The sequence below is a fragment of the Streptomyces sp. NPDC014861 genome (assembly GCF_043081625.1).
GTDB lineage: Bacteria > Actinomycetota > Actinomycetes > Streptomycetales > Streptomycetaceae > Streptomyces.
Genome location: NZ_JBIBWV010000003.1, coordinates 284170 through 341130 on the forward strand (window position 1 = coordinate 284170; position 56961 = coordinate 341130).

A 56961-nucleotide genomic window follows, 5' to 3' on the forward strand; every position below is an offset into this window, starting at 1 on the left:
TCACCGGAAGCGCCAACAACGCCAGTCTCATTGGTAGTTCGGCGGACTGGAGATGCCCTGACTGACCGTCACGAAAACTGAATCGTTGCTTCGGGCACGGAATCTGCCCGAAAGTGTTCCTTCGCCGACGATGCTGTGGAGGAGCCAGAACCCTACGGTGCGCCCATGAGTCTTACGGCAAGCCTCGACGCATCGTCCGTCACCGCCGTACCGGGCGAAGAGACGAGCCTCCCGCTCCAGGTGCGCAACTCCGGCTCCACCGTGGAGGAGTACCGCTTCGAGGTGGCCGGCGCGTGTGCCGCCTGGACGACGGTGGAACCGGCGACGCTGTCCCTCTACCCCGGCAGCGCGGAGACCGTCTCCGTCACCTTCCGGCCGCCCCGCGACCCCTCCGTGCGCGCCGGTGAGACGCCCTTCGGCGTCCGCGTGATCCCCACCAGCGACCACGGCGAACCCGAGGTGCCCGAGGGCCGGGTGACCGTGGCGCCCTTCACCGAGGTCACCGCAGAACTGGTGCCCCGGGGCTCGCACGGCGTCCTGCGCGGCGGACACAAGGTCGCCGTCGACAACCGGGGCAACACCCCCCTCACCGTCGGCCTCGCCGCGCGCTCCGGCACCGAGCGCGCCCGGATCTCCTTCTCCAGGCCCGAGCTCACCGTCGAACCGGGCCGCGCCGCCTTCTCCGAGCTGCGCGTCAGGCCCGCCCAACGCCTCTGGCGCGGCACCCCGGTCGTCCACACCTTCCAGGCCGTCGTCGCACCCCCCGCCCCGGAAGACGAGGAACCTCCCACGCCGCCGGTCGTCCTCGACGGCACCTACCAGCAGGAAGCCGTCCTGCCGCGCTGGCTGCCCCGCGCCCTCGTCCTCGCCTGCGTCCTCGCCCTGATCCTGGCCGGATTCTGGTACGGGCTGCTGCGGCCCGCCGTGAAGTCGGCGGCCCGCGAGGCGATCACGCCCGAGGCCATCGCCTCCGCGACCACCGGCCCCGACAGCGACGGCCAGACGGCCGGCGGCTCCGACGGCGGCCCGTCACTCACGCCCACGCCACCCCCCGCACCCACCACGCCCCCCGAGCCCACCGTCAAGCCCGCCCCGAAGCCCACCAAGCCCAAGCCGAAGCCCAAGCCCGCGCCGACGGTGAAGCCGCTCCCGCCCGCCGAGCCGACCAGCGCCCAAGTACAGGTCAGGGACGGTGTCGGCGGAGGATCGAGCACCGGTACGGCGCTGACCGTGCCCGACGGCAAAACGTTCCGGCTCACCGACATCGTCGTCCAGAACCCGCAGGGCGACGCGGGCACGGTGGTCATCAGGGTCGGCGACGGCTCGCCCTTCCTGGTCCTGGCGCTGGAGAACTTCCGCGACTCCGACTACCACTTCGTCACGCCGATCCAGGTGTCCGCCGGCGGCCGGGTCACCATGACCGTCACCTGTCGCAAGGTCGGGCGCCCCGTCGGCGCCCCGGCCCCGGGCCGCTGCGCCGAATCCCTCCTCCTCGGCGGAACCACGCAGACCACCAGGACCTGAGAACCTCTCCCGCACGGCTACGCGGGTGCCTCCTCCTCGGCCTCCTCGGCTCCCGCCTCCGCCGCCCGCTGCACGAACGAGCCCTGAACGTCGGCGGGTTGCTCCTCCTCGTCCTCCGCCGCCCGCTGCACGGAAGGAGCGGGGGCGGTCTGCACGGAGGGGGCCGGGGCGGTCTGGACGGCGGGGGCGGCCGGGGTCGCGGCGGCCGGCTCGGCCATCACCCGCTCCGCGTTGGAGACGGCCTCCCGCTCGAAGCGGTCCGAGGGGTCGCTCACCCGGATCCCGCCCGGCGCCTCCGCCCCCTCGACGGGGCCGCTGCGCTGCTGGATCACATGCGTCAGTTCGTGCGCCAGTGTCGTCCGGCCCTGCGGCGAGGCGGGATCGTAGGCCTCCCGCTGGAACACCACGTTGTTGCCCACCGTGTACGCGTGCGCGCCGATGCCCTTCGCTGAGGCGTCGGCGGCGGCGTCCGTGTGGATCCGTACGTCGGAGAAGTCGGCGCCCATCCGGGCCTCCATGTCGCCGCGGGTCGCGGTGTCCAGCGGCTGCCCGCCGCCCGAGGTCAGCACGTCGTGCACCGGCGACCGCTCGCCCTCCTCGGCAGGGGTTTCGGCCTCGGGCCGCGTGCCGCGGCTGCGCTGGACCATAGCGCCGACGGCCCCGTTGCCCACCGCCCGCTGGAGCGCGCCGAGACCGGAGGCGCCCACGACGTCGGTACGCCCGGAGGCCGCGGCCTCGAAGAGCCGGGCCGCCCCGGGACCGCCCTCCTGGGCCCGGTCGTCGTGGAGCCGGTCGTCGGCCGCGCGCTCGAGCGTGTGCTCCTGGTGGTGCTCGTGGTCGTGCTCATGGCCGTGATCGTGCTCGTACCCGTTCATCGTCAGCTCCCCGAACGGTCCCGGGACGGTCCCCGAAGGCGTCCTGCGTGAGGGCGCGCCGGCCCCGTACCCCAAGCCTCCCCACCGGCCCGTGCCCCGTCCAGGCCCGCCCCGGGACGCCGGGGGCAGGAAGCGCTGCCCCTTCGCGCAGCCGCGCGAGCCGCGGGTGGGCGGGCGCGGGGCGCGGTGCGCGAGGTGCGGGGCGCGGGGCGCGAGGTGCGGGGCGGATCAGGCAGGAGGGCCGAGGGAGAGAAGAGGGAGGAGGGAGGAGGGAGCAGCCTCGGGACGATCAGGCGGTGCGGGTGCAGACGTGGACCGATTCGCTGCCGCCCCGCTCCGTGTGGACGATGCGCAGGACGTCGTTCCTGTAGGAGACCTTCAGCTGTTGGCCGTCGCTGGTGCCGCCGTGGCCCGGAGGCTGCCAGGGGAGCACGAGGGACACGCCCTCCCGGACCTGGCCGGGGACGGTGAGGGCCTGGCCGCCGCTCAGCCGGTCGACGTCCTCCGGGGCGTCGTACACGTCGATGCCGAGGTGGCCGCCGCGCAGCAGCCAGCCTCCGGACCAGGTGACGGGGCCGCTCGTCCCCTCCCAGACGATGCTGAAGCCGCCGTTGCCTCCGCCGTCCGCCATCACGGTCGCCCTGCCCCTGGCGGTCTCGCGCCCCGGAGTCGTGGACTCCACGGTCCAGTCGCCCCTGATGAAGGCGTCGAAGGCCCGGGCCACCACGCCGGTCGGTGCCGGTTCGGGTGCCACGGAGGTGGGGGAGGGGGAGGGTGAGCCGGTGGCGGTCGGAGCGGCGGTCGTGGCCGGAGCGGTTCCGGTCGGCGCGTCGGTGGGTGCGGGGGTCGTACCGCTGCCCGCCGCCGACTTTCGTGTCTCGCCGGTACACGCCGCGACGAGGGTCGCGGCGGCCCCGATCGCCAGATAGCGCAGCGCATTGCGCCGGCCGATCAGTCGCGCCGCCGACCGTATGTCCTGAACTGCCATCAGATAGCCCCCGTACAAAGCTGGTTGATCATGTGCCGGTCATCGTACGGGCCCGCGCCGGGGTGCCGCGCGCAGCGCTCGGCCACCCCACGCGTCGCGGTTCCCTGCCGGGACCGGACGCTCCTGGCGTCGAGCTCAGGCGGGACGGGGTGGCGGTGAGGGCTGGGTCGACGCGGCGGGAGGGGGCGGGGCCGACGGCTGGGCCGAGGGCTGCGGGGAGCCGGGACCTGCCTCGGTGATGTTCGCGCGCTTGTACGTGCGCATGAGGACGGCCGTCTCCGTGGCCGTGACCCCGTCGAGTCCCGAGAACACCCTCGTGGCGAAGGCGTGCAGGTCGACGGTGTCGCGGTGGCTCGCGTACCCGAGGATGTTGCTGGTGCCGGTGGTCAGGACGAGGTGCCGGATGGCGGGCTCCGCAGCCAGCCGCCGGATCGCCGCCTCCAGCCGGCTGGGGGTGACCGCGAGCCGGAAGCGCGCCTCCAGCGGGTAGCCGAGCACGGCCGGGTCCGCGTGGAGCCTCAGGTGCAGGACGTGGGAGGCCATCAGCCGGGCGAGCCGGCGGCGGGCCGTCGTCTCGCCCACCTGGAGGCGCTGCGCCAGCCGCGTGGTGGACATCCGGGCGTCCGTGCCGAGCAGCGCGACCAGCCGCCGGTCGAGCTCGTCCACCGGCGGGGGAGCGGGCAGGGGCCTCCCCTCCCGCACGCGGCGCCGGACGTCGGTCGGGCGGTCGTCGTACGGGGCCCAGTCGCTCGCCGTCAGGAGCAGCCGGAGAACGACCTGCGAGCGGACGTCGACCACCCCGTCGAGCCGCCCGATCGCGGAATCGATCAGGGTGAGCAGCGCGTCGTGGTCGGGTGTCGTGAACTCGGCGTACACCTCCAGATCGCCGGTCGCGACCTCGACGGAGCGCGCGTCCGCCCGGCGGGCCAGCGCGAGGGCGGTCTCGTGCACGCGGCCGGGCGCGCACCGTACGGCGACCTCGGCGGTCACCCCCTCGCCCAGGTACTCCGGGGTCAGGGCCGCGGTGAACCGGACCCGGCCGGTCGAGGTCAGCCGTTCGAGCCGCCGGGCGACGGTCCGCTCGTGCACGCCCGCGGTGGCGCCGATCTCGGCGAAGGGCGCGCGGGGATTGCGATGCAGGGCCCGCAGGATCGTGTGGTCCACGGCGTCCAGCGCCGGGAGGGACCCGGTCGGATCGGTCACGTACGCCTCCGGTTCCGGAAGGGGGGGGCAGGGACGGTGGCCGGGGCGGGAGGGCGCGCCACCGCACTCGCGTACGCGACCGCCCGCCGCACCGTGCGGGCGCGTCGGGCGCACCGTACGGCGGTGCCCACCGCGCGGTACGAACCGACGCGCACCACGCGAACCGACGCGCACCGTACAGCCTGACGGCCGCACCGTATGCCTTACAGCCCGGCCACGTCCGCCCACGCCCGCCGCACCGTACGACCCGCCCGTCGAGCGCGCCGCGGTGCGCCGGATCGGCGACGGTCAGCGGGCCGTGCCGCCGGATTCCGCCGTCGATCACCCCTTCATTGTCTTCTTCCCCCGACACTGCCCACGACTCTTGTCGCGGTCCACGCCCGATGGCCACATTGTGGTGCGGTTCGCGCCGGAGCGCCGACCACCACACCCCACCCGTCCCACCCGCCCCACCCTCCCCCCACCTCTTTCCCCCCTTCCTGCCCGCTCGCGAGCCCCGCACCGAACAGGTGGTACGTATGACCGACACCGCTGCACCCCCGGCCGCCAGAAGAGTCCCGCCCCGTCCCACTCCGGCGGCGGCCGTGCTGGCCTCCGTGATCCTCGTCGAGCTCTCCAGCGGCATCACGCAGGGCTTCCTCTCCCCGATCCTGCGCAGCCTCACGGACACCCTCAAGGTCTCCGCGGCGGACCTGAACTGGATCAGCATCGCCAACCTGCTCGCCAGCGTCGCCTTCACCCCGGTGCTCTCCCGCATGGGCGACCTGCACGGCCACCGCCGCGTGCTGCGCTGGAACCTCGCCATCGTGCTGCTCGGCTCCCTCCTCGTCGGCGTCGCCCGCGATTTCCCGACCCTTCTCACCGGGCAGATCCTCCAGGGCGCGTTCGCCGGCTTCTTCCCGCTCCTCGTCGGCATCCTCCGCAACCGTTCGGGCGGCGACGCAGAGAGCCGCCGGGGCATCAGCGTGATGGTCGCGGCGCTGGTCGGCGGACTCGCCCTCGGGCTCGTCGCGAGCGGCCTGGTGGCCCGCTCGGTGGACAGCCCCACGGCCGCGCTGTGGGTGCCCGCCGTCGCCACCTCCCTCGCCCTCGCGTTCAGCTGGCGCTTCCTGCCGGAGTCGGACCACCGGCCCGGCGGCCCCATCGACTGGGCCGGCGGCATCCTGCTCTGCGTCGGTCTCCTCGCCGTGATGCTGGGGCTCGGCCTCGGCGGCACCCCCGGGTGGGAGTGGAGCTCCCCGCGCACGCTCGCCTGTCTGATCGGCGGCGCGGCGGTGACGGTGGCGTGGGTCCTGGTGGAGCTGCGCACGGAGGAGCCGATGATCGACGTCCGGATGTTCCGGCACCGGAACGTCACCGTCGTCTCGCTCACCACCCTCACCTTCACCTTCTGCATGCTGGGCCTCCAGGTCGCCAACCCGGTCTTCCTCGGCACCGCCACCGCCCAGGACGGCTACGGCCCCGGCCTCGACCCCTTCGCCATCGCCCTGGCCATGCTCCCCAACCTCCTGGCGCTCGCCCTCGCCGCGCTCGTCGCCCCCGCGTTCGCCCGCGCCGTGTCCGACCGGTTCACCCTCGTCTGCGGCTCCCTCCTCATGGCCACCGGCTACGTGCTCTCCGCCGCGTTCCACACCCACCTCGCCGCCTTCCTCGCGGGCACGGCGGTCGCCGGTCTCGGCACCGGCCTCATGCAGCACTCCACCCGCACGCTCGCCGTCGAGTCGGTGCCGCACGACCGCACCGCCGTCGGCTCCGGCATCAACGAGCTGCTCATCAACGTCGGCGGCTCCATCGGCGCGGCCGTCGTCCTCACCGTCTTCGCCGGACACACCCCCGCCGGCCGCGTGCTCCCCACCCTCGGCGCCTACACCACCTCCTGGACCCTGTGCGCGGTCGTCTCCGTCGCGGGAGCCGCCCTCGCCCTGCTCTACCGCACCCCGAAGCCCGCCAAGGAGCTCGCATGACCCCGACCGCGCCGCGCGAGCGCGTCCGCGCCACCCTGGCCTCCCGCCGCGAGGACCTGATCGACCTCAGTCACGCCCTGCACGCCGACCCCGAACTCGCCTACGAGGAGCACCGGGCCGCCCGCCGGATCACCGACCTCGTCGAGGCCGCGGGCTTCGAGACCGAGCGCGGCGCCTACGGACTGCCCACCGCCTTCCGGGCCACCGCCGGCAGCGGCGACCTCGTCATCGGCATCTGCGCCGAGTACGACGCGCTGCCCGGCATCGGCCACGCCTGCGGCCACAACGTCAACGGCGCGGCGGCGGTGGCCGCCGCCCTGGCCCTGGCCCCGTACGCCGACGACCTCGGCCTCACCGTCAAACTCCTCGGCACCCCCGCGGAGGAGTCCGGCGGCGGCAAGGTCGACATGCTGGCGGCCGGAGCCTTCGACGACGTCGCCGCCGCGATGATGGTGCACGCCGCCCCGCAGGACGCCGTCGGCATGACCTCCCAGGCCATCAGCAGCTGGAAGGTGCGGTACGACGGGGTCGCCGCCCACGCGGCGGCGATGCCCGAGCGCGGGACCAACGCCGCCGACGCCCTGATGATCGCCCAGGTCGCCATCGCCGCGTACCGGCAGCAGATGCCGCCCGGCGGAGTCGTTTCCGGTGTCGTCACCCGGGGCGGCGAGGCCGCGAACGTCATCCCCGCGCTCGCCACCGCCGACTACGACGTCCGCGCCGGCACCATGGAGGAGCTGCGCGGCCTCCAGGCCCGTATCCGCGCCTGCTTCGAGGCGGGCGCGCTGGCCACCGGCGCCGAACTCACCCTCGACCCAGTCGGCAACGACTACGCGGACCTCCGCCAGGACCTCGCGATGGCCCGCACCTACCTGAACGCCGCCCGCGCCCTCGGCCGTGACGTCCAGGACATGGACCCGGCCCTGCGCGGCGGTTCGACCGACATGGGCAACGTCTCGCACCTCGTCCCGACGATCCACCCCATGATCGGCTACGACTGCGGCGACGCGATCATGCACAACCCCGAGTTCACCCGCTACGGCACCACCCCCGGGGCCGACCGCGCGGTCCTGGACGGCGGCCTGGCCATGGCCTGGACGGCCCTCGACCTGGCGACGGACGACACCCACCGCGCCACGCTCGCGCAGCGCCTCAAGTCCCGCGTCCCCGGGTAGGACGGGCGACGGAGCAGGGAGGGGAGGGAGGCGAGCGAGCCAGGGTACGGGGGAGCCGCGTGCCGGGCCGTCCCCACCGCCCCCGCTTCCTGCGCGCGGGCGGGACGGCTACCTTGGGCCGGATGCAGCCTCAGGAGCCGTACTCCCACACCCCCGTCACCGCGCCCCCCGTGCCCTCCACGCCCCCGTCCGGACCCGCGGGCAAGCGCACCGGCGTCGTCGTGCTCGCGCTCGCCGTGGGTCTCGCCCTCGGCGCCGGGGGCGTCGGCGCCTTCTGGGCGCTGAGCGGGGACGGCACCTCCGGCGGCGGTACCGCCGCCGTCGACGCGCGAGCCGCCTGCGGGGCCCTCGACGGCTTCGACGAGACGAAGTACACGGACCCGGGACCCGCCGGCACGATCGCCCTCAACCGGTACGCGGCGGCGGGCGCGCTCTCCGCGGCGGCGGCCGCGGGCGACGCGTCGTACAAGGAACTCGCCGAGACCATACGGCGCTCGCAGGAACGCCACAACATGACCTTCCAGTTCGACGAGACGGTCAGGAAGGAACTCGACCGCGCCCGCGCGATCTGCGACGACCTGTAGTTCCGGTCCTCGTCGCCCCGCTCACGGCGCCCGCCGCCGAGGGACCTCAGGAAGACGTCAGGATCTCCGGCCCGAGCTCCCGGAGTCGCGCGACGACCGCGTCGTCCGGGCCCGCGTCGGTGATCACACCGGTGACGTCGTCCCACGGCAGGACGCGGAACCGGGAGGCCGCCCCGATCTTCTCGGAGGAGGCGAGGACGTACGTCTCCGCCGCGCGGCCCGCCAGCGCGCGCTTCATCGCCGCCTCCTCGGCGTCGCCCGTGGTCAGCCCCGCTTCGGGATGGACCCCGGTGACGCCGAGCAGGCACAGGTCGGCGGAGACGTTCTGCGCGGCCTCGACCGCGGCGGCGCCGCAGGCGACCGCCGAGTGCTTGAAGACGCGGCCCCCGAGGAGGAACAGCTCCGCGCGCGGATGGTCCAAAAGTGCCGCCGCGATGGTCGGACTGTGGGTGATCACGGTGCAGTCGAGCTCGTGGGGCAGCGCCCGCGCGACGGCCAGGGCGGTGGTGCCGCCGTCGAGGATGAGCGCGCTGCCCGGCCGTACGAGACGGGCGGCGACCGCGGCGACCTTCCGCTTGCCCTCCGGGGACACCGACCGGCGCGCGTCGTAGTCGGCCACGGCGGGGGACACCGGCAGCGCCCCGCCGTACACCCGCTGGCACAGGCCCTCGGCCGCGAGGTCGCGCAGGGCCCGCCGCACGCTGTCCTCGGAGAGCCCCAGGTCGACGGCGACGTCCTTGGCGACGATCTTGCCCTCACGGGCCAGCACATCCAGCAGATGGGCTCGGCGTTCAGCAGCCAACATGCACGTTCTCTCCTGTTCTTGCACGTTCCTGCGTGTATCGTAGCGCCCCGTGACCGGCCGCCGTCCGTGGGCCCTCGCCGGTCAGGAGGTCGCCAGCGCCCCGCCCGTCCACCGCGACGCGGCCCAGAACCCGCACCGCAGCCCGTAGGAGACCGCATGGCAGACCGGACGAACGACAACGCGGCACCGGGAGAGAACGCGACTACCGCGCCCGCGGCCGTGGCGCCCGCGACCACGGCCGGAGTCCCCTCCGCCTCCCGCCCGGGCGTCGACACCCCCGACCACCGGGGCCGCACAGGCCTCGACCGGGCGGGACGCGAGCTCTCCCGCAACCCCGACGTCGTGATCCGCGACGTCGAGCTCACCTCACAGGGCTGGCACGTCCTGCGGCGCACCACCTTCGACTACCGCCGCCGCGACGGGGCGTGGGAGACGCAGCAGCGCGAGACGTACGACCGCGGCAACGGCGCCGTCGTCCTCCCCTACGACGCGGAACGCGGCTGCGTCCTGCTCACCCGCCAGTTCCGCTACCCGGCCTACGTGAACGGTCACCCCGACGGCATGCTCGTGGAGGCCGCCGCCGGACTCCTCGACGAGGACGACCCGCTCACGGCCGTCCGCCGCGAGGCCGCCGAGGAACTGGGCGTCACCCTCACCGACGTCACGCCGGTCATAGACGTCTACATGAGCCCCGGCTCCGTCACCGAACGCCTCCACTTCTACGCGGCCCCCTACACCCCGGCCGACCGCACGGGAACCGGCGGCGGGGTGCCGGAGGAGGGTGAGGACATCGAAGTCCTCGAAGTCCCCTTCGCCGAGGCCCTGTCGATGACCCGCGACGGACGCGTCACCGACGGCAAGACCGTCCTGCTCCTGCAATGGGCAGCCCTGGACGGCCCCTTCTCCTCCTCCGCCTCCCCCCGGACCTCCTGAAGGCCGGGGGAAGGCCCCCGGCCCTGCGGGAGGTCAGTGCTCGCAGAGGGAGAACTCGCGCTCGTAGAGCTGCTCGTTGTGCTCGTCCACGAAGAACTTGCGCTCCCGCATGAGCTGTTCGCGGTACTCCTTCGCCTGCTCCAGCGTCATGGTCGAGGTGTCCGACCACGGCTGCTGCGGGGGCACGTCGGAGGTCGAGACGATCGGCGCCGAGGGGTCCACCAGGAAGAACGCGAGGATCTTGCGGTGTCCGGGCCGGCTGGGGTCCGCGAGGCGGAACGAACCGACGCGGTGCTGGAGGACGTTCGGGAAGGCGAGGCAGCGGCCCTCCTCGGTCGAGGCCGAACCGAGCACCTGGTTCAGCGCGTCCTCGTTCTCCAGGCCGTAGACCTCGCGCATGCCCTCGTCGTCGCTCTGCTCGTACTCCGGGTCGTCGAGCGCCGCCCGGAAGCCGAGCCGGCTCTCGGTGATGTTCTCGTTGTCCCAGTAGTAGAGGCCGGTCGACACGATCCGCTCGTTGAGCATCCCCTCGACGTGCCAGGAACCGCCCGCGTACTCCGGCTTCTCCGGCGTCAGCTGGATCGTGGCGAGCTTGACGATCACCTGAAGGCGGCGGCCCCGCAACCCGACCCGGGCGGAGGCGTCGGGGGCCTCGGGCGGGGTGAAGGCCGGAGCGTCGGGGACGGTGAGGCGACGGTTGTCCCACCAGACGTCATGGGCCTCCCTCCACGCGCGGTAGGCCTCCCGATGGGCCGCGTCGTCGCTGTAGTCGGCCTTGTTCGGGTAGGTCGGCGGCTCGCCGTACCACCCGTAGGGATCGGTATCGATCCGCACGGGCCGCGGATGGCGCAGATCGGTCAGCACGTTCTCCCACAGCGGCAGGAAGCGGGCGAACAGGTCCGGCAGGACGGCGGCCAGTTCGTGATGCGTCTCCGGATGGACGTTGTTGACGTACGAGAGGAAGGAGACGTCACCGTCCTCGCTCACCTCGACGTCCGTGGGCAGCCACTGGAACCGCTCCGAGAACTCGTGCTTCGAGTAGTGGTCCGTCGGGTTGACCCAAGCCCGCTCCGGGGCGCCGCTCGCCTCCCTCACCAGACAGAACAGCGAGGGATGCACGAGATCGAGCACCTGGCCGTCGGACCCCGGATGCCAGTCCAGCTCCTCGGCGGGGACCTCTTCCAGCACCCGGACCGCCTCGCGCAGCCGGGACCTGAGCTTGTCGTCGACCAGCCTGTCCGACTGCCACACCCCGTCCACGGCGGACACCTCGACGCCGGACTCCCCGTCCCGCAGCGCGGCGTAGTGCGCCAGTTCGTCGAGCACGTGGCGGACCTGCGCCTCGGTCAGCCCCTGGGCGGACGCCTCCCGTGTCCACCGGGCGACGATGTCGGCGTCGCGCATCTTGTCGAACCACCCGGACTTCGCCCGGATGTGCGCGCTGCACTCCATCATCTCCAGCTCCCGCAGCGTGCGGGGGGTCGCGAACGCCGCCACGGAACGGGTGGTTTGGAACGGCAGCGGAAAGGCAGGCAGCGCAGTCAATTCTCTGGATCCTCAGTAGTCGGTGTGCGGTGGCGGGAACAATACTTCAGCGCACCGACACCCCCGTCCGGGGCGCCGTCGCCCGTCGCCAGGCCGGTCGACGCCCGCCCACCGTCACCGCCACCGCCACCGTCGCGCCGAGGGATGCGTGGTCGTTCTGTGGGGGTGGGCAGTCCGCGTGTACTGGGGACCGGCAGGATCGGGTTCCTGCCCGCCGACCCCGCCCCCGCACCGACGCCAGGCCGCGACGTTCGCCGGCGCCGACCGGACCGCCGCCGTCGGTCCGCCCCCGACTTCGTCCACGTGCCCCGCCCTCCCCGTGCGTCCGGATCACGACGACGACAGAGCGTGCGGCGGGGCGCAGCCCCTTTCCGTCAGCCGCCCAGGCAGCGGACGATCGCCGCCGAGAAGGCGTCGAGGTCGTCCGGTCGCCGGGAGGTGATCAGGGGGTGGTCACCGGCGGTGTCCACGACGACCTCCCGGTCCCGCCACGTGCCGCCGGCGTTCTCCAGGTCGGGGCGGAGCGAGGGGTACGAGGTCAGCTCCCGGCCCTCGGCCAGTCCGCTGTCCACCAGGAGCCACGGGCCGTGGCAGATGGCCGCCACCGGCTTGCCGGCCTCGGCGAAGGCCGCGACGAGGCGGCGTGCGTCGGTGTCGGTCCGCAGATGGTCGGCGTTGACGGTGCCGCCCGGCACGATCACGGCGTCGAAGCCGTCCGCCGTCGTCTCGGCGAGCGTCGTGTCGGGAGGGATCTCGGCACCGGGACGGCGGTCCGAGACGAGCGTGCGGATCGGCTCGTCCTCCTGCGCGGCGACCGTGACGCGGGCTCCGTGCTCCCGCAACACCGCGACAGGCTTCCGCAACTCGTCCTGCTCGGTGCCGTAGTTGGTCGTGAGGACGAGGACGCTCCGCCCGTCGAGATTCCCGTCGAGGTTCCCGTCGGGTTTCCGGTCGAGTTTCGCGTCGGGCTGTCCGTGGGGCTTTCCCTGGGGCCTTCCGTCGTGCGGCACGATGCGGTCCTCTCCGATGTCGGGTCCCCCGCCACCCGTGCGACTGACCGCGCGAGGGCGGCTCAAACGTCGCACCGCCGGTGGGGCCGTAGTCCTCAGGTCGACGGGTCGCCGTCCGCGTCCTGGCGCTGGTGGCCGCGGCGGGCGTCACGGTCGAAGATGCCCAGGATCTCGCAGGGGCCGCCGTCGGCGCCGATCGCGTGCGGCATCATCGTCGGGAACTCGGCCGCCTGGTTCGCCTCGACGCGGAATCGCCGGTGGCCGAGCATGAGGATCGCGGTCCCCGACAGGACGACCAGCCACTCGCGCCCGGGATGGGCGCGCATCCGGGCCGGATTCTCCGGCGGCGGCTCGGTCATGCGCTGGCGCACCACCGTCATGCCCGGGTCGCCCTTGACGGGCCAGCGCATCAGCCCGCGAGCCGCGTCGACCGTCGGACTGATGACGACATCGTCGTCGGCGGTCTCCACCAGCTGGTCCAGCGTGGTGTCCAGGGCGCGGGCGAGGAGGACCAGCTGGTCGAGCGCGAGGCGCCGCCGACCGTTCTCGATGCGGCTGAGGGAGGACTGGCTGAGGTTGGTCCGACCGGCCAGCTCCTCCAGCGACCAGCCCTGTGCCACCCGCAGGGCGCGGATGCGCTTGCGTACCAGGCCGTCCAGATCACCTTCTTCTTGCGTCATGGGCAAGAGTGTATGCCTCGTATGCAACATGCGCTTAGCGTCGTGATCAGCCGGTCCAGGGTCCCGGGCGCCCGCCCGCCCCCGCTGATCGGTCGTCGCGCTCGACAGCGACCGGTACGACGCGGAGTCCACCCCCTCGGACCGCCCGACGTCTCCTCCGCGCCGGTCGCGGCGGCGCGACCGGCGCCGCCTCCACTCGCCCCCCGACCACGCCACACGCCGGCGCCCGATCCGGTACCCGCTCCGGCGCCCGCTCTTTCACCGGCCCCGTGGGGCCGCACCCTGAGAGGAACCCATGAACACGAACCACTCCGGCCCGGCGAAGATCCCCGACGACGACGGCGGGGGAGTGCCGGACGCGCGTCAGCTGCGCGGCATCCTGGCGGCCGTCTCCGTCGCGCTGATGGCCGTGATCGCGTTGGTGTCCGGGCTGAACGTCGCGCAGACCCACCTCGCGGTCGAGTTCGACGCCTCGCAGAGCACCGTTCTGTGGATCATCAACATCTACACCCTCACGCTGGCGGCGCTGCTGCTGCCGCTCGGCGCGCTCGGCGACCGGATCGGGCGCAAGCCCATGCTGATCACCGGGCTGGTCGTCTTCGGGGCGGCGAGCGTCGTGGCGGGCCTGGCACCGAACGCCGAGGTGATGCTGGCCGCGCGCGTGGTCGGAGGCGTCGGCGCGGCGGTCATCATGCCCATCACCCTCGCCGTCATCACCTCCACCTTCCCCGAGGAGCAGCGCGGCAAGGCGATCGGCGTGTGGACGGGTGTGGCCGGGGGCGGCGGCATCCTGGGCATGTTCCTCTCCGCGCTGCTCGTCGACGTCGCGGACTGGCGGGGGCTGTTCGTGCTGCCCGTGGTCCTGGTCGCCGCCGCCCTGGCCATGACCGTCAGGTCGGTCCCCGACTCCCGCGAGCGTTCCGAGCACCCCTTCGACACCGTGGGCGCGCTGATCTCCACGCTCGCCGTGGTCGGCCTGATCTTCGTCCTCCAGGAGGGCCCCGAGCGCGGCTGGACGGCGTCCGTAACCCTGACCGGTCTCGTCGTCGGCCTCGCCGCGGCCGTCGGCTTCGTGGCCTGGCAGCTGCACCGCCGGGACGCCGCCCTCCTCGACGTACGCCTCTTCCGGGTACGGGGTCTGGCCGGCGGTGCCGTGACCCTGCTGGTCGTCTTCGGTGTGCAGGCGGGCATCGCCGTGGTCCTCTTCCCCTTCTTCCAGGCCGTACTGGGCTGGTCGGGGCTGCTGTCCACGCTGGCGCTCATGCCGATGGCCGTGATGATGATGGCGGCCTCGGGCCTGGCCCCGAGGCTGGCCGTTCGCGTCGGCTCCCGTTCGACCATGGCCGGCGGCATCGCTCTCGCCACCGTCGGCCTGGCCCTGATGGCGGTGTTCGTCTCGGTCGACGGCGGTTACGCGAGCATCCTGCCCGGCATGCTCGCCATGGGCGCCGGGATGGGCCTGGCGATGACGCCCTCCACCGAGGCGATCACCGGTTCGCTGCCGCGCGGCAAGCAGGGCGTGGCGTCCGCCCTCAACGACGTCACCCGCGAGTTCGGTACCGCGCTGGGCGTCGCGCTGCTCGGCGCCCTCCTGTCCGCCGGGTACCGCGACGCCGTCGACGACCGGCTGAAGGGCATCCCCCAGGGGGCGGCGGACACCGCCAGGGAGGGCATCGCCCACGCCGTCGAGGCGTCGGCGGGCGCGGGCTCCCGCGCCCCGGACCTCCTCCGCGCCGCACAGCAATCCTTCGTCGACGGCTGGCACCACGCGATGTGGGCCGGAGTCGCCGTCATGGGCGCCCTCTTCGTGTACGTGGCCCTCCGAGGCCCCGGCGGCGACGCGTCGCCGACGACGACCGACGGAGCGACGACCGACGGGACGAGCATCGGCGAGGCGAGCACCGACGGAACGACCACCGACGGGGCGGTCCCCGTGGGGTGACCCTGTCGCGCGGAACCGCGAGGTGTCGTCCGGGACCGGATGCGGGTGGCCGGCAGGAGCGCTCGGCTCTCCTGCCCCGCCGCCCGCCGCCCGCCGCCCGCCGCCCGCCGCCCGGCTCTCCTGCCCCGACCGCCCGCCGCCCGCCGTCCGACGTCATCCCTCCGGGAGGTGACCGAACCCCGCGCCACACGCCGAGTCATGGCGGTCCGTACGGGTGGCCCGTGCTGGTCCTACGGTGGGGCGATGCGATCCGTACCCCTCTGGGCCCTGGTCTCGTCGGGATGCGCCCCCGTCCTGCTGATCGCCGGCTGGGTGGTCGCCGGGCACCTGGAAGGCTCCGCCTACGATCCCGTCACCCAGACGATCAGCGTCCTCGCGGCCTACGGAGCTCCCGGATTCTGGGTGATGACCTCGGCCCTCCTCGGGCTCGGCGTCTGCCATCTGGTCACGGCGTGGGGCCTGCGCGCGGCCGTGTCCGCCGGCCGGCTCGCACTGGCCGGCGGAGGCGTGGCGGCGCTGCTCGTCGCACTCGTGCCGGCGCCCAGCAGCGGGGGCTCGCTCCGTCACGGCTCGCTGGCCGCCGTCGGGTTCACGCTCCTCGCCCTGTGGCCGGTCCTCGCGGCCCGTAAGGACCCGGCCGCTCCGTGGGGGCTCCGCCCTGCTCCCGCCCTCGCCGCCACCCTCCTGATAGGCGCGGGTGCGGTCTGGTTCCTCGTCGAGATCAACCGCCACGGCGCCTCCGGAATCGCCGAACGCATGGTGACCTGCATCCAGTCGCTCTGGCCCCTCGTGGTCGTCGCCTCCTGCGTCCGCCACCCCGGGCGGGTGGCAGCCGTCCCGGAGACGGAGCGAGCCGAGGAGGGCCGATAGCGACACCGGCGCCGCGCGGCCGGCGCGACAGCAGCCCACCGACCACGCCACGGTGCCTGCGCGTCGGAGGCGCGGACCCCTAGGGTGGCGCGATGGCTACCCAGATGATCATTCTCAACGGCGGTTCCAGCTCCGGGAAGTCCGGGATCGTGCGCTGTCTGCAGCACGTGCTTCCGGACCCGTGGCTCGCGTTCGGCGTCGACTCCTTCGTGGACGCGCTGCCCGCGAGCATGCGGACGTCGGACGAAGGGATCGTCTTCGAGGCGGACGGGGGCGTGAGCGTCGGTGCGGAGTTCGGAAGGCTGGAGGCGGCCTGGAGGGAGGGGATCGCGACGATGGCCCGCGCGGGAGCCCGGGTCGTCGTCGACGACGTCTTCCTCGGCGGCGCGGAGTCCCAGAAGCGATGGCGGAAGGCCGCCGAAGGGGTCGACGTGCTCTGGATCGGTGTCAGGTGCAACGGCGCGGTCGCCTTGGGCCGGGAGGTCGCCAGGGGGGACCGCGTCCAGGGTATGGCCGCCCTCCAGGCGGACGTGGTGCACGAGGGGGTGGCGTACGACCTGGAGGTGGACACGACCCGTACCGAGTCACTGGCCTGCGCGCACACCATCGCCGCCCGCGTCGGCTGAAGGCCGCGCGGCCCAGACGCCAGAGCACCAGCCCCGGACGCACGTCGAGGGTGGGTCAAGGGCAGGGCCGCTCGCTCTGCCCCTGACCTTCTCAACGTAGCCCCGACCGGCGCTTCCGTCGCGCGGGCGGGGCGCGCGTACGGCCGAAGGTGTGTGCAAGGACCGCCGCCGGCCTGCGGCCGTGGCCACGGAGAGCGCGAGGGCCGGGCTCGCGGTGGCGGCGGACTCCCGTACGTCCTGCCTCGTGCTGATCCTCGGCGACGCGGCCCTCTGCGCCCTCAGCGGACGGGCACCGAGCCGCCTCGACCGCCGGCCCCGTCCGCCGGGGCAGCCGCTGGCTCGTTCAGTCGGCCGGGTCGGCGTCACCGCTCGACGGATGTGGCACGAGCGGCCGGGCGGGTCCGGGGGAGACGCGCTCCTCCGCGTCGGCCAGCCAGAAGAGGACCGGTGGCAGGACCAGCTCGATCACCGTCAGGGCGATCTGGAAGTCGTGGGGCCAGCCGTGCACGGCGAGCGAGATCAGGCGGCCGACGGCGCCGAGGAGGAAGACGCCGGACAGCCAGCGCACCGCCTGGGCCGGGATGGGGCGTTGCCGCGCCGTCCAGAGCCAGGCCAGACCGTAGCCGGCGAAGGCTGCCCCGAGGAAGCGGCCCAGGCTGTCGACGGTGGCGCCGGCGGAGCCCGCGCCGGGGATCGCGGCATTGCCGAGGGCCACGTGGAGCAGGCCGATCGCCACACAGGCCCAGCCCATCAGTGCGGTGAGGAAGCGCAGGGTCTTGGCCATGGTTCCTTCGTCCTCCGGACTGCTGTGGCGGAGCGTGGACGTGCGTGTGCCCGTGTGCGGGTCCCAGATTGGGTGGGCTGGTAGAGACATGTCAACGTGGCTTCGTCCGTGACCTCCCGACAGCGGCTTGCTCCCAACGGCCGCCGTCACCAGCTCCTCGGCGCCGGCGCGCACCTCCTCGCCGCGCACCCGAACGGGCCGGAGTCTCGGGAGCCCTGCTCTACCATCACTTCCCCGGCAGGCAGGCCCTCTTCGCGGCCGTGTACCAGCAGGCGGCGGACCAGCTGTTCGCCGCCACGCGGCTCGATCCGGCCAACTCCCTTGTGGAGCAGCTCGTCCAGGGCATGGACGTCCATCCCGACTACTTCGCGGCGAACCGCAACGCCGTGCTCGCCGCGAGCCGGGTCCTCTCAGGCGACCCGGTGACCCAGACGATCACGACGAACGACCAGGACGCCCTCGGCGCCCTCCGCCCGCTCCTCTCCGAGGACCCCGCCTCCGAATCGCGGCGGCCCTGACGCCGAGAACCGACCGGGTCGCCGGACGCTACGGCAGGTCAGGAAGGTCGGGAAGGGCCAAGCAGGTCGGGCAGATCGAGGACGCGGGAGAGCGCCGCTCCGACCGCGGCCCGGTGAGCGGGCAGGTTGGCGGAGGCCCAGTCGTCCGCCAGGACGCGGAAGGCGGCAAGGTCGCGCTCCGCACCGGCGAGGAGGTCGCGGAGTCCGGACGGCGTCAGTTCGATGAACGGGCTGCCGCTCCGCTCGGCGTCGACCGTGAGCCGGATCGTGCCGCCGAGCCGTTCCGCGAGCGGTGTCACGGGGGCGTGGCCGAAGCCGAGCAGGCCGTCACCGGCGACGAGCCGGGACCAGTCGCGCCAGTCCTCGAGGCCGTCGCAGCAGCCGGGCAGGAAGGTGACGCCCGTGGCGAGGTCGGTGATGCGCAGACCGCCCGAGGCGAAGAGGGTGTCGAAGGTCAGCAGTCCGTGGAGGAACGAGGCGAGGGGATCGGCGGGGCGGGGCGGCCGGTCGCCGTCCGGATCGATGTCGTTGCAGGTGGCGATGTACATGACCGCCGCCCCGACCTCGGCGGAGGTGAGCGTGCCGTCGAGCGCGAGGAAACCGGACGGCTCGGGCTCGGCGACGGGCCAGAGGCCGAAGCCGTCGGACGGGTGCGTTTCGAGGACGGGCTGCGCGACGATCACCCGCCCAGTGTTCCCGACGGGCCGACCGGGCCGTGCCTCCGGATCACGCCGGGACCCGGCAGGATCCTGAAGCAAAAGCCTGGGGCGGCAGACGGCCGGCGGTCGTGCCGCGCGGGCAGCGGGGGCGCGGCCCCGTACCTCTCCGGCACCCGTCCCGCCCGGCCTTCGAGCGGCGAGGCCCGGCGCCTCACCGTGGGCGGGACGTGAGCGCGCCCGGATCGACCGCCCTGCTGCGCCGGAGGTCCGTCACCGCGAGCGACGCGCGCTCCGCCGCGAGGAACAGGGCGGCGGCGACGGCGGCCACGGCGCTCCAGCCGGTGTCGGGCAGCCACAGGAGGGCCGAGGCGAGCGTGCCGCCGAGGGCCGCGGGGAGCACCCACCACAGGAGGACCACCAAGGTCAGCGAGGCGCCGACCGAGAGAGCGGTCGTCCAGAGGATCCGGCGACGGGAGCGCGCCCGGGCCGCCGCCCGACGGCCGGGCAGGAACCGCAGGGCCGGAGCCGCCGCGCACAGCGTCAGCAGGACGGCGAGGGCGGTCGCCGACCAGGGCAGGACGGTGGCGAGCGGGTCGGTCGGCGCGGTGCCCGGTTCCGCGTCGGACAGGATCCGGGCGGCGCCGAGGGCGGCGTGGTGGAACTCCTGGGCGCGGAGCAGATGGAAGGCGTTCTGCAGGACGATCACGGCCCGGTCGCTCTCGGGGAGCATGACGATCATGGCGTCGTACCCGGGCAGGGAACCGGACTTCCACACGGTGCGCTCGCCCGTCCCGGGCAGGGTTCCGACCGACCAGCCGAGCCCGAACCGGTCGATGTCGCTGTCGGTCTGACCCCGGTGGATCTCGGCGATCCCCCGCGCCGACAGGACCCGTCGGCCGTCCACCTCGCCCCCACCGAGCTGGGCGAGGACGAGCCGCGCCGCGTCCCTGACGCTGCCGCCCACGTGCGCCGCGGGGGCGCCGGCGGTGTCGTACGGCGCGTCGAAGACAACCGGCCGGCCGAAGACGAGGCGGTGGCCCGGCGCGACCCGCTCGCGCGCGGCGTCGTCCTCCGTGGCGATGGCGTGCTCCATGCCGAGCGGGTCGAAGATCCGCTTGTGCGCGTACGTGCCGTACGCCTGCCCGGAGACCTCCTCGACCAGCGCGCCGAGGACGGCGTACCCGGCGCTCGAGTACGCGTAGGCCGTGCCAGGTTCGACGCCCGGCGCGATCCGCGCGAGATCGCGGACCGCGTGGGCCAGGGCGCCGGGAGCGTTGTCGTAGCGGTCCTGCACCTCGGCCGTCGCGGAGGCGGGGATGCCGCTGGTGTTGGTCAGGAGGTGTCGCACGGTGATGCGGTCCGACACCCCTCGGTCGGCGAGCCGGAACCAGGGCAGGTACGTCCGCGCCGGCGCGTCGAGCCGCACCCGGCCGTCCTCGACCAGCCGCATCACGGCGAGGGCGGTGACCGGCTTGGCCACCGAGCCCCAGAGGAAGGGCGTGTCCGGGGTGACGGGCGCGCCCCGCCCGTCCCGACCGTAGGTCTGCTCGTGCACGACCGCGCCGCCTTCGACGATGGCCCACGCGCCGCCGGGCGTCCCGGTCGCCTCCATCCGCTCGCGGACGAAGGCGTCCACGTCCGACCAGCGTTCCCGGTCGCCCGCGCCTCGATCGTCCGTGCCCCCGTCGGCCGCGCCCCGGTCGTCCGTGCCCCCGTCGTCCGCGCGCCGCTCGTCCGCTGACAGGACGGCGGCGGAGTCCGCCGGGCGGCCCTCCGCCGGGGTGACGGAGGGCGCGGCGGAGGCCGTCCCGATCCCCGTGACGAGCACCGCCGCGCACCACGCGGCGGTCGGTCCGAGCCGCCACCCGCGCCGCCGCGTCCGCCTCCCGGCTCGACGCCCCGTTCGCGTTCCCATGCCGCAGCCCTTCCCGTCGCTCCGTCCCGCCCTGACTTTTTGCAATATGAACATACGGTAAAAGCGTTCCGCAAGGGCGACGGAGGGATACGCTGGCCCCATGCCGAAGGTCGTCGATCATCACGCCAGGCGCATCCAGGTCGCCGACGCGGTTCAGCAACTCATCACCGAACAGGGGCTCGACCGTGTCACGGTGGCGCGCACCGCCGAGGCCGCGGGGGTGTCCGTCGGGCACGTGCAGCACTACTTCGCCTCCAAGGACGAGATGCTGCTGTTCACGTACGAGAGGGTCGTCCAGCAGGTCCTGGAGCGCGTCTCGGCGCTCGAAGAGCGGTCGAGTACCCTGCGGCTGCCGATTCGCGACGTGGTCGTCGAAGGGCTCGCCCAATGGTTGCCGGTGGACCCGGGCAGGCGATCCGCGCACCGTGTGAGCCTGGCCTTCGTCGGCCGCACCGTCGACAACCCCCGCCTCGCCCAGGCCTACGCGGAGACCGGCCGGCTCATCCGTGCCAGGCTCGCGGCCGCCGTGCGCAACGGCAAGGAGTGCGGCGAGGTCCCCGACGCCACCGACCCGGACCTCACGGCCCTGGAACTGCACGGCCTGGTCGAGGGCCTGGCACTGCAACTGGGCTCCGACCCCGACACCGCCGCGTCCCGAGCGGCCCTCGCCCTCGTCACCTCACGCACCCGCGCCGCCTTCCCCGGCCCCTGTCGCCAGTACGCCTGAGAGCACCGGGCCCGCCCGGCGTCCCGGGCCGCCGCCGGGGAGAACCGGACCGCCGCACAGTCCATCGAGGCCGCGCCCCCAGGCGCATCGAGACCGGGCCCGCCGCAGGGCGCATCGGGGCCCGGCCCCCGCCCCGGCGTGCGCCCGGACCGATGGCCGAAGCGCTGTCACTCCTTCCGGTACGGGAGAGCGGAACTCCGTCGCACCCGTGCCCCCGCGCGGTTACGTAGGGGCACTGACGGACCACCAGGCCCCGGGATCGGACCCGCGGGCCGTGACAGACAGGTGACACAGATGCGAACCGAGGCCGCCCAGCGCGTCGAGCTGGTCTTCTCCCTCTTCGACGCGAACGGCAACGGAGTCATCGACTCCGACGACTTCGACCTCATGACGGGCCGTGTCCTGAAGGTGGCCACCGCCTCGGACGAGGGGGCCAGGGACGCTCTCCGGACCTCGTTCCGCCGCTGGTGGACGACGCTGGCCACCGAGCTGGACGCCAACGGCGACGGGGTGATCACCGTCGACGAGTTCCGGCCGTTCGTGCTCGACCCCGAGCGCTTCGGTCCCACCGTCGCGGAGTTCGCCGGCGCGCTGTCGGCGCTCGGCGACCCGGACGGGGACGGTCTGATCGAGCGCCCGCTCTTCCTGTCGCTGATGACGGCGATCGGCTTCGAGGAGGCGAACATCCACGCCCTCTTCGACGCCTTCGGCCCGGACGCCGACGACCGCGTTCCGGTGGCCACGTGGGCCGCCGGCATCGAGGACTACTACGCGCCGGACCTGGCCGGGATCCCGGGAGACCAGCTGGTGGCCGTCCGGGCCGGCTGACACGCCCCTCCCGCGAGCGGCGGGCCGAGAGGTCGCCGGGCCACGGGTCGGCCGGTTGACCCTTCGGCCCGTCGCCCCCTCGCCTCCCGGCGCGTCAGCCCGTCGGCCTCTCGCCCCCCCGGCCCGTCAGATCCCGAGCTTGTGGGCGAACACCCAGCGGTTGCCCTCCAGTGCGTCGTTCGGTTCGGGGAGCGGGCCGCGTCCATGCCGGCGGGTGAAGTCGAAGGGCGTGTGCATCGAGGTGGACCAGCCCTTCGCCGCCAGCTCGCCCGCCGAGTCGGGGCGCGGTCCCAGGTCGAACAGGCCCAGCAGGTCGATGCCGATCCGCTCCCGCGTCGCCGTGTAGATCGCACTGTCGCGGTACGCCGTCAGGTCCTTCTCCAGCTTCGCCTCGAAGGCCAGCGCGCTGCCTCCGACGGTCAGCCGGTCCACCATGTCGACGAGGTGCGTCTCAGCGGGACCCGGCAGGTAGAAGAGCAGGCCCTCGGCCAGCCAGACGCTCGGCACGGCCGGGTCGAAGCCGGCGGTCGTCAGCGCCGTGACCCAGTCCGCGCGCAGGTCGACCGGCACGGGGACGCGCTTCACCGGAGGGGCGGCGGACAGGCCGGTCAGCACCCGCTGCTTGAACTCCAGCACACCCGCGCGGTCGATCTCGAAGACCGTCAGATCCGACGGCCAGTCCAGCCGGAAGGCCCGGGTGTCCAACCCCGCGCCCAGCAGGACCACTTGGCGGGCGTCCCCCCTCACGCAGCGGAGCAGGAAGTCGTCGAGGACCCTCGTCCGCAGGCCGAAGTAGCGGGCGAACCGTCCCCAGAGCGGGTCGCCGTCCCCGTCCGGGACCTGCTCGATGCGTACCGGCCACTCCGCGCAGACCGGGGCCGCGCGCACGAAGTGCTCCGCGTAGTCGTCCCGGGCCAGGCTGTCGGGGCGGTGCGTCTCGATCGCCCGCGCCGCGGCGACCAGGAGAGCCGTCAGGCCGACGCCCCCGTCCACGCCTTCCGTGTCCGACCGCTGCTCCTGCTCCAGCCGCTGTTCCTGTCGCTGTTCCTGTCGCAGTTCCTGCTCCTGTCGCTGTCGTTGCCGGTCGGGTGAGAGCGGCGCCGTGCCGGTCATGGTGTCTCCGTGGGCGGAAGTGAGGGGACGAGGGGTGGTGTGCCGGGGCGAGCGCGCGTCCGCCGCGCCCCGCTCTCAGGGGTGGCCGCTTCCCTCGGGGAGCAGCACGGGCTTGACCACGCGGCCCGCCTCGCAGTCGCGCTCGGCCTCGTTGACGTCGGCGAGCGGATAGGTGCGGATCAGCTGGTCGAAGGGGAAGCGTCCGGCCTGCCAGAGCGCGATCAGCCGGGGTATCAGCAGTCTCGGGACGGCGTCGCCCTCGCAGATGTGGCGGACGGTACGGCCTCGGTCGAGCGTGCCCGGTTCCAGCGAGAGCGCGGTGGGGAGGCGTGCCACCAGGCCGAGGGTGCCGGTGGGGCGCAGTGCGCGGAGCGCGTCGTTGATGAGCGCCGTCGAGGCCGTGGTGTCCAGGGCGTACCGCGCGCCGCCGTCGGTGAGCCGCCGGATCCGCTCGGGCAGGCCGGCCTCGGAGGCGGCGAGCGGGAGCGCGCCGAAGCGCTCGGCCAGGGCGAGCCGCGCGGGATGCCGGTCGACCGCCACGGTCCGTACGCCGGCCGCGCCGGCTGCCATCACCGCGGCCAGGCCGACGGCTCCGGCACCGAGGACCACCAGCGTGTCGCCGGGGCCCGCGCCGAAGGTGTCGAGGACGGCTCCGGCGCCGGTGAGGAAGCCGCAGCCGAGGGGCCCGAGGAGGGCGAGCGGAAGGCCGGGGTCGACCCGGACGGCGTTGCGGGCGGGGACGAGCGCGTACGCGGCGAAGGAGGACTGGCCGAACCAGCGCGGCGCCATCGCCTTCCCGGCCGCGTCGACGATCCGGGGCGGCTCCTCCGCGCGGCCGCCGAAGAGGTTGAGCGAGGCGAAGGAGTCGCAGTACGCGGGTGCCGCGCCCAGGCAGTTCCGGCAGTGCCCGCAGGAGTCGAAGCTCAGCACGACGTGGTCGCCCACCCCGATCGTGGTGTCGGGTCCGCCGCCCGACCGCACCACCACCCCGGCGCCCTCGTGGCCGAGGACGGCGGGCAGCGGGCTGCGGCCCGCGGAGCGCCGTACCGCGAGGTCGGTACGGCACATCCCGGCGCCCGCGATCTCGACCAGGAGCTCGCCCGGACCGGGCGGGGTCCGCAGGGCCACCTCCTCGACCGTGAACGGGTCCTCGTACGCGCGCAGCACGGCGGCCCGGAACCTCACCCCGCCACCTCTTCGGGGCGGTGGACGACGAACGGGCGGAGGTTCCCGTAGAGCCCCCAAGGTCCGCCCGCGACGCCGACCCCGCTGTCCTTGACGCCGGCGAAGGGCTGGGCGAGGGACAGCTCGGCGTGGTGGTTGATCCAGGCCGTGCCGCAGTCGAGCCGGCCGGCCACCGCCTCGGCCCGGTCGAGATCGGTGCCCCAGACGGAGCCGCCGAGACCGAAGCCGGTGGCGTTGGCGGCCTCGACGGCCTCGTCCACGTCCTGATAGGGGAGTACCGGCAGCACCGGTCCGAACTGCTCCCCGGTCACCACCGGACTGTTCGCCGGCACGTCGGTGAGGATCGTCGGAGCGAAGAAGTGTCCTGCCCGGCCGGGCCCGTCGAGCCGCCGGCCGCCGGCCGCGGCCCGGCCGCCGTCCGCGAGGGCCCGTGCGGTGACCCGCTCGACGCGGGCCAGCTGAGCGGCGTTGTTGACCGGCCCCAGCAGGGTGCCGGGTTCGAGGCCGGGACCGACCGTGACGCTCTTCGCGCGCTCGGCGAGCGCCTCGACGACCTCGGCGTGCAGCCGGGCCGGGGCGTAGACGCGCTTCACCGCCATGCACACCTGCCCGCAGTTGCGGAACGCCGCCCAGAACAGCCGGTCGGCGACCCGCTCCAGGTCGACGTCGTCGAGGAGCACGGCCGCGTCGTTCCCGCCCAGCTCCAGGGTGACGCGGGCGAGCGAGGCCGCGGCCGCGCCGGCGACGGCACGGCCGGTGGGCACCGAGCCGGTGAAGGTGACGTGGCGGATGCCCGGGTGGGACGCGAGCCGGGCGCCGAGCGGTTCGCGGCCGGTGACGACGGTCAGGACGTCCTCCGGCAGGACGGCGGCGAGGACGGAGCCGAGCAGCCGGGTCGCGAGCGGGGTGTACGGCGACGGTTTGAGGACCACCGTGTTGCCCGCCGCGAGCGCCGGCGCGAACTTCGCCGCCGCGAGCTGGAGGGGGAAGTTCCACGGCACGATCGCCGCGACGGGGCCGAGGGGGCGCCACCGGACCTCGCTGCGCACGGGCCGGCCGTCGTCGATGCGGCGGGTCCTGGGGGTCAGGCCCGCGAAGTAGCGCAGGCGGGCCGCCGTGCGCGCGACCTCCGCGTACGACTCGGCCAGGGGCTTGCCCTGTTCCCGGGTGAGCAGCGGGGCCAGTTCGCCGCCCGCCGCTTCCACGGCGTCGGCCGCGACGCACAGCGCGGCGGCCCGGGCGGCGGGGTCGGAGCGCCAGCCGTACCAGGCCTGTCGGGCGCGGTCGACCACGCCGTCCAGTTCTTCCGGCCGCTGGTCGGGGGCCTCGGCGAAGGTCTCCCCGGTGGCCGGGTCGACGACGGGGAAGCGTCCGGCGCGGCGTCCGAGGACGCCGCCCGTCTCGGGGGCCGGCATACCCGGCGGTCAGTTGGCCGCGGGGACGCCGACGGCGTGCTCCCGGGCCTGCCGGTCCATCTCCGCCCGGAAGGCGGCCACCAGCTGGGGACGGATCCGCCCGGCGTTGCGGTCGCCGCCCTCGCAGACCGCGCCCCGCACCCCCACGATGTCGGTTCCCATGCGGGTCAGCGCACCGAGGTCGGCATGCGCGAGGCTGCCCGCGAGCGCCGCAAGCAGCCCGGAGACGTGCGCCCTGCGGACGAACTCGGCGCAGGCGTCCGGCGGCACATGGTCGAAGAGCCGGGTCCCGTCCTTGACGGCGGTGTCGAGCATGGCCGCGTCCGCGCCGGAGCGGGCGGCGATGTCGGGCAGGGCGAGCGGGTTCACGCAGCCGACTCGGTGGGCGTCGGCGTAACCGGAGGCGACGACGAGCGCGTCCGGGCGGTGGTCCTTCACCGCCCGCACGACCGCCCGCATGACGTCGACGCCCTGCTCGGGCGTGGTGCACCCGTAGAGCCCGACCTTGATGTACGTCGCGCCCGAGACGACCGCGCCCAGCGCGGCCTGCGCCACCGTCCCCGGCTTGTACGGGACGTCGCCCACGGTGGCGGAGACCGGCTTGTCCGCCGGCACCGCGTCGCGGATCTCCCTGATCACCCAAGGGAAGTTGGCACCGAGCGAGCCCTCGTCGGGCTTCTTGACGTCGACGATGTCGAGGTGGTCCGCGGCCTTGGCACAGTCGAGGGCTTCCTCGACGCTGTCCGGGGAGACGAGAAGCAACACGAAGCGAGCTCCTTCCACCGCAGGGCTCCCGGCCGGAGGACGGGGATGCGGATCACCAGATTCCTGCGCGGTGCGCGCCCTCATCATGTCCACCCGGGTGCGGCCGCCGGTAGGGCGCGCGGAGATCACGCGGGGGGCGCGCACGCCGGGGCACGGTGCGCCGTGCGCGCCGAGCAGGGGCATGCGCGCCGGTGACAACAGGGCCTAAGGAAGGGGTGGTTCAGGGCGGACGAGCCGCTCGCGGGCGACGAGTTCCAGGGTGAGGGCGGTGGCGACCGCCTGGACGAGCAGGAGCGCGACCAGGACGAACAACTGCACCGCGCCCGCGTGCAGGGGGGACGCGCCGCCGAGGAGCATGCCGACGAACGCGCCCGGCAGGGTGACCAGGCCGACGGTACGTGTCTGGTCCATGCCCGGCAGGAGCGCGTCCGCCGCGGCCCCGCGCGCCACCTCCATGCGCGCCTCGCGCTCGCTCAGCCCGAGCGCCAGGCCGGCCTCCACCTCGCCCCGGCGCGTGGCGAGTTCGTCGAGCGCCCTGCGTCCCGACAGCACGGTGGCGGTCAGCGCGCCCCCGATGAGGATGCCGGTGACGGGGACGAGCGCGATGCCCCGGGCGGGTACGACCCCGGTGACGAGCAGCGCCAGGACGACGGGGACGACACCGGCGCCGATCGGGACCGCCGTCCAGGGCCAGGAACGCCCCGGCGCCGGCACGACCCGGCGGCCCGCCGTGCGCACCGCCACCGCGTACATCAGCAGCAGGAAGCACAGCAGCGGCGGCACCGCGCGGACGACCCAGCCGATCACGAAGGAGACCGCGACGAGCTGCGTGGCCGCCCGCGCCCCGGCGACGAGGGTGTCGCGCGGGCGTCCGAGTCCGGCGACGGCGACCACTCCGGCGGCGAGGGCGAGCAGAGCCACCAACAGGACCACGAAGGTCGCGTTCAGGTTCAACAGCACGCGCCCACCCTAGGGTCGTCCGTAGGGGGAACACCTGGGGTCGTCCGCCGGGGGAGCGCCGGCGAGAGGAGGGTCGAGCCGCGCGCCGGCCGGCGGAGTCCGGCAAATTCGTTTGAGCTCCGGCGGCCGTGCCGACAGGATCGGGTGACACCGATGAGTTCTTCCCGGCGCCGAGGTCTGCCCTGGGACCCGCGACCCGCGGAGGACACTCACCTCACGGAAGGCGCCATGCAAGCAGCCCACGCAACGCCCACCCCCTCGCCCGCCCGCGTCACCGCCGTGCTGCGGATCCTCGTGCTGTCCACGTTCGTCGTCCTCCTGAACGAGACGATCATGGTCAACGCGATCCCGCGGCTCATGCGGGAGTTCGAGGTCAGCGCGGCGGCCGCCGGGTGGCTCTCCACCGCCTTCATGCTGACCATGGCCGTCGTCATCCCGGTGACCGGCTGGTTCCTCCAGCGCGTGACGACCCGGACCGCCTTCACCCTCGCCATGGCGCTCTTCCTCGCCGGTACGGCGCTGGCCGCGGCCGCGCCCGTCTTCCCCGTGCTGCTGGCCGCCCGGGTCATCCAGGCGAGCGGCACTGCCGTCATGATGCCGCTGCTCATGACGACGCTGATGACGCTCGTGCCGCCGCACGAGCGCGGCAAGGTCATGGGCAACATCACCCTCGTCATCTCCGTCGCGCCCGCCCTGGGCCCGGCGGTCTCCGGCGTACTGCTGGAACTGGGGTCGTGGCGCCTGCTGTTCCTGGCCGTGCTGCCCATCGCCGGGGCGATGGCCGTGTTCGGCCGGCTGAAGCTGGTCGACATCGGCGAGCCGCAGGCCGGGCCGATCGACTGGGTCTCGGTCCCCCTGGCGGCGGCGGGCTTCGGCGCGCTCGTGTACGGCCTGAGCGGGCTCGGTGCCGAGAACGCGGCCGAGGCCGCCGTGCCCCCGGCCGCCACGACGGCGATCGGCGCCGTCCTGGTGGGCCTGTTCGTGTGGCGGCAGCTGGTCCTCCAGCGCTCGTCGACGCCGCTGCTCGACCTGCGGGCCCTGACCTTCCGCCACTTCTCCGTGGCGCTGGGCCTGATGTGCGTGTCCTTCATGGCGCTGATGGGCGCGTTCATCCTGCTGCCGCTGTATCTGCAGGAGGTGTGCGACCTGACCTCGCTGCAGACGGGCCTGCTCCTCATCCCGGGCGGTCTGACCATGGGTCTCCTCGGCCCGCAGGTCGGCAAGCTCTACGACCGGTTCGGCGCCCCGCGCCTGGTCGTCCCCGGAGCGGTGATCACGGCGCTCTGCCTCGCGCTGCTCGCGCTGACGGCCGAGCAGACCTCGCCGTGGCTGGTGCTGGTGCTGCACGTGGCCCTGAGCGCCGGCATGGCGTTCGTCTTCACCCCCGTCTTCACCTCCGGCCTCTCCGTGCTGCCGCCGCACCTCTACCCCCACGGCTCCGCCATCCTGGGCTCGCTCCAGCAGGTCGCGGCCGCCGCCGGCACCGCGCTGGTCATCAGCGTCATGTCGGGTAGGGCCGCCGCGGCGGCGGCCGGGGGAGCCGACGCCACCGGTGCGCTGGGCGCGGGCATCCGCTGGGGCTTCGCCGTCGGCGCCGCCCTCGGCGCCCTGGCCGTGCTGGTCGCCCTGCTCGTCCGCACCCCGCCGACCCCGCAGCCGCCGGCCGAGGCGCAGGCCCCGGACGAGGACGACACCGCGCCGAGCAAGACCGCCCACACCCCGGGCTGACGCCGGACCGGGACCGGGACCGGAGACCCTCCGCCCCGGCGGTCGGTCCCGGCCTCGGGCCGCCGGGGCGGGGTCCGTTCCGAGGTGGCGCGGGCGTCCCCTCCGCCCACGATCCCGATCGGACCGAGGGCGAGCCCACGCCGGGGGACGACCGGCCGCCCGCCCCCGGCCCCGCGGGCCGGGCCGGCGCCGGAGGGCGGGGTGGACTCCGCGAGGGGTTCTGCCCCGCCCGTACGTCAGGCGGTGTGGAGCCGGAGGCCGTAGCGGGCCAGGATCTCGTTGACCGGCTGGAACCACGTCTGGCCGCCGGAGGAGCAGTTGCCCCAGCCGCCGGAGGTGACGCCCTGGGCCTGGTCGCCGCTGAGGAACGACCCGCCGGAGTCGCCGCCCTCGGCGCAGACGCTGGTCTTCGTCATCTGGTGCACGGCGCCCTGGCTGTAGTTGACCGTCTCGTTCTTGGCCAGGACCGTGCCGCAGTGCCAGCGCGTGGTCGAGCCCGAGCGGCAGATCGAGGCGCCGACCGGGGCCTCGTTCGAGCCGCGGACGAGCTGGTCGGGGACGGTGCCCCAGCCGAGGACCACGGGCACGGTCCACCAGCCGCTGTGGATCGAGACATAGGCGTAGTCGTCACCGGGGAACGACGACCCCTGGAAGGTCCCCATCGCGGAACCGTCCCAGCCGCGCACCGCCGCGCCCGCACGACCGCAGTGACCGGCCGTCACGAAGCCGCCGTGGACGGAGAAGCCGATGGAACAGCGGACGTTGCCGGTGTAGTACGGGTCGCCGCCGACGGTCCCCGCCGCGTACGTACGGGGCGCCTCGGCCGTCTCGGCGACGGTGACGAGCCCGCCCGCCCGGGCCCGGTCCACGAAGGAGCGTACGGCGGGGGACTGCCGCTCGGAGCGGACGACGTCGACCACGACGCTGTTGCTCCTCGGGTCGACGTGCCAGCCGGCCACTCCGGCGGGCGCGCGGAGCGTGTCGAGGCGGGCCTTGGCGCGGTCCAGGGCGGCGGCGCTGTGCCGGACCAGCCGGGTGTCGGCGCCCAGGGCGCGCACCCCGGCCTCCTCGGCGCGGTCGGTCACGGCCACGACGAGCCGGCCGGCCGCCGGGTCGAACCACGAGCCGCCGTAGGCCGCGCCGGCGCGCCGCACGGCGGCCTTCTCCACCGCGACGGCGGCCTTCTCGGCGCGCAGCCGCTCCTCGGCCTGCGCCGGGGTGAGCCCCAGGTCCTGGCGCATGGCGTCGAGGAGTCCTGCGGAGGCGGACGGCGCCACGGCGCCGGGCTCCGCGGACGGGGCGGCGCTCGCCGCGCCGGCGTGGGCGGCGCCCAGACCGACCGTCAGGAGCAGGGCGGCGAGGGCGGTGCGCAGGGGGGTGGTGCGTTTCACGGGACCTCCAGGTGGGGGGAGTCAAACGCTGAGAGCGCTCTCAAGGAGTGCCACGGACACGCTAACGGTCCACGCTTGTCAGGTCCATACCAAGAATCGGCCTGTCGTGGAGACGGCCTCGACCCCCGGGTGCGCCCCGGTCAGTCCGCCCAGACGCGCGCGTAGCGGCGCCGGGTCTCCGGCGTGCCGCCGTTCCTGAAGGGCGTCCTGCCGTGCAGGACGGAGGAGTTGTCGACGAGGAGCAGGTCGCCCCGGCGCAGGGGCAGGGTGACGACCATCGCCGGGTCGTGGAGGAGGGCTTCCAGGGCCTGGAGGGCGCTGCGCCGGGCCGGACCGAAGGGGGTGCCGGCCTCCTCCTGGCCGCGGGCGATCCAGTAGCGGTTGTAGTGCACCCGCAGGGTCGGGCCGGCGAGGTCGAACACCGGGCGGACGCGGTCGAAGTCCCGGCCGCGTCCGAAACTGAAGTCCCGGGAGAGCTCGCGCAGAGCCTCGGGCCGCTCGGCGGCGAGGCGATCGCGCAGCGCCGGGCCGCTGGCCAGGAGGGACTCGCCGCCCTCGGGGGCCGGTCGGACGCACAGCAGCGCCAGGAGCCTCGGCGGCCGGGGCCCCTCGCCGCGATCCATGTGGGGCAGGAGCGTCTGGTCGTCACCGTCCGGGAGGGCGGGGGTGTCCGGGACGGGTGGGCGCGAGGCGGCGGGCTCGCCGTCCGGGACGGTGGGGGTGTCCGGGGCCGGTGCGCGCGGGACGGCGGGAGCCGTGGCCGCCGTCAGGAGTTCGTGGGCGGACCGCTGGAGGCGGAGCCCCGCCGGTGCGCAGACCCGGGCGACGGTACGCGCGCACAGCTCGACGCACTCCTCGTCGGTGAGGCCCGCGAGGTCCAGGCCCCGGAGCACGACGAACCCCGTGCCGTGCCACAGGCCGGCGTGGGCCCCGTCCACCAGCGGGTCCCCGACCGGAGCGTCGCCCGCCGGAGCCGCCGGAGCCGCCGGAGCCGCCGGAGCCGCCGGAGCCGCCGGAGCGCGGGCCGCCTCCGGTGTCATCGGGAGCAGCCACTCCTCCGTCCTCAGCGTCTCCGCGGTCCAGCTCGACGGGCCCTCGGTCCTGCGCGGTGCGGTCATGAGGATCCTCCCTTGCGTCCCCCTTCACAGACTGGCGGGGGAGCGGCGCGTTCAAACCACTGATCTTGTGACGGAGCACAGAAGTGACGGACCATCAGTTATTGACGGTTCGTCAGATCACTCACAGAATGCGGGCACCCGATGGAGGGATCGCCCGTGTCTCGACCCTTGCGCGTCATCGCCGCCACGTTCGCCCTGCTCCTCGCCACCGCCTGCAACTCCGCCTCCACCGGCGGAGACACCCCCGCCTCCTCCTCCGCGCGCGGAGTCACCGCCGACACCATCAAGGTCGGCGGCATCGTCTCGATGACGACCGCCAGCGGCTACTCCAAGAAGGACTCCGACCTCGGCGCCCGCGCCCGTTACGACCGGGCCAACGCCGAGGGCGGGGTGAACGGGCGGAAGATCGCGTACCTGGGTGCCGAGGACGACGGCCAGGACCCGGCCAGGAACCTCGCCGCGGCCCGCAAGCTCGTCCAGCGGGAACAGGTCTTCGCGGTCTCCCCGATGAGCTCGGTCACCTTCGCCGGAGCCGACTTCCTCGACACCCAGAAGGTCCCGACGGTCGGCTGGGGCACCCTCCCCTCGTTCTGCGGGCCGGCCCACATCTACGGCTTCAACGGCTGCCTCGTCCCGACGCCCGGCGGCACGCTCAACCAGACCTGGCCCGAGAGCCTCGCCTCCGTCCTCGGCGGCGCGCGCGGCAGGTCGGTCGCGCTGATCGCCGGCGACAACGACGCCGGCAAGTTCGGCATCCGCACCTTCACGCAGGGCTTCAAGGCGGCCGGCTTCCAGGTCCCGTACGCCAAGGCGGTGGTCCCGGCGACCTCGATGCCCAGCGACTGGTCGGCCTACACCAAGGAGATCCTGCGCTCGGGCCCCGGCGGCGGCGCGCCCGACGCCGTGATCTCCGTGATGCAGACGCCGTACAACATCGGCCTGTTCACCGCGCTCAAGCGCTCCGGCTACCGGGGCGTCCTCTCCGACCCGACCGACTACGACCCCGGACTGCTCGCCAAGGACGCGACGAAGCAGGCCCTCGACGGGGTCCACGTCCTGCTGCAGTTCCAGCCCTTCGAGTCGGACAGCCCCGCGATGCGGCAGTTCAAGGACGACATCAGGAAGGCCGCGGGAGGCAAGGAGGTCCCGCTCAACATGCACATGCTCACCGGATACATGAGCGCCGACCTCTTCCTCGCGATCGCGGCGAAGGCGGGCGAGGACCTGACCGTGGAGTCCTTCCAGAAGGCCGCCGACGGCTTCTCGGACACCGGGACCCTCGTCGGGGACCGCGCCCTGCCCAAGGGGAAGAAGGAGAGCTTCGGCTGCGGTGCGCTCGTCCAGCTCAAGAACGGGCGCTACGAGGTGGCGGTGCCCTTCACGTGCTACCCGCCGATCCCCTTCGGCTGAGGGGCGCGGCACGTGGGTGACCTGCTGGGCTTCGTCCTGAGCGGCCTCGTCTCGGGCGCGCTCTACGCGCTGCTCGCGACCGGCCTCGTCCTCTCCTCCTCCGCCTCCGGGCTCTTCAACTTCGCGCACGGCGCCACCGCGTACCTCTGCGCGCTGGCCTTCTACGAGCTCCACTCCGGCTTCGGCTGGCCGGCCGTGCCCACCGCGCTGCTCCTGGTGTTCGCGGTGGCGCCCGGCCTCGGCTGGGCCCTGGACCGGCTGATGTTCAGGAAACTGGCCCGGGTCGGCGAGACGGCGCAGATCGTGGCCACCATCGGCCTGCTCGTCGCGCTGCCCGCGGCCGGACTGTGGGCGGTCGAACTCCTGGAGCGGGCCGGAGCACCCGTCCAGCCCGCCGAGAACCAGTTCGGGCTGCCGGGCGTCGGGCCGAGCCCCGCCGTGGCCTGGCAGCCGCTCGACGGCGTCGGAATCGACTCCGACCAGCTGATCACCTGGATCGCCACGGCCCTCGCGGCGGCCGCCCTGTGGGTCCTGATGCGCCGCACCCGGCTCGGGCTGCGCCTGCGGGCGGCGGTCGACGACCGCACGCTGACCGAACTGCGGGGCATCAGCGCGGACCGGCTCTCCTCGATCGCGTGGATGCTGTCCTCCGGCCTCGCGGGCCTCGCCGGCGTCCTCGCCACCCCGCTCCTCGGGCTCTCCGCCCACGACTACACGCTGTTCCTCTTCGTCTCCGCCACCGCGGCCGCCCTCGGGCGGTTCGTGTCCGTGCCCCTCGCCTTCGCGGGCGGACTCGGACTCGGAGTGCTCCAGAACCTGGTGGCCGGGTACGCGTCGTTCACCGACGACATCACCGGCTTCCGCACCGCCGTCCCCTTCCTCGTCCTCTTCATCGGCCTCCTCGTCCTGGTCCGGCGGCAGCGCGCCGCCGGCACGGCGGCCGCCGACCCGCCACCGACCGACCACCTCGCCGGACGGAGCGGCGTCCGCCGGTGGGGCGCGTGGGGAGTGGCGGGCGTGCTGCTCGGCGCGGCGTTCTACACCGTCACCACACCCTTCTGGAGCGGGACCCTCGCCCAGGGGCTCGCGATCGGGCTCGTGTTCATGTCGTTCACCGTGGTCACCGGAGTCGGCGCCATGGTGTCGCTCGCCCAGGCGACCTTCGTCACCGGCGCGGCCCTCGTCGCCGGCCTGCTGATGAGCCACGGCTGGCCCTTCGCCGCCGCCGCCGCGGCCGGTACGGCGGCGGCCGCCCTGCTCGGCGCGCTGGTCGCGCTGCCCGCCCTGCGGCTCGGCGGCCGCTCACTGGCCCCGGCCACCCTGGCCCTCGCCTTCCTGGCCGACCAAGTCCTCTTCCAGCTCGGCCCGCTGCGCAACGGCGACACCGGATGGGAGATTCCCCGACCGGTGGTGGGCCCCGTGGACCTCGGCGACGACCGGGCGTTCGGCCTCGCGCTGGTCCTGCTCAGCGCGGTCGCCGTCGCCCTGCTCACCTGGCTGCGGGGCTCCCGCTGGGGCCGGGCCATGCTGGCGGTCCGCTCGGCCCCCGAGGCGGCCGCGGCGTCGGGCGTGTCGGTGGTGCGCACGAAACTCCTGCTGTTCACGGTGTCGGCGGGCCTCGCGGGCTTCGGAGGCGTGCTCTACGCCTCGTACAACACCCGCATCACCGCGACCGACTTCACGGCGATGACGGGACTGGTGTGGCTGGCGGTCGTCGTCGCGGCGGGGGTGCGCAGACCGCAGTTCGCGGTGGTGGCAGGGCTGGTGTTCGCGGTCGTCCCGCACCTGATGACGGAGTACGTGACGGACTCCGCCCATCTGCCGGTGATCCTCTTCGGCCTGGCGGGCCTCGCGCTCGCGAACGACCCGGACGGGTACTGCGCCGCCCTTCCGTCCCGGCGGGCGGCCCGGCGGGCAGCGGTGGCGTCGGCGCGCAGGGCGCAGTCCGGGCCGGGGCCGGAGCCGGATCCGCCGAGACGGGCGCCGGTCCCCGCGCCGGGGCGGCGGGCCGGGGGCGTGACGGCTCCCGCACCCGCCTCCGGACCGTCCGGCGACCCGGCTGGCACGGCGGCGGAAGCGCCCGCGCTCGAACTGAGCGGTGTGCACGCCGGGTACGGCGGCGCGGCCGTGCTGCACGGCGTGGACCTCGCGGTGCGGGCCGGCGAGGCGCTGGTGCTGCTCGGACCCAACGGCGCCGGGAAGTCGACGCTCTGCCGGGTGGCGGGCGGACTGCTGCGACCGGCCGGGGGAATCGTGCGCGTGGGCGGCGAGGACGCGACCCGTGACCCTGCGGTCGCCCGGTCGCGCCGTGGGGTGCGGCTGGCTCCCGAGGGGCGGGGGATCTTCGCCGGTCTCTCGATCGAGGAGAACCTGGCGCTCCAGCTGGCTGACGCCGAGGACCGCGAGGCGGTGTACGCGCGCTTCCCGGCGCTCGCCGCCCGCCGCACCGTCCTCGCCGGCTCGCTCTCCGGCGGCGAGCAGCAGCTCCTCGCCCTCGCCCCGCTCCTCCAGCGGCCGCCGGACGTCCTCGTCGCCGACGAGCCGTCGCTGGGACTGGCGCCGCGCGTCGTGGAGGAGGTGTTCCAGCTCCTGGGCGAACTCCGGGACCGGGGGACCGCTCTGCTGCTCGTCGAGGAGAAGGCGGCCGAGGTCCTCGGCGTCGCCGACACCGTGGCGTACCTCGTACGGGGCGGGATCGTCTGGTCAGGACCCCGGTCCGAGGTCGACAGGGACCGGCTCGCCGAGGCCTATCTGGGGAAGGGAGCACGCCGATGAACACCCCGCTGCTCCGCGCGAGCGGCGTCGACGTCCGCTTCGGCGGCGTCCACGCCCTGCGCGAGGTGACCCTCTCCGTACACCCCGGGGAGATCTGCGGTCTGATCGGACCGAACGGCGCGGGCAAGACGACGCTCTTCGACGTGCTGTCGGGGATACGGCGGCCGGACGGGGGCGAGATCGTGTACGACGGCACGGTCATCACTCGCCGGTCCCCGGTCTGGCGGGCCCGGCACGGCATCCGCCGCACCTTCCAGCGCCGGCAGCTCTTCGGACAGCTGACGGTCGCCGACAACCTCGTGGTCGCGCAGGAGTGGCGCGGCGGACTCCGCCCGGCCGCGGCACGCCGCCACCGGGAGCGGGCCGCCGCCGTGCTCGACGCGTGCGGGCTCGACGCGCTGGCCGGCTCGTACGCGGGCGGCCTGCCCGTCGGGCAGGCCCGGATGGTCGAGCTGGCCCGCGCCCTCGCCGACCCGCCCCGGGTCCTGCTCCTGGACGAACCCGCGTCCGGTACGACCGTCGAGGAGCGGCGCCTGCTCGCCGCCGTCATCCGCCGCACGGCCGAGGAGGAGGGCTGCGCGGTGCTGCTGGTCGAGCACGACGTGGCCTTCGTGATGGACCTGTGCTCCCGCGTCGTGGTGCTCGACCTCGGCGAGGTCCTGGCCCAGGGCACGCCCGCCGAGGTCCACGCCCACCCGGCGGTTCGCGACGCGTACCTCGGCAGCCCCGGTCCCGGGGCGGCCGGTCCCGCCCTGTGAGACGCCGGGGCACGACGTACGGCGGGGCCGTCCCGCCGGTGGGGCAGGGGCAGCCGGTGGGGTACGGGTCGTCGGCGGGGGTACGGGCCGCCGCCCGGGCGTCGTCACGTCCGGGGGGAAGCGGCCTGGACGGGGGAGATCGTGGTGAGGACGAAGGAGTGACCGGCCGGGTCCATGTAGCGGCGGAGGTCGGTGCGGCGGTCGGTCCTGGTGCCGTCGCGCTCGGCCGCGACGGGCCGCGCGCCGAGCGAGACCGCCTCGCGCTCGGCGTCGTCGAGCGCGTCCGGGGCCACCAGGATCTCCAGGTGGGCCTGGAGGGAGTCCTCGGGGCGCGGCCAGCTCGGCGGCGCGTGCCCGAGGTCCCGGCGGATCCCGAGCGTCACCCCGGAACGGCCGGAGACGAGCAGGAGGTCGGGGTCGCCGCCGGCGGGCTCGACGGTGGCGTCCAGCAGGGTCGCGTAGAACCGTGCCAACGGCTCCGGATCGGAGCAGTCGAGCACCAGCACGCTGGTCTTGGGGACGGGGGGCACCTGAGGAACGGTCGGAACTGTCATACGGGCCGTCTGCCCCGCATCGCCCCGGCCAAGCCGGGACCGCCGGGCCGCCGCGACGGACGGCGCCGCCCGGACGGCACTCCGCGTGCCGCCGTGGCGGCGGCGCGGGTCACACGGCGAGCGTGATCGCGTAGGCGAGGAAGAACAGGGCGACCAGTACGGCCAGGACGACGATGGCCACGAGCGGGCCCTTGCCCCAGCCGCGCGTGAGGGGACGGTACGGTCCCGTGCCGGAGCCGGTGCCCGATTCCGCGGGGGGCGTCTCGCCGGGGTGAGCGGCGCCGCCGGGGAGCGGAGCGCCCGGGTCGGGAGGAGGGTCATGACGGGTCATCGCACGCACCTTTCGCGTGGGGCGGGCCGGTGGCGGCGGACGCGGCCGCGTGCGGGCTCGCGGTCCTCGGGCCCCGGCCCGCCCGTCCGGGCGCGGTGGTCCGGGCGGGCGCCGGGGCGGACCCGGTGGGTCCGTACTGCTCGGGTCGGGAGGTCACCAGTAGTGGCGCCGGCCGCCGACCGCGTGTCCCATGGCCCCGAGGATCCACAGGACGGCGCCGATGACGACCAGGATGAGGCCGATCGTCCAGAGGATGGAGATGCCGGTGACCAGTCCGATGACGAGAAGGATGACTCCGACTAGAAGCATGGCGTGCCTCGGTTTCTGTTGGGGGCCACACTCGCGCCGGGCCCACGGGTGAACGGTGACGGGACGAGACCGGGGTGACGTCCCGCACGCGGCGACTGCCCGCATCCCCGGCGTGTATGTGCCCGGCGGGGCACGTGCTGAGCCGGGCCGGGGATCGTGGACGCGCGGTGTCTCGGCGAGGAGACCGACGGGATCGGGGGCGTGTGCGTGCCGAAGGCATTCTGCGGAGGTTGTGGAGGAGTTCTGTCGGTGGCGTGACTTTTCCGTCGGGAATTCCCTTCCGGAAAATCCCCGAACATCTATGCGTGCTCTTCGAACTCATGAGTAACACGTCTCTGAACTGGGAAAACGCGTTCGTGCAACGGTTCTGGGCGAATTTCCCGCCCCTCCGGAAAGCCGATGTATGGTCGGGCCGCCCTCATACGAAGGGACGTGAAGGCGAGGCGATTCGAGGCGAGGCGCACCGATGGGAACTCCGACCACTCCGTCGACCGACGGGTCCGGCGAAGGCACGGGCTGGTTCACCCGAGGGCCCGCGCAGGCCTCCGGCACCTCGTCGGAGGCCCGGACGCCCCCGGGGCCGCACCCGCGGGCCGGCCGGGGCGGCGACGGCCCGGCGGACGACTCGGACGCGGCCCTCCTGCGTCGCACCATGGCCGAGATCGAGCCCATCGCCGACCAGGTCACCTCGCACTTCTACGCCCTGCTCTTCCTGCGCCACCCCGACCTGCGGGAGCTCTTCCCCGCGGCCATGAACACCCAGCGGGACCGTCTCTTCAAGGCGCTGCTCACCGCCGCCACCCACGCCGACGACCCCGCCACCCTGACCGCCTACCTCGGCCACCTCGGGCGCGGGCACCGGAAGTACGGCACCCGCCCCCAGCACTACCCGGCCGTCGGCGAGGCCCTGATCGGCGCCCTCGCCCGGTACGCCGCCCCCGTCTGGGGGCCGAGGACCGAGGCCGCGTGGGTGGCCGCGTACACGACGATCTCGCAGATCATGATCGACGCGGCGACCGAGGACGAACTCCGCGCGCCGGCCTGGTGGCAGGCGGAGGTGGTCGCCCACGAGATGCGGACCCGGGACATCGCGGTCGTCACCGTCAGGCCCGACCAGCCGTACCCCTTCCTCGCCGGGCAGTACACCGCTCTGGAGACCCCCTGGTGGCCGCGGGTCTGGCGGCACTACTCCTTCGCCTCCGCGCCGCGCTCCGACGGGCTGCTGTCCTTCCACGTCAAGGCCGTCCCGGCGGGCTGGGTCTCCAACGCCCTCGTGCACCGGGCCCGTCCCGGCGACACCCTCCGGCTCGGTCCCCCCGCCGGCTCCATGACCGTGGACCACGACAACGACAACGGACTGCTGTGCCTGGGCGGCGGCACCGGCATCGCCCCCATCAAGGCCCTCGTGGAGGACGTCGCCCGGCACGGCCGGTACCGCACCGTCGACGTCTTCTACGGTGCCCGCGAGAACCACGGCCTGTACGACATCGAGACCCTGCTGCGGCTCCGGCAGTCGCACCCCTGGCTCTCGGTCCGGTCCGTCCTCGACGACGCCCCCGGCGGCCTTCCCTCGGGAGGCCTGCCCGACGCCATCCGCGAGCACGGCCCCTGGTACACCCACGAGGCCTATCTGTCCGGCCCGCCCGGAATGATCCGCCGTGGTGTCGAGGCCCTCGTGGGCGTCGGCATCCCCACCCACCGCATACGACACGACTCCCTAGAGGAACTGGCCGGGGCGACGACGTGAGCACTTCCCAGCAGGACCCGAGCACCTTCGACCGGACGGACCGGATGGAGCGGACGGACCGGATCGAGCGGACCGAGCGGACGACCGCGCTCCTGCGCACCACCCGCCCGGGCAGCGACGGCGAGCACCTCGTCCAGTGGCGTCTGGGGACCGGCGAACGCGCCGACCGGTTCTACGCCGAACAGGTCCTCGACCGGCTGAACTCCCGCATGCGGGAGTTCACGGCACGGCAGGAGATGTTCTTCCTGGCCACCGCCGACCGCCACGGAGCCTGCGACAACACCTTCCGCGCCGGTCCGCCCGGCTTCCTCCACGTCCTCGACGACACGACGCTCGCCTACCCCGAGTACCGGGGCAACGGCGTCCACGCCAGCCTCGGCAACATCGAGGAGAACCCGCACGTCGGCGTGCTGATGGTGGACTTCCTCCGCGACCGCATCGGCCTGCACGTCAACGGGCGGGCCAGGGTCGTCCCCGACGACGAGATGCGCCGCGCCCGTCCCGACGCCGGGCTCGCCGTCGACCCGGTGCCCGGCCGGCGGGCCCTGATCTGGGTCGAGATCGCCGTCGACGAGGCGTACATCCACTGCGCCAAGCACATCCCCCACCTCCAGAAGGCCCCGGTCCGCACCGGCCGGTCCTGGGGCACGGACGACACCAGGCGCAAGGGCGGCGACTTCTTCGGCGCCGCCGCCGACGCCCCCGCGCGCGGCCCGTTCGTGCCGCCGCCCCGCGCCGACCGGGCGACCTGGCGCGCGGCGGCCGAGACGGTCCTCGCGAAGGCCGACTCGGCGGCGGGGGCGGGGGCGGGGGCGTTCAGCGGCTGGTTCACGAGGAGCGGAGAGAACGCCTGAGGCGGCGGAACCTAGGCGTCGCTCCACCCGGTGGCGGCGGAGTACGAGGCGACCAGATCCACCACGAAGACGAGGGTGGAGCCCGGCGGGATCAGCGGGGTGGGCGACTGCTTGCCGTAGCCGAGGCGCGGGGGGACGACGATCTCGCGCCGGCCGCCGACCCGCATCCCCCGCACGCCCCGGTCCCAGCCCTTGATGACCTTGCCGCCGCCCAGGGCGAACTTGTACGGCTCACCCCGGTCCCAGGAGGCGTCGAACTCCCTCCCCGACGCGAAGGTGACCCCGACGTAGTGGACCCGCAGCACCATCCCCGGCTTCGCCTCGGGACCGGTCCCCACGACGATGTCCCGGACGGTCAGCTCGGTGGGCGCCTCGCCCTCCGGAACCTCGACCTCGGGCTTCGTCCGTTCGCTCATCGCATCCTCGTCACTCTCCGTCGGAGGCCCTCGCGCGGGCCGGCCGGACCCATGGACCCTCCATGCGGCAGACGGACACGCTACCGACCGCCGGGGGAGGAGGGAGAGCGGCCGTCGCTCCTGGCGCCGCGGATCCGGGGCCGTGCGGCGGGGGCGGGCACGGAGGAGCCGGCGCGCCGGTCACGGGCCGGCGCCGCCACGGGGGAGGGGGCGCTGGTTCCAGCCGGCGATCACGGGCAGGCCGTGCTCCGTCGACAGCCGGCCCAGCGTGGCCGTGGTCAGCAGGAACAACCGCCCCTCGGACGGCGGCAAGTCGAGATACCGGGCCGTCAGCACACGGAGCAGGTGCGCGTGCGCGACGACGACACCGTCCTCGCCGGAGTCCGCCAGAAGGGGCCGGATCCGGGCGAGGACCCGGTCGGCCCGGCGCCCCACGTCCTCGGCGGACTCGCCGGGCCGCCCGTCGCCGTGCGCGGGCACGCCGTCCCGCCACAGCGACCAGTCCGGCCGCGCCTCGTGGATGCGGGCCGTGGTGAGCCCCTCGTATCCGCCGTAGTCCCACTCGCACAGGTCCTCGTCCGTCGCCGCGTCGCGCAGACCGGCGAGTTCGGCCGTGTGCCGGGCCCGCCGCAGCGGGCTGGTCAGGACGAAGGACACGGCGCGGCCGGCGAAGAACGGCGCGAGCGCCCGCGCCTCGGCCTCGCCCTCCGCGGTGAGCGGGAGATCGGTGCGGCCGGTGTGCCGACCGGCGGCGCTCCACTCCGTCTCGCCGTGGCGGACCAGGAGAAGGTCACCCATGCCGCGCCGCTCCTCTCGAAAGCCGCCTGCGGGGCCCCCGCCCCCACCGTAACCCCCGGCGCGTGAGGCCGGTTGAGGGAACGGCCGGGCGGGGGACACCGGGGGAGATGGCGCCAGGGGGCTTGCGCGGGCGACCCGTACGGCGCAATGGTATGCAGCCACACCATTGGGATCGTCGCGGGGAGCTGAACGCTGCCATGACCGTGGAAGACACCTCCAGGAGCACGCCCGCAGGGGACGACTACCTCGAACGGCGCACCCTGCGCCGAGGCAGCGCCGGGTGGCTGCTGCTGACCGGGCTGGGCGTCGCGTACGTCGTCTCCGGCGACTTCTCGGGCTGGAACATCGGCCTGGCCGAGGGCGGCTTCGGCGGCCTGGCCATCGCAATGGTGCTCATGGGCACCATGTACGCCTGCCTGGTCTTCTCGCTCGCCGAACTGTCCGCCATCCTGCCCACCGCCGGCGGCGGCTACGGCTTCGCCCGCCGGGCACTGGGCACCTGGGGCGGCTTCCTGACCGGCACCGCCATCCTCATCGAGTACGTCCTGGCACCCGCCGCCATCTCCATCTTCATCGGGGACTACGTCGAGTCGCTCGGACTCTTCGGACTGGAATCGGGGTGGCCGGTCCACCTCGTCTGCTTCGCCCTCTTCATCGGCATCCACCTGTGGGGGGTCGGCGAGGCGCTGCGGTTCAGCCTGGTCGTCACCGCCGTCGCCGTGGCCGCGCTCCTCGTCTTCGCGCTCGGCGCGCTCAGCGACTTCCACGTGGACCGTCTCGACGACATCCCCGTCGACACGACCGCCTTCGGCGCGAACTCCTGGCTGCCCTTCGGCCTGCTCGGCATCTGGGCGGCGTTCCCCTTCGGCATGTGGTTCTTCCTGGGAGTCGAGGGAGTGCCGCTGGCGGCGGAGGAGGCCAAGGACCCGGTGCGCTCGATGCCCCGGGCCCTCGCCCTGTCGATGGGCGTCCTGACGCTCCTCGCGGTCATCACCTTCCTCGCCGCGACCGGCGCGCGCGGCTCGGCCGCCATCCAGGAGGCCGGGAACCCGCTGGTGGTCGCCCTCCAGGGCGACGGCGAGCCGACCGCGCTCAGCCGCTTCGTCAACTACGCCGGCCTCGCCGGCCTGGTGGCCTCGTTCTTCTCGCTGATCTACGCGGGCTCGCGCCAGCTCTTCGCGCTCTCCAGGGCCGGCTACCTGCCCCGATTCCTCTCCCTCACCAGCCGCCGCAAGGCGCCGTACCTGGGCCTGCTGATCCCCGGGGCGATCGGCTTCGCCCTGGCGGCCGGCACCGGCGACGGGGCGCGGATGCTGAACATCGCCGTGTTCGGCGCCACCATCTCGTACGCCCTGATGGCGCTCTCCCACATCGTGCTGCGCCGCCGCGAGCCGGGTCTCGACCGCCCGTACCGGACCCCGGGCGGCGTCCTGACGTCGTCCGTCGCCCTCGTCCTCGCCGTTTTCGCCCTGGTGGCGACCTTCCTGGTGGACAAGGACGCGGCGCTCATCGCGCTCGGGGTGTACGTGGTCGCGCTCGGCTACTTCGCCTTCTACAGCCGGCACCGTCTGGTGGCCAGGGCGCCCGAGGAGGAGTTCGCGGCGCTCGCCGAGGCGGAGGCCGAGCTCACACGCGACTGACCCGCCCCGGATTCACCCCTTGAAGCCCGGACCCGGCGTCGCGCGGCGGCGCCGGGTCCGGGCGCGCGAGCGCGCTACTTGATGCCCAGCTCGGCGCACTTGTCGGCGAGCTCGCCGGTGCAGATGTCGGCGGCGGTGTAGATGCCGTCCTTGACCACGGTGGACTGGATGTTGGTCCGGTCGACCACCACCGGGTCGAGGAGCTTCGACGGCACGCCGTCCGTCACGGTCTGGGCGCGGATCGGCACCTCCATGAGCATGTCGACCGCGAACTCGGCGGCCGTGGGTGCCAGGTCGAGCGGCGACTTGTAGATGGTGAAGGTCTGGGTGCCGGCGACGATCCGCTGGATCCCCGCGATCTCGGCGTCCTGGCCGCCCACCGGGATGTTCTTGATGCCGGCGTTCTCCAGGGCGGTGATGATGCCGCCCGCCATGCCGTCGTTGGCGGAGTAGACGGCGTCGATCTTGCCCTTGCCGACGGAGGAGACGGCGGCGGCCATCTTCTCGCCCGCGACCTTCGGGTCCCACTCGCCGGACGCCTCGTAGGCGATCCTGCCGACCATGCCCTCCAGGGCGTTGTGCGCGCCCTTCTTGAACAGGGCCGCGTTCGGGTCCTTCTCGTCACCGTTGATCATCACGACGGACGCGGTGTCGGCCCTGTGGCCCAGGGCCGCCAGCAGGGCCTCGCCCTGGAACTCGCCCACCTTGTAGTTGTCGTGGCTGACGTAGACGTCGGCGCCCTTGATCGCCCGGTCGTACGCGACGACCTTGACGCCCTTGCCGTGCGCCTCCTCGACCCAGCCGGCGGACTTGGCGGCGTCGACCGAGCCGAGCGCGATGACCTTCACGCCGTCGGCGATGAGCCGGTCGAACTGCTGCTTCTGCTTCACGACGTCGGAGACGGCGTTGTTGTACACGACCTCGCAGTCGAGACAGCGGCGTTTGACGGCCTTCTCGAACTGCGGCTTGTCCAGCGCCTCGTACCGCGCGGTCTTGTTCTCCGGCAGGAGAAGACCGATCTTGGTCGAGCTGCCCTTCGCCTCGCTCCCGCCGTCGGCCTGGCCGCAGGCGGAGAGGGTGAGGACCGTGGAGACCACGGCCGCGCCCATGACGGCGCGACGGGTCATTGCGTTCATGGTGGGGTGCCTCCCTGACGAGACCGCGACATTGCGGCCGAGGTGCAGCGAAGTCAACTCGGGCGGACAGTTTGCCGTCAAGAAGTAAACGTTTAACGAGATGGCAACGACTGAACCGTCCAGTAAATGAAGAACTGCCCTCGACTCAGCAAGGCGGAATGACTCGCTCGACCCGGGGCAGGCGGTGCCCAGGCGGGGAGAGCGCCCCGCCTCCAGAGACCGGAGGAGTTGTTTCGCGTGAGCGAGAACGTGTGGAGCTACAAGTCGACCGCGGGTCATCTGGCCGGCACCGACCTGACCGGCTACGCCGTCGAGGCCCTCGACGGGCACGTCGGAAAGGTCGACAAGCACTCGGACGAGGTCGAGGACTCCTACCTGGTCGTGGACACGGGCGTCTGGATCTTCGGCAAGGAGGTCCTGCTGCCGGCCGCGACCGTGAAGCGGGTCGACATCGACGAGCGGAAGATCTTCGTCGACCGCACCAAGGAGCAGATCAAGGACGCCCCCGAGTTCCACCGGGAGAAGCACCTGGAGGACCCGGCCTACCGCCAGGACGTGGGCATGTACTACTGGCCGGGTGGCCCCTTCGGCGGGCCGGTCGCCTGACCGTCCGGTGGGGGAGGGCCCGCACCGGCGCGTCCGGGCCCACCCCCTCCACCGATCGGGCGCGGCCCCGCCTCCGGTGGTGGCCTCGCCCGAGTGAGGTCAGGCTGGGACCTGTCCATGACGAGGGAAGGCAGTACGACCGATGACCGACAGTCGACCCGCCACCACGACCGACTCCGGCGCCCCGGTGGAGAGCGACGAACACTCGCTCACCGTCGGTCCGGGCGGTCCGATCCTGCTCCAGGACGCCTACCTGATCGAGCAGATGGCGCAGTTCAACCGCGAGCGGATCCCCGAGCGCCAGCCGCATGCCAAGGGCAGCGGTGCCTTCGGGCACTTCGAGGTCACCCACGACGTCAGCCGCTACACCAAGGCGGCGCTGTTCCAGCCGGGTGTCCGCACCGATCTCGTCGCCCGCTTCTCCACGGTCGCCGGTGAGCGGGGCAGCCCCGACACCTGGCGCGACCCGCGCGGCTTCGCGGTGAAGTTCTACACCGGCGAAGGCAACTACGACATGGTCGGCAACAACACGCCGGTCTTCTTCATCAAGGACCCGATGAAGTTCCAGCACTTCATCCGGTCCCAGAAGCGCCGGGCCGACAGCAACCTGCGCGATCACGACATGCAGTGGGACTTCTGGACCCTCTCCCCGGAGTCCGCCCACCAGGTCACCTGGCTGATGGGCGACCGGGGCGTCCCGCGCACCTGGCGCCACATGAACGGCTACACCTCGCACACGTACATGTGGATCAACGCGGCCGGCGAGCGGTTCTGGGTGAAGTACCACTTCAAGACCGACCAGGGCATCGAGTTCTTCACCCAGGACGAGGCCGACCAGATGGCCGCCGCCGACACCGACTACCACACGCGCGACCTCTTCGAGCACATCCGCGACGGCGAGTTCCCGAGCTGGACGCTGCACGTGCAGGTCATGCCGTACGAGGAAGCGGCGACGTACCGGTTCAACCCCTTCGACCTCACCAAGGTGTGGCCGCACGGCGACTACCCGCTCATCCCGGTCGGCCGCATGACCCTGGACCGCAACCCGACCGACAACCACGCCGAGATCGAGCAGGCGGCCTTCCAGCCGAACAACCTCGTCCCCGGCATCGGGCCGAGCCCCGACCGGATGCTGCTGGCGCGCCTGTTCTCGTACGCGGACGCCCACCGCCACCGCATCGGCGGCAACTACCAGCAGCTTCCCGTGAACGCGCCGGTCGTCGACGTCCACTCGTACTCCAAGGACGGGGCGATGGCGTACCGGAAGACGAGCGATCCGGTCTACGCCCCGAACTCCAAGGGCGGGCCGGCCGCCGACACCGAACGGTACGGGACCCCGCCCAGCTGGACGGCTGACGGCGAGATCACCCGGTCGGCCTATGTCGACCATCCCGAGGACGACGACTGGGGCCAGCCCGGCACCCTCGTCCGCGAGGTCCTCGACGACGCGGCCCGCGACCGCCTGGTCGACAACGTCGTGGGACACCTCCTGAACGGCGTCACCGAACCCGTCCTGGAGCGCGCCTTCGAGTACTGGAAGAACATCGACAAGGCCCTCGGCGAGCGCATCGCCCAGGGCGTACGGGCCAAGGCCGGCGAGAAGGACCCCAAGGCCGCCGAACAGGCCAACCCCGCACGCAGCTCCATGCAGCACAAGGCCTGACGGAACCAGCCCCCGGCCGGTCCCGCCCCTCGCGGAGCCGGGGGTCATGAGCGACGCCGCTCATGACCCCCGGCTCCGCCGCCGTTGTCCGGTCGCACGGCCGCGAGCGGAGCGGAGCCCCTCGCCCGGTGCGGGTCGCGGGCTTCGCGCGGGGGCTACGGGTAGGTGCGTACGTCGTCGTTGTACTCGCGGGCCCGGTCCCGTACGGGCTCGGGCAGCGCGCCCGACGCCAGGTGCGCGAGCGTCGTGCCCTCCAGGACCTCGCGCAGGCTGGTGCGCACGGCACGCCACACGTCGGGGAGCGGGGCCGCCGCGCCCTCGTACGCGAGACCGGTCAGCTTCAGGTCCCGGACGCTGACGAGCGGTCCGTCCATCGCGCGGATGACGTCGGCGAGGGTGATCTCCGCGGCCGGCCGGGTGAGGGAGTAGCCGCCTTCGGGGCCGCGCACACCGCGCACCAGACGCGCCTGCCGCAGGTCGCTCAGCACGGCGAAGAGGAAGCGGACGGGGATGTCCTGGCGTCCCGCGATGTCCTCGGCCTTGAGCGGCCGGTCCGGTGAGCCGGCCAGCTCGGCCATGGCCCGGATGGCGTAGTCCGTGCGCGCAGAGATCCTCACGGACCCAATGTCTCACGAGGAGCGGGACGCCCGGCAGACGGCGACGCCCCCGGGCCGTCAGGCGTGCGCCCCGAGACCGTTGTTGTCCGGAAGCGGCATTGCCACTCCACTTTGTTCATCGACATAGTGAACTTTCCTCATGTGGCACCCGTCCCCGGCTGGAGGTCCCCGTGGTCCCCGTCCCGCCCTCGTCGTCCGTCGCGCCCACCCGTTCCCGCCCCACCGTGGCCGTGGTCGGCGCGGGCGCGGCCGGTGCGCTCGTCGCCGTCCAGCTGTGCGAAGGAGCGGCCCGGCGGCGCGTCCCGCTCGACCTGGTCCTCGTCGACCCCGCACCGGAGGCGGGCCGGGGCACCGCGTACGCCACCGAGGTCCCCGAGCACCGGCTCAACGTGCCCGTCGGCGGCATGAGCTGCTACCCGGACGACCCGGGCCACTTCCGGCGCTGGCTCTGCCGGCACGGCGAACCCACCGTCACCGCGGCCGACTTCGCCCCCCGGTACCGCTACGGCTCCTACCTCGCCGACACGCTCGGCCGGGCCATCATCACGGCGCACGGCACTGTGCGCGTACGGCGGCTGCGCACCCGTGCGGTGGGCTGCTCGGATGCGGCGGGAGGGCGCCTCGCCCTGAGGCTCGCCGACGGCGGCACCGTGACGGCGGACACCGTCGTCCTCGCCACCGGACCCGCGGCGGGCCGGGCGGGCTGGGCCCCGGACGGGCTGGCCGCCTCCGACCGGTTCGTCCCCGACCCCTGGGCAGCCGGCGCGCTCGACGCCGTCGGCGCCGCGGACGACGTCCTCCTCGTCGGCACCGGACTCACCGCCGTGGATCTCGCGCTCGTCCTCGACCGGCCAGGCCGCACGGTCCACGCCGTGTCGCGCGGCGGACTGCTCCCGCAGCCGCACGCGGTCACCCCGCTGCCGCCGGTTCCGCCGCCGCCGGGCCTCCACGCCCTCCCGTTCCCCCGCCTCCGCAGGGAGCTGACGCGCCACTTCGCCGCGACGCGCCGCGCCCACGGCGACTGGCGGCCCGCCTTCGACGGGCTGCGGCCCGGGATCGCACGCCTCTGGCAGGGCCTCACGGACGACGAGCGGGCCGAGTTCCTCGGCCGTGACGCCACCCCGTGGAACGTGCACCGGCACCGCATGGCCCCCTCCACCGCCGAGACCGTCGCCCGGGCGCGCGCCGCCCGCAGGCTCCGCGTCCACGCCGGCCGGGTCGCCTCCGTGGCGCCCGGGAGGGACGGCGGGCTGACCGTCTCCCTCGCCGACGGGCGTGAGCTGCGCGTGGCATGGGTGGTGGACTGTACGGGGCCGGGGCTGCGGGCCGACGCCGGTGGCGACCCGCTGTGGAGCGGGCTGCTCTCCGACGGCCTCGCCGTAGCCGGTCCGCTGGGCATCGGCGTCTCCACCGACGGCGGCAGGCTGCGCGACGCGCGAGGGGGACTGGACCGACCGCTGTTCACCCTGGGCGCGCCGCGCCGGGGCGAACTGTGGGAGACCACGGCGATCCCCGAGATCCGGAGCCAGGCCAAGGAGGTCGCCGAGGCCGTGCTCGCGCCCCTGGCCGGCGCTCCCCGGACGGTACGCCGCCGGCCCGTCGACCCGTTCGGGCTGCCGCTGTCCACCCATGCCGCGGCGGCGGCGTCCTTCCGCTGCGGACTCGGCCGGGTGATCACCGTACGGGCGAAGGCGGCCGAGTCCTTCGCGCGCGCCACCGAGCTGGACCCCGGCTTCGCCCTCGCGCACGCCGCACTCGCCCTGCTCGGGCACGAGTCCGGAGCGGACGTCGACGTCTCCCGCGCGCTGGCGGACGCCCAGCGCAGTGTCCGGGAACGCGGCGACGAGCGGGAGCGGTCGTTCGTCGACGTCGTCACGCGCCGCGTCAGGGAGCACGAGGCGGGGGGCTCCGGCACCGGTGACGGCGACAGGGCGCTCGTCGACCATCTCGGCCGCTTCCCCGCCGACGCGTTGGCGCTCGGCATCGCCGTCCCCACCATCGCCTTCTCCGGCGTCGCGGACCTCGACGGCACCCTGGCCCTCGGACTGGTGGAGCGGACCGCGCCCGCCTACGAAGGGCACTGGTTCCACACCTCGCTCCTCTCCTTCGTACGGCAGGAGCAGGGGCGGATCGAGGAGGCCGGCGAGCTCGCCCGGGCCGCGCTCGCCGCGCAGCCCGCCTCCGGCCACGCCGTGCACGCCCTCGCCCACGTCCACTATGAGTCCGGCGAGCACCGCGCCGGCCGGGACTGGCTCGACGGCTGGATCGGCGGCCAGGGCAGGGGCGCCGTCCACCGCGCCCACTTCTCCTGGCACGTGGCGCTCCACGAACTGGCCCTCGACGACTCCGCGGCGGTCCGGCGCCGCTGGTTCGCCCAGCTCGCCCCCGGCCAGGTGAACGGGGTGCGGGCGCTCGTCGACTCCGGCTCCCTGCTGTGGCGGGCCCGCATGTCGAGGAACTGGACCGGCCGCGTCCCCGCCGAGGGCGTGCTCGACGCGGTCGCCCGCGAGCTGGTCGAACGCCCCTCGACCGCCTTCACGGCCCTGCACGGCGCGCTCGCCCTCGCCGCCGCCGGCGACCTCCCCGCCCTGCGCCGCCTGCGTACCCACGCGGCCGGCGCGGACCCGGTCCAGCGGGAGGTCGTCGTCCCGCTGTGCACCGCGCTGGAGGCGGTCGTGGAGGAGGACTGGGCCACGGCGGTGCGGGAACTGCGCGGAATCGTCCCCTCACTGCGCCGCGTGGGAGGCAGCGCGGCACAGCGCGAGGTCGTCGAGGAGACCCTGCTGTACGCGCTTGTGGAGGCCGGCCACCGGGACACCGCCCGCCACCTCCTCGAACAGCGCCTGGACCGCCGCGCCTCCCCGCTGGACCGGCGGAGGCTGGCGGGACTGGCCGGCTGATCCGGACCGGACCGCGGATGCGGACCGGCCCGCGGCTGCGGAACGGCCTGCCTCCCCGGACCGGCCCGCTGCCCGGGGAGGACCGGCACACCGCCGTCGTCGTCGCCGTCGGCGGTCCTGATGCCGGCGGCGGGGTGGTTCACCCCATGGAGAAGCCGTGAGGCCCCGCCTTGGGCGGCGCGGGGCCCGGTCCGGCCGTGCGCGGCCCGCGCCACCCGTTCGGCGGGGGTGTGCGTGCCCGGGGCGCCGGACAGGCGCATCCTGGAGGAAGGACCATCCCCGTGGGGCGCCGCCCCTGTCCCGGTGAGGGAGGTACGACGTGAGTCCCTCGGAGCGGGACCGGGCCCCGAGCAGCGGACTCGAAGGGCTGGCCGCCCTTCTCCTCGACGCGCGCGGTCGGGTCACGTGGTGCTCGCTCGCGGCCGAGGTGCTGCTGGGGCGGACCGCGAGGGAGATCGACGGGCGCCCCGTCGAGGAGGTCCTGGGGGTGTCGCTCCCCGAGACCGGGCCCGGACCCGGACCCGGACCCGCTGTCACGGTTCACCGCGTACGCCTGGGCCCCGCCGAGGCCGGAGCCGTGGCCGACATCGCCCATCTCCCCGGCGCCGCCGACGGCGCGAGCCTGCTCGTGGTCCGGGGACCGACGGCCACCCGTGACCTGGCCCCGGGCCGGGACCCCGACCCGGATCCGGACCTGGACCCGCACGCGGACCCACACCCGCACCCGCACACGAACGCGGACCCGGACGCGGACCGGGCCCTGGCGCGCTCGCTGTTCGGGCAGGGGCGGCTCGGCGTCGCCGAGTTCGACCGGGAACTCCGGATGACGCGGAGCAACGCGGCCCTGGACGCGCACCGCCCGGCGGGCGCGGGCGCGGACTGGCTGTACGGCCTCACCGACGCGGACGGCGACCGGACCGTGCGGGAGATCCTGCGGCAGGTCGCGACCACCGGGACGCCCGTCGTCGGCGCCGACTTCCGGAGCGGGAAGACCGGCGCCGAGCCGGTCCTGAGCCTGGCGTGCTTCCCCCTGGACGACGAGGACGGCACCCGCCGCGGGGTCGTCGTCGTGACGACCGAGCCCGCCGCGCGGCTGCGCGCCCAGCACCGGCTCACCGACGCGTACCGCAGGGCGTTCGAGATCGGCGAGTCGCTCGACGTCGTGCGCGCGGCGCGTGACCTGGTCGACCTCCTGGTCCCGGCCCTCGGCGACCTGGCGTGCGTCGACTTCCCCGACGACGTGCTGCAGGGGCGCGATCCCGGCCCCGGATTCCCGGGTCACGAAGCGTCGAACCCGCGCCGGGTGGCGGTCAAGTCCGCCGACGGCGTGTGGCCGGAGGCCCTGGTGCAGCAGGGGGAGCCGGTGCCCGAGGCGCCGCCGGAGAGCGCGGACACGGCCGTCGCCGGTGTCATCGCGGCGGACGCCAGGACCGCCCGGGCGATGCTGGGCGACGATCCCGCGATCACCGCCCGCATGATGCCCGAGGGCATGCACAGCGCGCTCGGCTGCCCGCTGTACCACCGGTCGAGGCTCTTCGGGTACGTGCTCGTGTGGCGCACCACGACCCCGGAGCCGTTCGGGGATCCGGAGATCAGGCTTCTCCAGGACCTGTGCGACCGGACCGCCATGGCGCTGGACAACGCGCACCGCTACACCCGCGAGCACCGCACCGCCCTCGTCCTCCAGCGCAGCCTGCTGCCGCCGGCCGTGACCGAGAGCCAGGCGGCCGAGACGTCCGGGATCTACCTGCCGGCCAGCGGCACCCTCAGCGTCGGCGGCGACTGGTTCGACGCCCTGCCGCTGTCGTCGATGCGCATCGGTCTCGTCGTCGGCGACGTCATCGGGCACGGCCTCCAGGCCACGGCGACCATGGCCCGGCTCCGTACGGCGGTCCAGACCCTCGCGGACCTCGACCTGCCGCCGGACGAGCTCCTCATCCACCTCGACGACCTCGTGCAGCGCATGCAGGCCGAGGCCGAGCAGCCGGACGCCGTCGGCGCGTCCTGCCTCTTCGCCGTCTACGACCCCGTCACCAGGGTGTGCCGGATGGCCTCCGCCGGGCACCCCGCTCCCGCCGTCCTGCGTCCCGACGGCGGCGCGGACTTCGTGCCCGTCGTCCCGGGCCCCCCGCTCGGCGTGGGCGACAACCCCTTCGACATCTCCGAGGTCACGGTGGAACCCGGCAGCGTCCTCGCCCTCTACACCGACGGCCTGGTGGACTACGACCACGACATCACCCGGGGCAGCGAGGAACTCCTGCGGAACCTGGGACGGTTCCACGGAGCCGACCGCTCCCTGGAGGCGATGGGCCGCGATCTCATGGCCTGCCACCCGCATCAGCAGCGCCCGGCCGACGACGTCACCCTGCTCCTCGCCCGCACGAGGGCCGTGTCCGACGAGGACACCGCCCACTGGGAGTACCCGGTCGATCCGGCGGCCGTGCACGACGCGCGCCACGACGTCAAGGCCCGGCTGGCGGCCTGGGGCCTGGACGAGCTGATGTTCTCGACCGAGCTCATCGTCAGCGAACTGGTCACCAACGCCATCCGGTACGCGGGCGGCCCGGTCGGGCTCCGGCTGATCCGGGGCCGGGCGCTGGTGTGCGAGGTCTCCGACCCCAGCAACACGCAGCCGCGACTGCGGCGCGCCCTGATCACCGACGAGGGCGGCCGGGGCCTCTTCCTGATCGCCCAGCTCGCGTCCCGGTGGGGCTGCCGGTACGGCGAGCGGGGCAAGACGATCTGGGCCGAGCAGGCGGTGCCCCCGCACTGAGCCGGTGCGGGGGCCGCCGGGGTCCGCGGGCCGGTCGGCGCGGCCGGCGAGGCGCGGGCCGGGGGATGCGGGCCGGGGCATGCCACGACCTTGTTGCACATATATTGCAACTAGCAATGATGTGCAGGAGGAGTGCTGTGGCCGGACCGATCGTCCTGGGAATCGAGTCGTCGTGCGACGAGACCGGAGCCGGGATCGTGCGCGACGGGAGACTGCTCGCGCACGTCGTGGCGTCGAGCATGGACGAGCACGCGCTCTTCGGCGGGGTGGTGCCCGAGATCGCGGCCCGCGCCCACCTTCAGGCCTTCACCCCGGTCGTCCGCGAGGCACTGGACCGGGCGGGGCTGCGGCCGGGGCAGATCGACGCCGTCGCCGTCACCACGGGACCCGGCCTGTCCGGGGCCCTCCAGGTCGGTCTGGCCGGGGCGAAGGCGTTCGCCTACGCGGCCGGGGCGCCGCTCTACGGGGTGCACCACCTCGCCGGGCACGTCGCCGCCGACACCCTGGAGCACGGACCGCTGCCCAGCCCCTGTGTCGTCCTGATCGTCTCCGGCGGCCACACCTCGCTGCTGCTCGTCCGGGACCTGGCGCGCGAGCCGATCCTGCACCTGGGCGACACCCTCGACGACGCGGCGGGGGAGTGCTTCGACAAGGTCGCCCGCGTCATGGGCCTGTCCTACCCCGGCGGGCCCGCCATCGACCGGGCCGCCCGGGACGGGAACCCGCGCGCCGTGGACTTCCCCCGGCCGCTCACGCGCCCCGGCGACGACCCGTACGCCTTCTCCTTCTCCGGGCTCAAGACGGCCGCCGCCCGCTGGGTCGAGAAGCACCGGGCGCGGGGCGTCGACCTGCCCGTCGCGGACGGGGCCGCGGCCCTCCAGGAGGCCGTCGCCGACGTGCTCACCCGCAAGGCGATGGCGGCCTGCGCCGCGTACGACGTGAGGACGCTGATCGTGGTCGGCGGCGTCGCCGCGAACTCCCGCGTCCGGGCGCTGGCCGAGCAGCGGTGCGCCGCCGCCGGCGTCGAGCTGCGCGTCCCGCCGATGACGCTGTGCACCGACAACGGCGCCATGATCGCGGCCGTCGGCGACCTCCTCGTACGGGCCGGTGCCGAACCCGCCCCGCTGGACGTGTCGATCGACCCGTCGGCGCCCCTGGAGTACGCCTCCCTCACCCCGCTGCCCCCGACCCGGGCCAGAGCCGCCTGATGCCCACCGTCGAGCGGGTCTCCGGGCGCCGCCTCCTCGTCCGCGCCGACGGGGTGCGCGCGGTGTACGCCGACGCGTTCGGCGGACCGCCCTGGCGGGAGGGCCCGGAGCGCGCCGAGCACTACCTGGAGCGGCTCTCCCGGGACGTGGCACGGCCCGGCTTCACCGCGGCCCTCGCGTCCGACGGGGACACGGTCCTCGGCTGGGCGACGGCCTGGACCACCCCGGACCCGTTCCCCGCCGACCACTGCCACCCGCCCATAGCGGCGGCCCTGGGCGAGGACAGGACGGCCGCGTGGCTGTGCGGCGCCCGCGAGGTCGACGAGCTCGCCGTCGCCGGCCGGGCCCGGGGCGCCGGGCTCGGCGCCCGGCTCCTGCACGCGGTCACCGCCGACCGGGCCGACGGCCGCTGCTGGCTGCTGACCTCCGTCGCGGCCCGGACGGCCGTCGCCTTCTACGAGCGGGAGGGCTGGACCCAGGCCACCCACCCCGCGCCCGGGGGAGGCGGCCACGCCGCCTTCCTCGGCCCCCGACACCCGGCCCGCACAGCCGCCCCTCGCCCCCTATGACCTCTTCACCGGAGCAGTGAGACCCTTGCGTACCGCCGACATCCGACAGCGCTTCCTCGACCACTTCGCGGCCCGGGGCCACACCGTCGTCCCGAGCGCGCCCCTGCCCACGCCCGACCCGACGCTGCTGTTCGTCAACGCGGGCATGGTGCCGTTCAAGCCCTACTTCACCGGCGAGGCCACCCCTCCGTGGGAGCGGGCGACGAGCGTGCAGAAGTGCGTGCGGACCCTCGACATCGAGGAGGTCGGCAAGACCACCCGGCACGGCTCGTTCTTCCAGATGAACGGCAACTTCTCCTTCGGTGACTACTTCAAGGAGGAGGCCATCGCCTTCGCCTGGGACCTGTCCACGAAGCAGCAGGCGGACGGCGGCTACGGCCTGGACCCGGACAGGATCTGGGTCACCGTCCACCACTCCGACACCGAGTCCCGCGGCATCTGGCGCGCGGTCGCGGGGCTGCCCGACGAGCGGATCGTGGCCCGCGGCGACGAGGACAACTTCTGGTCCATGGGCGTCCCCGGCCCCTGCGGCCCCTGCTCCGAGCTGTACTACGACCGCGGCCCCGCCCTCGGCCGCGAGGGCGGACCGGCCGTCGACGAGGACCGGTACATGGAGTTCTGGAACCTCGTCTTCATGCAGTACGAGCGCGGCGAGGGCCCCGGCAAGTCCGGCTACCCGATCCTCGGCGAGCTGCCCCGCCGCAACATCGACACCGGCATGGGCCTGGAGCGGATGGCCACCCTCCTCCAGGGCAAGGACAACCTGTACGAGATCGACGAGACCCGCCCCGTCCTGGACCGCGCCGCCGACCTGGCCGGCGTGCGGTACGGGGCCGACGCGGAGTCCGACGTCCGGCTCCGGGTCGTCGCCGACCACGTCCGCACCGCCCTCATGCTCCTCGCCGACGGCACCGCCCCCGGCAACGAGGGCCGCGGCTACGTCCTGCGCCGCATCCTGCGCCGCTCCGTCCGCTCCATGCGCCAGCTCGGCTTCCACGACCCGGCCCTCCGCGAACTGCTCCCCGTCGCCCGCGACTGCATGGCCCCCTCCTACCCGGAGGTCGTGGAGGGGTACGCGCGGATCTCCGATCAGGCGTACGGCGAGGAGGACGCCTTCCGGGCCACCCTCCGGCAGGGCACCACCGTCCTGGACACCGCCGTCGCCAAGGTCAAGGACGAGGGCGGGCGCTCGCTGCCCGGAGCCCAGGCCTTCCTCCTCCACGACACGTACGGCTTCCCCATCGACCTCACCCTGGAGATGGCCGCCGAGCAGGGCGTGGAGGTCGACCGCGACGGCTTCACCGCCCTGATGAACGCCCAGCGGGAGCGCGCCCGCGCCGACGCCCGGGCCCGCAAGTCCGGCGGCGCGGCCGACACCTCCGCCCTCCGCACGGTCCTCGACGCGCACGGGCCGACGGACTGGCGCGCGTGGTCCGCCCTCACCACCGAGTCCCGGGTCCTCGCGCTTCTCGGGGGCGAGGGCCCGGTCCCGGTCGCTCGCACCGGCGACCTCGTCACCGTGGTCCTGGACCGGACCCCCTTCTACGCCGAGTCCGGCGGCCAGGACAGCGACGCCGGCCTGCTCTCCGGCGCCTCGGTGGAGGCCGAGGTCGTCGACGTCCAGCGGCCCCTGCCCGGCCTGGTCGTCCACCGGGCGCGGATCACGGCCGGCGAACTGGCCGTGGACGACACGGTCCACGCGGCCGTCGACGCCGAGTGGCGGCTCGGCGCCCGCCAGGCCCACTCCGGCACCCACGTCCTGCACGCCGCGCTCCGGGAGGTCCTCGGCCCCACCGCCCTCCAGGCCGGCTCCTACAACCGGCCCGGCCACCTCCGCCTCGACTTCCCCTGGCGCGGCGCGCTCTCCCCTGCCGTCCGCTCCGAGGTGGAGGAGGCCGCCAACCGGGCCCTGCGCCGCGACCTGCCGGTCGGCGTCCGCTGGATGACGCTGCCGGAGGCGAAGGAACTGGGCGCGCTCGCCCTCTTCGACGAGACGTACGGGGAGAAGGTCCGGGTCGTCGAGATCGGCGGGGCCTGGTCGCGCGAGCTGTGCGGCGGCACCCACGT

The 56961-nt window shown here is 74.1% G+C and carries 49 protein-coding genes and 1 pseudogene (1 of these 50 only partly in view); 26 read left to right on the forward strand and 24 right to left on the reverse strand.

The window, feature by feature from the left end:
* The first annotated feature begins 165 nt into the window (after positions 1 to 165).
* Positions 166 to 1524: a hypothetical protein gene (locus ACF1BN_RS07955; RefSeq protein ID WP_392330723.1), complete on the forward strand. Its 1359-nt coding sequence runs from the start codon at positions 166 to 168 to the stop codon at positions 1522 to 1524.
* A gap of 17 nt (positions 1525 to 1541) precedes the next feature.
* Here the strand turns inward: ACF1BN_RS07955 and ACF1BN_RS07960 are convergent, their stop codons facing one another.
* From ACF1BN_RS07960 to ACF1BN_RS07970, 3 genes are all read right to left on the reverse strand, one after another.
* The gene (locus ACF1BN_RS07960; protein ID WP_392330724.1) at positions 1542 to 2399 is read right to left on the reverse strand and encodes a DUF4157 domain-containing protein; all 858 of its coding nucleotides are present in this window, start codon (positions 2397 to 2399) and stop codon (positions 1542 to 1544) included.
* A gap of 289 nt (positions 2400 to 2688) precedes the next feature.
* On the reverse strand, positions 2689 to 3387 hold the full coding sequence (locus tag ACF1BN_RS07965; protein WP_392330725.1) for a hypothetical protein: 699 nt from the start codon (positions 3385 to 3387) through the stop codon (positions 2689 to 2691).
* Positions 3388 to 3522: 135 nt separating this feature from the next.
* A complete protein-coding gene (locus ACF1BN_RS07970; RefSeq protein WP_392330726.1) occupies positions 3523 to 4590 on the reverse strand; it encodes an Lrp/AsnC family transcriptional regulator in 1068 nt (355 codons plus the stop codon).
* 518 nt (positions 4591 to 5108) lie between these two features.
* Between ACF1BN_RS07970 and ACF1BN_RS07975 the strand changes: the two genes are divergently transcribed.
* From ACF1BN_RS07975 to ACF1BN_RS07985, 3 genes are all read left to right on the forward strand, one after another.
* On the forward strand, positions 5109 to 6554 hold the full coding sequence (locus ACF1BN_RS07975; RefSeq protein ID WP_392330727.1) for an MFS transporter: 1446 nt from the start codon (positions 5109 to 5111) through the stop codon (positions 6552 to 6554).
* Positions 6551 to 7729 (forward strand): amidohydrolase, encoded by a 1179-nt coding sequence (locus tag ACF1BN_RS07980; protein WP_392330728.1) that lies wholly within the window; start codon positions 6551 to 6553, stop codon positions 7727 to 7729. The genes ACF1BN_RS07975 and ACF1BN_RS07980 overlap by 4 nt, the downstream gene beginning before the upstream one ends.
* A gap of 122 nt (positions 7730 to 7851) precedes the next feature.
* A complete protein-coding gene (locus ACF1BN_RS07985; RefSeq protein ID WP_392330729.1) occupies positions 7852 to 8313 on the forward strand; it encodes a hypothetical protein in 462 nt (153 codons plus the stop codon).
* 46 nt (positions 8314 to 8359) lie between these two features.
* Here the strand turns inward: ACF1BN_RS07985 and ACF1BN_RS07990 are convergent, their stop codons facing one another.
* Positions 8360 to 9118, reverse strand: coding sequence for a DeoR/GlpR family DNA-binding transcription regulator (locus tag ACF1BN_RS07990; protein ID WP_392330730.1), 759 nt, complete (start codon positions 9116 to 9118; stop codon positions 8360 to 8362).
* A gap of 156 nt (positions 9119 to 9274) precedes the next feature.
* Here ACF1BN_RS07990 and ACF1BN_RS07995 point away from each other — a divergent pair, with 156 nt between their 5' ends.
* The gene (locus ACF1BN_RS07995; RefSeq protein ID WP_392330731.1) at positions 9275 to 10051 is read left to right on the forward strand and encodes an NUDIX domain-containing protein; all 777 of its coding nucleotides are present in this window, start codon (positions 9275 to 9277) and stop codon (positions 10049 to 10051) included.
* 33 nt (positions 10052 to 10084) lie between these two features.
* Here the strand turns inward: ACF1BN_RS07995 and ACF1BN_RS08000 are convergent, their stop codons facing one another.
* The 3 genes from ACF1BN_RS08000 to ACF1BN_RS08010 form a co-directional block, all read right to left on the reverse strand.
* Positions 10085 to 11596, reverse strand: coding sequence for a DUF4246 domain-containing protein (locus tag ACF1BN_RS08000; protein WP_392330732.1), 1512 nt, complete (start codon positions 11594 to 11596; stop codon positions 10085 to 10087).
* Positions 11597 to 11970: 374 nt separating this feature from the next.
* Complete coding sequence (locus tag ACF1BN_RS08005; RefSeq protein ID WP_392330733.1) at positions 11971 to 12606, reverse strand: type 1 glutamine amidotransferase domain-containing protein; 636 nt, start codon at positions 12604 to 12606, stop codon at positions 11971 to 11973.
* Positions 12607 to 12701: 95 nt separating this feature from the next.
* Complete coding sequence (locus ACF1BN_RS08010; protein WP_392330734.1) at positions 12702 to 13286, reverse strand: helix-turn-helix domain-containing protein; 585 nt, start codon at positions 13284 to 13286, stop codon at positions 12702 to 12704.
* Between the two features lie 295 nt (positions 13287 to 13581).
* Between ACF1BN_RS08010 and ACF1BN_RS08015 the strand changes: the two genes are divergently transcribed.
* The 3 genes from ACF1BN_RS08015 (at position 13582) to cpt (ending at position 16724) form a co-directional block, all read left to right on the forward strand.
* On the forward strand, positions 13582 to 15228 hold the full coding sequence (locus ACF1BN_RS08015) for an MFS transporter (RefSeq protein WP_392330735.1): 1647 nt from the start codon (positions 13582 to 13584) through the stop codon (positions 15226 to 15228).
* Between the two features lie 243 nt (positions 15229 to 15471).
* Positions 15472 to 16098, forward strand: a complete 627-nt coding sequence (locus ACF1BN_RS08020) for a DUF998 domain-containing protein (protein WP_392330736.1) — start codon at positions 15472 to 15474, stop codon at positions 16096 to 16098.
* A gap of 92 nt (positions 16099 to 16190) precedes the next feature.
* The gene (gene cpt / locus ACF1BN_RS08025) at positions 16191 to 16724 is read left to right on the forward strand and encodes a chloramphenicol phosphotransferase CPT (RefSeq protein WP_392330737.1); all 534 of its coding nucleotides are present in this window, start codon (positions 16191 to 16193) and stop codon (positions 16722 to 16724) included.
* A gap of 343 nt (positions 16725 to 17067) precedes the next feature.
* Here cpt and ACF1BN_RS08030 read toward each other — a convergent pair whose 3' ends face one another.
* The gene (locus ACF1BN_RS08030; RefSeq protein WP_392330738.1) at positions 17068 to 17508 is read right to left on the reverse strand and encodes a DUF4345 domain-containing protein; all 441 of its coding nucleotides are present in this window, start codon (positions 17506 to 17508) and stop codon (positions 17068 to 17070) included.
* A 108-nt stretch (positions 17509 to 17616) separates the two neighbouring features.
* Between ACF1BN_RS08030 and ACF1BN_RS08035 the strand changes: the two are divergent.
* Positions 17617 to 17969 (forward strand): annotated as a pseudogene (locus tag ACF1BN_RS08035) (TetR/AcrR family transcriptional regulator); the annotation flags it as partial.
* A 95-nt stretch (positions 17970 to 18064) separates the two neighbouring features.
* Here ACF1BN_RS08035 and ACF1BN_RS08040 read toward each other — a convergent pair.
* Both ACF1BN_RS08040 and ACF1BN_RS08045 read right to left on the reverse strand, forming a co-directional pair.
* Complete coding sequence (locus tag ACF1BN_RS08040; RefSeq protein WP_392330739.1) at positions 18065 to 18709, reverse strand: hypothetical protein; 645 nt, start codon at positions 18707 to 18709, stop codon at positions 18065 to 18067.
* A 187-nt stretch (positions 18710 to 18896) separates the two neighbouring features.
* Positions 18897 to 20513, reverse strand: a complete 1617-nt coding sequence (locus ACF1BN_RS08045; RefSeq protein WP_392330740.1) for a serine hydrolase domain-containing protein — start codon at positions 20511 to 20513, stop codon at positions 18897 to 18899.
* A gap of 187 nt (positions 20514 to 20700) precedes the next feature.
* Between ACF1BN_RS08045 and ACF1BN_RS08050 the strand changes: the two genes are divergently transcribed.
* Both ACF1BN_RS08050 and ACF1BN_RS08055 read left to right on the forward strand, forming a co-directional pair.
* Positions 20701 to 21327: a TetR/AcrR family transcriptional regulator gene (locus ACF1BN_RS08050; RefSeq protein WP_392330741.1), complete on the forward strand. Its 627-nt coding sequence runs from the start codon at positions 20701 to 20703 to the stop codon at positions 21325 to 21327.
* 294 nt (positions 21328 to 21621) lie between these two features.
* Positions 21622 to 22155 (forward strand): EF-hand domain-containing protein, encoded by a 534-nt coding sequence (locus tag ACF1BN_RS08055; RefSeq protein WP_392330742.1) that lies wholly within the window; start codon positions 21622 to 21624, stop codon positions 22153 to 22155.
* Between the two features lie 126 nt (positions 22156 to 22281).
* On the opposite strand, the gene ACF1BN_RS08060 is transcribed toward ACF1BN_RS08055, so the two are convergent.
* The 5 genes from ACF1BN_RS08060 to ACF1BN_RS08080 form a co-directional block, all read right to left on the reverse strand.
* A complete protein-coding gene (locus tag ACF1BN_RS08060; protein WP_392330743.1) occupies positions 22282 to 23268 on the reverse strand; it encodes an SAM-dependent methyltransferase in 987 nt (328 codons plus the stop codon).
* 75 nt (positions 23269 to 23343) lie between these two features.
* The gene (locus ACF1BN_RS08065) at positions 23344 to 24453 is read right to left on the reverse strand and encodes an NAD(P)-dependent alcohol dehydrogenase (RefSeq protein WP_392330744.1); all 1110 of its coding nucleotides are present in this window, start codon (positions 24451 to 24453) and stop codon (positions 23344 to 23346) included.
* Entirely contained in the window at positions 24450 to 25868 is a 1419-nt protein-coding gene (locus ACF1BN_RS08070) for an aldehyde dehydrogenase family protein (RefSeq protein ID WP_392330745.1), read from the reverse strand. The genes ACF1BN_RS08065 and ACF1BN_RS08070 overlap by 4 nt, the downstream gene beginning before the upstream one ends.
* A gap of 9 nt (positions 25869 to 25877) precedes the next feature.
* A complete protein-coding gene (locus tag ACF1BN_RS08075; RefSeq protein WP_392330746.1) occupies positions 25878 to 26633 on the reverse strand; it encodes a (5-formylfuran-3-yl)methyl phosphate synthase in 756 nt (251 codons plus the stop codon).
* Positions 26634 to 26837: 204 nt separating this feature from the next.
* On the reverse strand, positions 26838 to 27593 hold the full coding sequence (locus tag ACF1BN_RS08080; RefSeq protein ID WP_392330747.1) for an ABC transporter permease: 756 nt from the start codon (positions 27591 to 27593) through the stop codon (positions 26838 to 26840).
* 228 nt (positions 27594 to 27821) lie between these two features.
* Between ACF1BN_RS08080 and ACF1BN_RS08085 the strand changes: the two genes are divergently transcribed.
* The gene (locus tag ACF1BN_RS08085) at positions 27822 to 29321 is read left to right on the forward strand and encodes a DHA2 family efflux MFS transporter permease subunit (protein WP_392330748.1); all 1500 of its coding nucleotides are present in this window, start codon (positions 27822 to 27824) and stop codon (positions 29319 to 29321) included.
* Between the two features lie 236 nt (positions 29322 to 29557).
* Here ACF1BN_RS08085 and ACF1BN_RS08090 read toward each other — a convergent pair whose 3' ends face one another.
* Entirely contained in the window at positions 29558 to 30712 is a 1155-nt protein-coding gene (locus tag ACF1BN_RS08090; protein WP_392330749.1) for a S1 family peptidase, read from the reverse strand.
* 140 nt (positions 30713 to 30852) lie between these two features.
* A complete protein-coding gene (locus tag ACF1BN_RS08095) occupies positions 30853 to 31830 on the reverse strand; it encodes a TauD/TfdA family dioxygenase (protein ID WP_392330750.1) in 978 nt (325 codons plus the stop codon).
* A gap of 156 nt (positions 31831 to 31986) precedes the next feature.
* Between ACF1BN_RS08095 and ACF1BN_RS08100 the strand changes: the two genes are divergently transcribed.
* From ACF1BN_RS08100 to ACF1BN_RS08110, 3 genes are read left to right on the forward strand one after another with little or no spacing between them, the layout of a single operon-like run.
* A complete protein-coding gene (locus tag ACF1BN_RS08100) occupies positions 31987 to 33240 on the forward strand; it encodes an ABC transporter substrate-binding protein (protein ID WP_392330751.1) in 1254 nt (417 codons plus the stop codon).
* 12 nt (positions 33241 to 33252) lie between these two features.
* Positions 33253 to 36015 carry an ATP-binding cassette domain-containing protein gene (locus ACF1BN_RS08105; protein ID WP_392330752.1) on the forward strand — a complete coding sequence of 921 codons (2763 nt, stop codon included), beginning with the start codon at positions 33253 to 33255 and terminating at the stop codon, positions 36013 to 36015.
* Entirely contained in the window at positions 36012 to 36773 is a 762-nt protein-coding gene (locus ACF1BN_RS08110) for an ABC transporter ATP-binding protein (RefSeq protein WP_392330753.1), read from the forward strand. The genes ACF1BN_RS08105 and ACF1BN_RS08110 overlap by 4 nt, the downstream gene beginning before the upstream one ends.
* Before the next feature lie 104 nt (positions 36774 to 36877).
* Here the strand turns inward: ACF1BN_RS08110 and ACF1BN_RS08115 are convergent, their stop codons facing one another.
* From ACF1BN_RS08115 to ACF1BN_RS08125, 3 genes are all read right to left on the reverse strand, one after another.
* Complete coding sequence (locus tag ACF1BN_RS08115; RefSeq protein ID WP_392330754.1) at positions 36878 to 37303, reverse strand: VOC family protein; 426 nt, start codon at positions 37301 to 37303, stop codon at positions 36878 to 36880.
* Between the two features lie 133 nt (positions 37304 to 37436).
* Entirely contained in the window at positions 37437 to 37658 is a 222-nt protein-coding gene (locus ACF1BN_RS08120) for a DUF6480 family protein (protein ID WP_392330755.1), read from the reverse strand.
* A gap of 153 nt (positions 37659 to 37811) precedes the next feature.
* Positions 37812 to 37967 carry a DUF6131 family protein gene (locus ACF1BN_RS08125; RefSeq protein ID WP_392330756.1) on the reverse strand — a complete coding sequence of 52 codons (156 nt, stop codon included), beginning with the start codon at positions 37965 to 37967 and terminating at the stop codon, positions 37812 to 37814.
* A gap of 466 nt (positions 37968 to 38433) precedes the next feature.
* On the opposite strand from ACF1BN_RS08125, the gene ACF1BN_RS08130 reads away from it, so the two are divergent.
* Both ACF1BN_RS08130 and ACF1BN_RS08135 read left to right on the forward strand, forming a co-directional pair.
* Positions 38434 to 39714: a globin domain-containing protein gene (locus ACF1BN_RS08130; RefSeq protein WP_392330757.1), complete on the forward strand. Its 1281-nt coding sequence runs from the start codon at positions 38434 to 38436 to the stop codon at positions 39712 to 39714.
* On the forward strand, positions 39711 to 40568 hold the full coding sequence (locus ACF1BN_RS08135; protein WP_392330758.1) for a pyridoxamine 5'-phosphate oxidase family protein: 858 nt from the start codon (positions 39711 to 39713) through the stop codon (positions 40566 to 40568). Before ACF1BN_RS08130 ends, ACF1BN_RS08135 begins: the two co-directional genes overlap by 4 nt.
* Positions 40569 to 40579: 11 nt before the next feature.
* On the opposite strand, the gene ACF1BN_RS08140 is transcribed toward ACF1BN_RS08135, so the two are convergent.
* Together ACF1BN_RS08140 and ACF1BN_RS08145 are read right to left on the reverse strand one after the other, a co-directional pair.
* Positions 40580 to 40984 (reverse strand): FKBP-type peptidyl-prolyl cis-trans isomerase, encoded by a 405-nt coding sequence (locus ACF1BN_RS08140; protein ID WP_392330759.1) that lies wholly within the window; start codon positions 40982 to 40984, stop codon positions 40580 to 40582.
* A gap of 180 nt (positions 40985 to 41164) precedes the next feature.
* A complete protein-coding gene (locus ACF1BN_RS08145) occupies positions 41165 to 41782 on the reverse strand; it encodes a histidine phosphatase family protein (protein ID WP_392330760.1) in 618 nt (205 codons plus the stop codon).
* 197 nt (positions 41783 to 41979) lie between these two features.
* Here ACF1BN_RS08145 and eat point away from each other — a divergent pair, with 197 nt between their 5' ends.
* Positions 41980 to 43422, forward strand: coding sequence for an ethanolamine permease (eat, locus tag ACF1BN_RS08150; RefSeq protein ID WP_392330761.1), 1443 nt, complete (start codon positions 41980 to 41982; stop codon positions 43420 to 43422).
* 74 nt (positions 43423 to 43496) lie between these two features.
* Here eat and ACF1BN_RS08155 read toward each other — a convergent pair whose 3' ends face one another.
* Entirely contained in the window at positions 43497 to 44558 is a 1062-nt protein-coding gene (locus ACF1BN_RS08155; protein ID WP_392330762.1) for a sugar ABC transporter substrate-binding protein, read from the reverse strand.
* A 237-nt stretch (positions 44559 to 44795) separates the two neighbouring features.
* Here ACF1BN_RS08155 and ACF1BN_RS08160 point away from each other — a divergent pair, with 237 nt between their 5' ends.
* Entirely contained in the window at positions 44796 to 45164 is a 369-nt protein-coding gene (locus ACF1BN_RS08160; RefSeq protein ID WP_392330763.1) for a PRC-barrel domain-containing protein, read from the forward strand.
* A gap of 142 nt (positions 45165 to 45306) precedes the next feature.
* On the forward strand, positions 45307 to 46827 hold the full coding sequence (locus ACF1BN_RS08165; protein ID WP_392330764.1) for a catalase: 1521 nt from the start codon (positions 45307 to 45309) through the stop codon (positions 46825 to 46827).
* Between the two features lie 155 nt (positions 46828 to 46982).
* Here ACF1BN_RS08165 and ACF1BN_RS08170 read toward each other — a convergent pair whose 3' ends face one another.
* Positions 46983 to 47444: an RrF2 family transcriptional regulator gene (locus tag ACF1BN_RS08170; RefSeq protein ID WP_392330765.1), complete on the reverse strand. Its 462-nt coding sequence runs from the start codon at positions 47442 to 47444 to the stop codon at positions 46983 to 46985.
* Between the two features lie 224 nt (positions 47445 to 47668).
* Between ACF1BN_RS08170 and ACF1BN_RS08175 the strand changes: the two genes are divergently transcribed.
* The 6 genes from ACF1BN_RS08175 to alaS all read left to right on the forward strand — a co-directional run.
* The gene (locus ACF1BN_RS08175; protein WP_392331008.1) at positions 47669 to 50344 is read left to right on the forward strand and encodes an FAD/NAD(P)-binding protein; all 2676 of its coding nucleotides are present in this window, start codon (positions 47669 to 47671) and stop codon (positions 50342 to 50344) included.
* Between the two features lie 17 nt (positions 50345 to 50361).
* Positions 50362 to 50505 (forward strand): hypothetical protein, encoded by a 144-nt coding sequence (locus ACF1BN_RS08180; RefSeq protein WP_392330766.1) that lies wholly within the window; start codon positions 50362 to 50364, stop codon positions 50503 to 50505.
* Between the two features lie 158 nt (positions 50506 to 50663).
* A complete protein-coding gene (locus ACF1BN_RS08185) occupies positions 50664 to 53117 on the forward strand; it encodes a SpoIIE family protein phosphatase (protein ID WP_392330767.1) in 2454 nt (817 codons plus the stop codon).
* A gap of 149 nt (positions 53118 to 53266) precedes the next feature.
* Positions 53267 to 54325, forward strand: coding sequence for a tRNA (adenosine(37)-N6)-threonylcarbamoyltransferase complex transferase subunit TsaD (gene tsaD / locus ACF1BN_RS08190; RefSeq protein ID WP_392331009.1), 1059 nt, complete (start codon positions 53267 to 53269; stop codon positions 54323 to 54325).
* The gene (locus tag ACF1BN_RS08195; RefSeq protein WP_392330768.1) at positions 54325 to 54894 is read left to right on the forward strand and encodes a GNAT family N-acetyltransferase; all 570 of its coding nucleotides are present in this window, start codon (positions 54325 to 54327) and stop codon (positions 54892 to 54894) included. Before tsaD ends, ACF1BN_RS08195 begins: the two co-directional genes overlap by 1 nt.
* Before the next feature lie 25 nt (positions 54895 to 54919).
* On the forward strand, positions 54920 to 56961 hold the 5' portion of the coding sequence (alaS, locus tag ACF1BN_RS08200) for an alanine--tRNA ligase (RefSeq protein WP_392330769.1). 604 nt of this gene lie beyond the right edge of the window; 2042 of the gene's 2646 nt are visible here — the first part of the coding sequence; it begins with the start codon at positions 54920 to 54922; its stop codon lies off the right edge, out of view.

Excerpts from the sequence above, each read along its gene's own strand:
- ACF1BN_RS07980 (WP_392330728.1), top strand. The coding sequence starts at position 6,551 with ATGACCCCGACCGCGCCGCGCGAGCGCGTCCGCGCCACCCTGGCCTCC.
- ACF1BN_RS08155 (WP_392330762.1), bottom strand. The coding sequence starts at position 44,558 with ATGAACGCAATGACCCGTCGCGCCGTCATGGGCGCGGCCGTGGTCTCC.
- ACF1BN_RS07995 (WP_392330731.1), top strand. The coding sequence starts at position 9,275 with ATGGCAGACCGGACGAACGACAACGCGGCACCGGGAGAGAACGCGACT.
- ACF1BN_RS08085 (WP_392330748.1), top strand. The coding sequence starts at position 27,822 with ATGCAAGCAGCCCACGCAACGCCCACCCCCTCGCCCGCCCGCGTCACC.
- ACF1BN_RS08120 (WP_392330755.1), bottom strand. The coding sequence starts at position 37,658 with ATGACCCGTCATGACCCTCCTCCCGACCCGGGCGCTCCGCTCCCCGGC.
- ACF1BN_RS08095 (WP_392330750.1), bottom strand. The coding sequence starts at position 31,830 with ATGACCGCACCGCGCAGGACCGAGGGCCCGTCGAGCTGGACCGCGGAG.
- ACF1BN_RS08180 (WP_392330766.1), top strand. The coding sequence starts at position 50,362 with ATGCGGACCGGCCCGCGGCTGCGGAACGGCCTGCCTCCCCGGACCGGC.
- ACF1BN_RS08010 (WP_392330734.1), bottom strand. The coding sequence starts at position 13,286 with ATGACGCAAGAAGAAGGTGATCTGGACGGCCTGGTACGCAAGCGCATC.
- ACF1BN_RS08070 (WP_392330745.1), bottom strand. The coding sequence starts at position 25,868 with ATGCCGGCCCCCGAGACGGGCGGCGTCCTCGGACGCCGCGCCGGACGC.
- ACF1BN_RS07990 (WP_392330730.1), bottom strand. The coding sequence starts at position 9,118 with ATGTTGGCTGCTGAACGCCGAGCCCATCTGCTGGATGTGCTGGCCCGT.
- ACF1BN_RS08015 (WP_392330735.1), top strand. The coding sequence starts at position 13,582 with ATGAACACGAACCACTCCGGCCCGGCGAAGATCCCCGACGACGACGGC.
- ACF1BN_RS07975 (WP_392330727.1), top strand. The coding sequence starts at position 5,109 with ATGACCGACACCGCTGCACCCCCGGCCGCCAGAAGAGTCCCGCCCCGT.
- ACF1BN_RS08020 (WP_392330736.1), top strand. The coding sequence starts at position 15,472 with ATGCGATCCGTACCCCTCTGGGCCCTGGTCTCGTCGGGATGCGCCCCC.
- ACF1BN_RS08165 (WP_392330764.1), top strand. The coding sequence starts at position 45,307 with ATGACCGACAGTCGACCCGCCACCACGACCGACTCCGGCGCCCCGGTG.
- ACF1BN_RS07985 (WP_392330729.1), top strand. The coding sequence starts at position 7,852 with ATGCAGCCTCAGGAGCCGTACTCCCACACCCCCGTCACCGCGCCCCCC.
- ACF1BN_RS08055 (WP_392330742.1), top strand. The coding sequence starts at position 21,622 with ATGCGAACCGAGGCCGCCCAGCGCGTCGAGCTGGTCTTCTCCCTCTTC.
- ACF1BN_RS08050 (WP_392330741.1), top strand. The coding sequence starts at position 20,701 with ATGCCGAAGGTCGTCGATCATCACGCCAGGCGCATCCAGGTCGCCGAC.
- ACF1BN_RS08110 (WP_392330753.1), top strand. The coding sequence starts at position 36,012 with ATGAACACCCCGCTGCTCCGCGCGAGCGGCGTCGACGTCCGCTTCGGC.
- ACF1BN_RS07955 (WP_392330723.1), top strand. The coding sequence starts at position 166 with ATGAGTCTTACGGCAAGCCTCGACGCATCGTCCGTCACCGCCGTACCG.
- ACF1BN_RS07960 (WP_392330724.1), bottom strand. The coding sequence starts at position 2,399 with ATGAACGGGTACGAGCACGATCACGGCCATGAGCACGACCACGAGCAC.
- ACF1BN_RS08130 (WP_392330757.1), top strand. The coding sequence starts at position 38,434 with ATGGGAACTCCGACCACTCCGTCGACCGACGGGTCCGGCGAAGGCACG.
- eat (WP_392330761.1), top strand. The coding sequence starts at position 41,980 with ATGACCGTGGAAGACACCTCCAGGAGCACGCCCGCAGGGGACGACTAC.
- ACF1BN_RS08060 (WP_392330743.1), bottom strand. The coding sequence starts at position 23,268 with ATGACCGGCACGGCGCCGCTCTCACCCGACCGGCAACGACAGCGACAG.
- ACF1BN_RS08030 (WP_392330738.1), bottom strand. The coding sequence starts at position 17,508 with ATGGCCAAGACCCTGCGCTTCCTCACCGCACTGATGGGCTGGGCCTGT.
- ACF1BN_RS08125 (WP_392330756.1), bottom strand. The coding sequence starts at position 37,967 with ATGCTTCTAGTCGGAGTCATCCTTCTCGTCATCGGACTGGTCACCGGC.
- cpt (WP_392330737.1), top strand. The coding sequence starts at position 16,191 with ATGGCTACCCAGATGATCATTCTCAACGGCGGTTCCAGCTCCGGGAAG.
- ACF1BN_RS08145 (WP_392330760.1), bottom strand. The coding sequence starts at position 41,782 with ATGGGTGACCTTCTCCTGGTCCGCCACGGCGAGACGGAGTGGAGCGCC.
- ACF1BN_RS08140 (WP_392330759.1), bottom strand. The coding sequence starts at position 40,984 with ATGAGCGAACGGACGAAGCCCGAGGTCGAGGTTCCGGAGGGCGAGGCG.
- ACF1BN_RS08195 (WP_392330768.1), top strand. The coding sequence starts at position 54,325 with ATGCCCACCGTCGAGCGGGTCTCCGGGCGCCGCCTCCTCGTCCGCGCC.
- ACF1BN_RS07965 (WP_392330725.1), bottom strand. The coding sequence starts at position 3,387 with ATGGCAGTTCAGGACATACGGTCGGCGGCGCGACTGATCGGCCGGCGC.